Below are 57,671 nucleotides of genomic sequence, written 5' to 3' on the forward strand. Positions count from 1 at the left end.
TCCGGGCCGATCGCCACCAACCTGATCGTCCCCGAGGTGGCCGTGAAGCGCTTGACGTAGTAGACGTCGTCGTAGATCCCGCCGAGGTAGGTGTCGCCCAGGTAGACGTCGTAACGGCGCACCTTGTCGTAGTCGGCGCGCTTCCAGGACAGGAACAGCTCGCCGGTCTCGGGGAGCAGCTGGGTGATGCGCAGGTCCTGCGGCGCAGCGGGGGTGTGATCCTTGCCGTCACGCAGGGCCAGCGCGCCGAGGTTGACCTGGTAGCCCTGGACGGGGCGGGCGCCGGCGGCCACGACCAGGCCGAGCGCGGCCACGCGCTGACCGGCGTACGCCGACAGGTCCACCGACCGCGTGGTCCAGCCCGTGGTGCGCTGGCCCGAGCCGGTCAGCGGCAGCTGGACCACCTTGGTGGGGTCGGAGGCCAGGACGAGGCCGAGCCGCAGCTCGGAGTCGTCACTGGCCGAGGGCTTGTTGTAGGTCAGGTCGAGGGTCGAGCCCTTGGCGAGCTGCAGGTCCGTCTTGTAGAGCCGTACGGTGTTGTCGCTGTCGAGCGTGCCGCTGAGCACCAGGGAGCTGCCGCCGTTGTAGGCGCCGAGCTTCTGGTACGAGAACCGGCTCGCCGGCGTGTACGCGGGACCGTAGTCGAAGTCGGCGCGCAGCGGCGTTCCGGCCGCGTCGATCCACCACTGCCAGGTCACCGGGAGGTCCTGGAGGTTGATGTTGCCCCACTCCTTCGGGTTGGACAGCCGGCCCTTGGTCCAGGTGGACAGGCCGTGCCCGGTGTTGAAGGAGGTCGCGAACGTGGTGCCGCCGATGACGGAGCGCTCGGCGACGTACTTGGAGATGCCCTTCCAGGTGCCCTCCGGGGTGGTGGCGCCCGTCGAGGAGCCGGTCCACCAGCGGCGCTCCCGGTCGAAGACGTCCCGCTGGGCAGCGTCGTCGGTCTTGTTCGCGTAGTCGGAGGAGACGAAGTCGGCCCCGAGCGTGGCGATCGCGTTCATCGGCGCGCCGCCGGCGTCGAGGTTGTCCTCCAGGTTGTACGGCTGGTTGAACTGGTACTGCCCGGCCTCGACCCCGGCGAAGACGCTCTTGCGCGAGTCCAGGCCGAGCCCGGCGGCGTAGCTCTTGGAGTTGGTGAGCTTGGTCCGGTTCCACCAGTAGTTGAGGAAGATGGAGTCGGACACGTCGCCGAGCCGCGCGTCACGCACGAACGGGCCGTTGACCGCGTTGAACTCGTTCTGGTACGAGATGGCGCCCGTCGTGTTGTCGATCGAGTCGTACCACTGCACGTAGAGGCCGCCGTCGCGCAGCTGCTTCAGGAACTGCTTGTACACCGGGATGTCGGCCGGGGCGACCCGCGACTCCTGGTTGATGAAGTAGCCGTCGAACCCGTAGAACTTCGCGACCTGGATGAGCTTGGCGGCGACCGGGAACCCGCCGGCGGCGTCGCGGGCCAGCAGTTCGGAGTAGGTCTGGTCGCCGCGGTCGTTGTCGGAGAAGAAGATGCAGCCCAGCGAGCGCACCCCGTTCGCGTGGGCGGCGTTGGTGTATCCGGGGTTGGGCAGGTTGAGCATCCCGAACTCGAACCACTTCTCCCGCCAGTCGGCGGTCGGGTCGTAGTAGTTCACCGGGACGCCCTGGGTGGGCATGCCGTGCCAGGAGCCGTAGAAGTCGGCGTACTGCCAGTAGTTGAACAGGTACTGGCTGAACTCGTTGGTGTAGTGGTGGCTCTCGAAGAAGGCGTTGCCGTAGTCGCCGGCCAGGGTCAGCAGCTGGGTGCCGGCGGGCAGCGCCGGGTTGCGCTGCGTGGCGGCGTTGGCGGCGTTGCGCTGCTGGAGCGGCACCTTGGCGCGCAGCAACTCGGCGCCGGCGTCGTCGGCGGGGTTCCAGCGCAGCAGGTCGGTGGTGGAGTAGCCATGCTGGTAGGGCTGGTTCGCGCTGACGGCGCTCTCGCCCGTCCAGGGCAGCGTGTCGCTGGCCGCGGCGCCGGTGGCGGTCAGCGCTACGGCGAGCATCGCCGCCAGGACGGCGGTGCCGGCGCGCGTCACCGCCCTTCTGCGGGTGCGATGTGATCGGGCCATCACGACTCCTCACTGTTGGGAAGGGGGTCGGCCGGTCCGGGGGGACGGACGGCCGGGCGGATGGTTGCGTGCAGGTCCCCGAGGTAAAGGTCGGTACGCGCCCGCCCCGCCGCACCTTCGGCGAAGCAGCGAGCGGCGGGCAGGTCCCAGGCGACGGTGGCACGGTCGCCCGCCGGGACGGTCACCCTGCGGAAGGCGAGCAGCTCGCGGACGCGCGGCAGCACCCCGCCTCCCGTCCGGTGTCCGAACAGCGGCACGACGACCTCGGCCGGGCCGCCGCCGGGGTTGGTGACCTCGACGCTCACCCGGACCGTGTCCGCGCCGGCCTCGGCGGTGAGGTGGCCGAAGTGCACGGGCCGGTAGCGCAGGCCGTGGCCGAACGGGAAGAGCACCGGGTCCGGCGCGTCCCGGTAGACGTCGCAGGCCGGGTGCCGGTCGTTGTAGCGGACCGGCACGGCGCCCGGATGGCCGGGCGCGGTGAACGGCAGGCGCCCGACCGGCTCGTACGCGCCGAACAGCGCGTCGACGATCGCCTGGCTTCCGTGCGGGCCGGGGTAACCGGCCCACAGCAGCGCGTCGGTGTGCGCCAGGACGCCGGTGAGCACATGCGGCCGGCCGGCGACGACGACGGCCACCACGGGGCAGCGGGCCCGCGCCCGTACGGCGGCGACCAGGTCGTCCTGGTCGCCGGGCAGGGAGAGGCCGGCCAGGTCGACGCCTTCCCCGGCGGTCGCCGTGGCCGCCTGGCCGGCGATGGCCCCGTTGGCGGCGAACTCCTCGGTGTACGAGCGGTGGCTCGTCCCGCCGAGCGCCAGGATCACGAGGTCGGCGCCGCTCAGGTCGGCCGCGGTGGGGATGCCGGGCGGGCACACCACCTCGGCGTCCGGCAGGGCCTGCCGCAGGGCGAGGTCCAGGCCGGCGGCCGACCCCGGCGGCAGGGGCGGCACGTAGTCGCCCAGCAGGGCGGTGACGTCGGTGGCGTTCGGGCCGGCGAGGACGACCTTGGCCGGCGACCGGGGTTCGAGGGGGAGAAGGCCGCCCGCGTTGTGGAGCAGGACCAGGGACTGCCGGGCCAGGCGCCGCGACAGGCCGTCGGCGGCGCGCCCGGCCAGGGCGAGCGCCTCCCGGCGAGCCCCCAGAGCGGCCGCACGCGCGCCGCCGTCCATGGGCGTACGGCGGGTACCCATGACGACCGCACGCGCGGGGCCGTCGGGTGCGGTGTCACCGAGCAGGCCGGCGCGGTGCTTGAGGGTGAGCACCCGGCGGCAGGCGGCGTCGACCAGCTCGGCCACCCGCGGATCCGCCATCGCGGCCTCCTCCAGCAGGGCGAAGGACTCGTCCCAGAGCGACAGGTCCACCCCCGCCTCGATCGCGGCCACGGCGGCGTCCGCCGGGTCACCCGTCATCGCGGTCAGCCGGTCCACGGCCAGGCCGTCGGCCATGACGATCCCGTCGAATCCGCATTCGTCCCGCAGGAAGCCCGTGAGCAGCCCGCGGTTGGCGCAGCACGGCACCCCGTCGATGTCGTTGTAGGCCGCCATGAACCCCAGCGCCCCGGCCTCCACCGCGGCCCGGGCCGCCGGAAGGTGCAGCTCACGCAGGTCGCGGGGGCCGATGACGGCGGACTGGCCGTTGCGCCCGCCGACCGCCTCACCCTGGGCGGCCAGGTGCTTGAGCACGATCGCGACCCCGCCCCGGCCCACCGCGCCGCGATCGGCGCCCTGCATGCCGATCACCAGCGCCCTGGTGAGCTCGGCGGCCAGCAGCGGATCCTCTCCGAAGCACTCCTCCGCCCGGCCCCAGCGCGGGTCCCGCAGCAGGTCGAGCGCGGACACCAGGGCCAGGTGCACCCCGCTCGCGGCGAGCTCGGCCGCGACGGCGGCCGCGGCCTCGGCCAGCAGCTCCGGATCCCACCCGGCGGCCACCGCGAGGTTGGTGGGCAGCAGCGTCCCGCCGAGCGCCTGGTGCCCGTGCGGGGCCTCCTCCGACAGCAGCACGCCGATGCCGTGCCCGCCGGCCCGCGCCACCTCGTCCTGGACGAGGGCGGCGACCTCGGCGCGTTCCTCCGGCCGGATGCCGTCGGCCCAGGTACGGCCCGACCAGGCGTCGGCGCGGAAGACCCCGTACAGGGCGCCGAGCCCGCCCCACCGATCGAGCTCGGCGCGGGCGAGGTCGGTGAGCCGGAATCCGCCCCGAGGGTCCCGCTCGACGGCCTGCCAGCCGTAGAGGCGCTGGTTGAGCTGGCCGGCCTTCTCGCGCAGGGACAGCTTGGCGAGCAGCCGCTCCACCGCCTCAGCGCCCGTTTTCTCAGGGCTCGTTTCCTCAGGATTCGGCATGGGCGGCCATCCGGTCGAGGACCTCCTCGTCGCTGACCGAGCTGTAGAAGGTGCGGCCCGTCGGCTCGGCGTGGACGAGCCGTTCGACGCCGCGTGCGCGCAGCGCGGCCGGGTCGCCCGCGGTCGCTGAGGTGACCAGGGCGGGGCGGGCTCCGGCGCGGGCGCGGCCCATCCACGTCTCGAAGACGCCGCCGCCGGGGGAGAGCTCCGCCCGGGACACGGGGACGTCGTCGGCGTCGACGGGGACGACGACGGCCTCGGTGCGCGGGGCGGGGCGCGGCCGGTCGCGCAGCTCCGCGGCCAGCTCGGCGAAGCGCCGGCCGATCGGCTTGACCGCGCCGTCCGCGCCGATCAGGCCGAGGCTGTGTTCCAGGTCGGGGAAGTCGGCCAGCCGGCGCTCCACGTCGTGGGAGCACCACCACGTGACGCCCCACAGGGCGTCGCTGTCGGCCGCTTCCCGCACGGTCCCCTCGCAGAAGCCGGGCGCCTGCTCCTCCGCCAGGTGGTTGAGCGGCGCGCCGACCTCCTGCAGCCACACCGGGCGCGCCGGGTCGAGGGCGAAGGCGCGCGACAGCTCGATGAGATACGCGGCATGGGTGACGCTCTCGTACGACATCGCCCCGTACCCCTGGGCCGTGCCGTTGAAGATCCACGAGTGGATCACGCTCATCTGGCCGTGCCGGCTGGAGTGCGCGGGGGTGAAGGGGTGGTCGTCGGCGTACCAGACGGCGTCGTACTCGGCGTTGAGCCGGAAGTGGCGCGGGTCGCGCGGGCCCTTGCCGTGCAGCGCCCGCAGCCAGGCCGTCACCTGCCGCGCGGTGGCCGGCATCGGGCTCGGGTGCAGGGCGGAGGTGAACTGGTTGACCTCGTTGCCCAGGGTCAGGCCGAGGAAGTTGGGCAGGTCGTGCAGGTGCCCGTCGAGCGCCTCCACCAGCTGGGCCTGCGCGGCGACCGCGTCGGGGTCGGTGAACATGCTGCGCCGGTGCCAGTCCGTCAGCCAGCTCGGCACGAAGTCGAACCCGGACAGGTGCCCCTGAAGGACGTCGACGCTCGCGTCCAGGCCGGCCTCGCCGGCGATCTCCACGACGCGGCGCACGTCGTCGAGGGCGCGGCGGCGGATCAGCGTCCGGTTCGGCTGCAGCACGGGCCACAGCGGCATGACGCGTACGTGATCCAGGCCCAGCCCGGCCAGGGCCGCCATGTCCCGCCGGGTGGCCGCCCAGTCCGGATCCAGCCAGGAGTAGAACCAGTCCTGGGAAGGCGTGTAGTTGACCCCGAATCTCAGCATTTCAACCTTTCAAGCCTCCCGCTTCGAGCCCGCGGAAGAAGTAGCGCTGCAAGATGGCGAAGAACGTGACGATGGGAACCAGGGCGATGATCGTGCCGGCCGCGATGAGGCGCGGATCGTCGTAGAAGGTGCCGCGCAGGCGGTTCAGGCCGACGGTGAGGGTGTAGTTGTCCTCGTCGGACAGGACGATGAGGGGCCACAGGAAGTCGTTCCACGAGCCGACGAAAGCGAAGATCGCCACGACCGTGATGACGCCCTTGACCTGGGGGACGGAGACGCGGATGAACCGCTGCCAGGCGTTGGCGCCGTCGACGATCGCCGCCTCCTCGAACTCGGCGGGCAGGTTGCGGAACGCGTTGCGCATGAGCAGCACGTTCAGGGCGGCCACGATCGTCGGCAGGACGACGCCCAGCAGGGTGTTGGCCAGCCCGGCCGCCCTGACCAGCAGGAACTGGGAGATCAGCACGGTCTCGGCCGGGACCAGCAGGGCCGCGACGCAGATGCTGGCCGCCACCCCGCGCCCGCGGAAGCGCAGCTTGCCCAGCGCGTACCCGGCGCAGGTGGCGCCCACGACGTTGCCGACGACCGCCATGGCGGCCACGACCAGGGAGTTGAGCAGGTAGTGGGGCACCGGGACGCGATCGAGCACCGTCGCGAAGTTCCCCAGCGTGGGATGGCCGGGGAGCAATTCGGGCGGCCGGGTGTAGAGCGCGTCGCCGGCGCCCTTGAGCGACAGCGAGACCTGCCACAGCAGGGGGCCCGCCAGCAGCACGGCCATCAGCAGGAGGATCAGGTAGCGCACGACCAGGCCCGGCGAGAAGCGGCGTCGTGCGGACGGACCGGACATCAGGAGGACCTCTGCTTGCGTTGCAGGACGAGCTGCGCGACCAGCAGCCCGCCGAGGATGACGAACATGACCAGGCTGATCGCGCCCGCGTACCCGGTGCGGGCCTGCAGGCCGGTGCCCTCGCGCTGGATGAGCATGGTCATCGTGAGATCGCCGCCGCCCACGCCGCCCGTGCCGTCGGTGAGCACATAGATCTCGCCGAACACCCGGAAGGCCGCCACCGAGGACAGCACGCCGATGAGCCCCATCGTGGAGCGCACGCCCGGGACGGTGACGTTGAGGAAGGAACGCACCGGGCCCGCGCCGTCCATGGCCGCCGCGTCGTACAGGCTCGGGTCGATGTTCGCCAGCGCGGCCAGGTAGATGACCATGTAGTAGCCCAGGCCCATCCACACCGTGACGAACATCGCGCTGAACAGCAGCAGCCACCGGTCGGTCAGGAAGGGGACCGGCGCGGTGACCGCCTTGAGCGTGCCGAGCAGCTCGTTCACCAGGCCGCGCTTGTCGAGCATGTTCGTCCAGATCAGCCCGACGATGACCGGCGACATGATCACCGGCAGGTACATCGTGGTGCGGAAGAACCCCATCAGCCGCCCGGCCCCGCTCAGCAGCGAGGCCAGCACGAGCGGCAGCGCCACCATGAGCGGCACCACGCACACCGTGTAGAGCGTGGAGTTCAGCAGCGCGGTGGTGAAGCGCTCATCGGTGAACATGCGCCGAAAGTTGTCCAGCCCGGTGAACTCCCCGCTCCTGAGCAGGGTGGAGTCCGTGAACGCCAGCCGCAGCGTGTTCAGGAACGGCACCAGGACCAGGACCACGATGACGGCCAGCGCGGGCAGCAGGAACAGCCACGGGGTCACGCGCCACCGATGGGTGGCCGGCGCGCTGCCCCCGTCGTTCTGGGCGGAGCCGGTCATCCGTGCGCGGCCAGCCGGTCGTTGGAGTACTTGACCGACTCGTCCAGCGCCTGCTGCACCGTCTTCTTGCCCAGCAGCGCCTGGGCGATCTGCTCGCGCAGCGTGTCGGCGTCGGCGGAGCCGGAGAACGCCGGAGGCCACCACACGACCGCCTTCTTGACCTGGGCCGCGCTCTCCAGGCGCACCTTCGTGGCGGGGTCGCCGTCGTCCTTGGTGAAGTACTCGTCGTCCATCGACCCGGCCGAGGAGGGGAACACGGAGGCCTTCTTGGCGAAGGCGAGCTGGTTGGCGGTGTTGGTGACGTACTTGGCGAAGGCCGTGGCCAGCGGCTGGTTCTTGCCGGAGGCGTTCACGACCAGCGACTCGATGTACATGTTGGGGGCGGCGTTGCTGATCCGCGGCCCGATCCCGAGCGTCTTGTAGATGTCGGGCGCGGTGTCCTTCAGGTCGTTGAGGGTGTACGAGCTGCCCGACAGGTACGCCAGCCGCCCGGCCTTGAACTCCTCGACCTCCTTGGTCTGCAGGTTGTTCAGCGCCTCCTGGGTCAGGCCTTTACTGGCGAACAGCTTCCGGAACCGTTCGACGAACTCCGCGCCCTTGGCGTCGTTGTAGGTGAACTTCTTGCCCGCCGCGTCCATGAGGGGCACGCCGTACTCGCCGAACATCTCGATGACGGGCATCCGGGCGATCATCGACACGTCCGAGCAGTTCTTGGCCATGGTCTCGGCCTGGTCGAAGAGCTCGTCGTAGGTGGCGGGCAGCTTGGCCGGGTCGAGACCGCACTTCTTGAACAGCGCCGTGTTGAAGAACGCCGGCCCGGTGTTCAGGTACCACGGGTAGCCGTAGGTCCCGCCGCCCAGCCCGCCGAACGTCATCGCCTGCCACGCCTTGTCCAGGTACAGCCCCTTGGCCTGCGGGTCGGCCTTGTTGAGGTCGAGCAGGACCCCCGCCTGGGCCAGCGTGTAGGCGGCCTCGGGCCCCATGTCCACGACGTCGGGCAGCGCCCCCGCCGCGGCGTCGGCCGACAGCTTGTCCTGGTAGCCCTCGGCGGGCTGGTCCACCCAGGTGATCTTCGTGCCCGGGTGCTCCTTCTCGAAGGCCGCGATCAGCTCGGTGAAGTAGGGCGTGAACTTCTCGTTCTTCAGGTTCCACGTCTGGAACTTGATCGATCCCGCCAGCGCCCCGCCCGAGGCCTGCGGCGTCGCGTCGCCGCCGCACCCGGACAGCAGCAGCGATCCCAGGGCCAGTGTCGCGACGCAGGTCCATTTTCTCATTGGACGTCCTCCTTGAGTGATGCATGAGTGGCGATCCGCAGGGTCGCCACCTGGAAGGGGCCGAGGTCCAGGCGCGCCTCGCCCACGGGACGGCGCGTGCCCGCCGGGTCCATGGCCACGGGCAGGTCCCCGTCCGCGTCGAGCTCCCGTTCGAGCAGGTCGGTCTCCCACACGACGGCTCCCGCGCCGAGCTCCTCGTGGCAGTGCAGCCGGGCGCCCGCCCGTGCCCCCCGCGTCTCGTACACCCGCACGACCAGGTCTCCGGAGCCGTCGTCGGCCTGCTTGACCCAGTCGACGAGGGCGTGACCCGTGAGGAGCTCCAGCCGCACCAGCGGCGCCGGCGCCGGCAGCCCGGCGAGGTCGGGGGCGTTGAACGCGTACGCGGCCTCGACCGCGGCCGGCACGTCCGCGCCGGGCAGCACCGCCCAGCGGAAGGTGTGCGTGCCCGCGTCGGCGCGGGGATCGGGGAAGCGCGCGCCCCGGAGCAGGGACAGCCGGACGACGGTGGAGTCGCCGTCGGCGCGGGCGTCGGCCCCGTACATCGTGTCGTTGACGATCGCGACGCCGAAGCCGCCGTCGTCCACGTGCACGTAGCGGTGCATCGCGGCCTCGAACATCGCCTCCTCGGTCGCGGTGTTCGTGAGCAGGGGGCGTTCGACGTAGCCGTACTGGGTCTCGAACCGCGCGGTCCGCGCCAGGACCCGCACCGGGACCGCGACCTTCAGCAGGCGTTCGCGCTCCTGCCAGTCGACGGTGCACTCGGTCTCGAACCGCCCGGTGCCGGCCCGCAGCCACATGGTCAGCGTGATCGTGGACGTGCCGGTCCGCCGGACCACCTCCACGCCGGCGTCGGGCCCGCCGCGGACGACCCTGCGGCTGGTGACGTCGTCGAGCGGCCGGGGGTGGCGCAGCACGTGGCGGTCCACGTCCCAGGCGTCCCAGCGCACCGGCTCGTCGCGGAAGAGCTGCAGCTCGTTGAGGCGCCGGCCGGGCGGGACGACCTCCCGGCCGCTGCGCAGGTCGAGGAGCGAGACGACGTGGCCGCCGCCGTCCACCACGACCCGCAGCAGGCCGTCGTCCAGTACGGTGGCGCCGGCCTCACCGTCGGTGACCTCGACCGCGGCCGCGCCCGGCTTCGCCGGCGTGACGAACGGCGGTGGTCCGCCTCCGGCCTGCTCGCCGCCCAGCGCCGCGCCGGCCTGCTTGATCAGGTCGTGCAGGCGTTCTTCCAGCGTCTGATAGGTGTCACGGGCCTCGCGGTGCACCCAGCTGATCGACGTTCCCGGGAGGATGTCGTGGAACTGGTGCAGCAGCACGGTGCGCCAGATCTCGTCGAGCTCCGCGCGCGGGTACGGCGCGCCGCGCAGCGCGCTCGCCGCCGCGCTGAGATATTCGGCCGCCCGCAGCAGCGACTCGCAGCGCCGGTTGTGCCGCTTCATCTCCGCCTGGGAGGTCAGGGTGCCCCGGTGCAGCTCCAGGTAGAGCTCGCCGCGGTAGACCGGCTGCAGCGCCCCGGCCTCGCGCAGCTCGGTCTCGGCGTCCTCGAAGAACTCCGCCGGCGGCCTGGAGGCCACGCGTGGCGCGCCCTCCAGATCGGCGAAGCGGCGCAGCCGCTCGGCCATCTCCCGGGTGGGGCCGCCGCCTCCGTCGCCGTACCCGTAGGGGAGCAGCGAATGGGAGGCGATCGCCTTGTCCTTGAACGTGGCGACCGCGTGGTGGAGCTCGCGGGCGCTCACCTCGGCGGCGTACGTCTCCGCGGGCGGGAAGTGGGTGAAGATCCGCGTTCCGTCGATGCCCTCCCACCAGAAGGAGTGGTGCGGGAAGACCGTGGTGTCGTTCCAGGAGATCTTCTGCGTCAGGAACCAGCGGGACCCGGCCCTGCGGGCCAGCTGCGGCAGGGCGCCCGAATAGCCGAAGGAGTCGGGCAGCCACATCTCACGGGGCTCGCGGCCGAAGCGGCTGAGGAAGTATCTCTTGCCGTAGGTCAGCTGGCGCACCATCGACTCGCCGGTGGGGATGACGCCGTCCGCCTCCACCCACATGCCCCCGACAGGGACGAACCGGCCCTGCTCCACGTAGTGCCGCACCCGGGCGAACAGCTCCGGATAGTGCTCTTCGAGCCAGCTGAAGTGCTGCGCCGCCGACATCGTGTAGACGAGGGCGGGGTCGGCGTCGAGGAGGGCGAGCGCGTTGGAGACCGTACGGGCGAGCTTGCGGACCGTCTCGCGCAGCGGCCACAGCCACGCCGTGTCCATGTGCGCGTGCCCGACGGCGGTGATCCGGTGGGCGCTGGCGTGCGCGGGCGAGGCCAGGAGGGGGGCGAGGACCGCCCGCGCCCGCCGGGCGCTCTCCTCGGCGTCCGCCTCGTCGTAGGCGTCCAGGGCCTCCTCGATCGCGCGCAGCAGCCGCCAGTGCCGCGGCTCGTCCGCGCTCAGCTCGGCGGCCAGGCCGCCGGCCACGTCCAGGTCGCAGCACAGGGCGTGGATCTCGGGCGAGAACGCGGCGATCTCCGCGCGGCGCAGCCTGAACTGCTCGAACGGCTCCTCCGCGCCCTTCTCGCCGTGCTCGGTGACGACGAAGGGCGGCAGGCCGAGCAGCAGGGGATTGGCCGCCGCCTCGATGTAGAGCACGAACGAGCCGTCGGCGCCGGCCGGCCCGCCTGCGTCGTCGCGTAACCGGATGGCGGACTGGCGAGGATGCAGGCCCTTGACGATCGTCCCGTCCGGGGTGAAGACCAGCCCCTCGCAGTGACCGCCCACGGAGTGGTCGAACCAGCCCAGGTCGAACACGAGGTCGATCGGCCCGGTCAGGCGCGGATCGACCGTGCCCCGGACCCGGAACCACGTCGTGGACCAGGCCTCACCCCAGGCGGAGCCCAGGGGAAAGGGACGGTAGCCGGGGGCGCTCCGGCCGGCTTCGGGTTCGAGCCCGAGGGCGTGGCGGGCCCGCACCGGCTCCCCGTCGTCCGGGACCGTCCAGGCCTCGACCTCGACATCGCCCAGCCGGGTGTGGAGCCGGGGCTCGATCCGTTCCCGCCGCACGCGGGCGAGCCTCTCTAGCGTGCGGCTGAGGTGGTTGTGCATCTCGTACCTCTCCGTAGCGGAGATATCACAATCGGCCTAATACGTTTTAGTAGGTTATGATCGGCAAGCGACCGCAGACTAATACGTTTTAGGCCCTGCGGTCACCCGGGGGGCTCATCAAGTTTGCATAACGACGGCGATGGAGGAGCGATGCTGCCGAACGACCAGGTTCCGCCCCAGGACCCCGCCGCCGCGCCGGAGCCTGCCGAGCCCTCTCTGGCGGGTGCCGCCCCGGCCCGGTTGCGGAGCACCGACATCGCGCGGCTGGCGGGGGTCTCGGTGTCGGCGGTGTCGCTGGCGTTCAACGCCCGCCCCGGCATCAGCGACGCGACGCGCAAACGCATCCTCGAGGTCGCCGAGGAGCTCAACTGGCGCCCGCACCGGGCCGCCCGCGCCCTCAAGGGGGCCAACAACGACGTGGCCGGCATCGTCATCGCCCGGCCTGCCCGGACGCTGGGCGTCGAGCCGTTCTTCGCCCATTTCCTGTCCGGCCTGCAGTCCCGCCTGTCCAACGGCGGCATCGCCACGCAGCTCCTCATCGTCGAGGACACGCAGGCGGAAGTGGCGGTCTACCGCCGCTGGGCCGCCGAGAACCGGGTCGACGGGCTCGTCCTGCTCGACCTCACGGTCGACGACGTCCGGCCCCAGGTCGTCGCCGACCTGCGCGTCCCCGCCGTCATCCTGGGCGGGCACGGGGGCCCGTTGCCGCTGAGCAGCGTCTGGGTGGACGACCACGCGGCGATGACCCGCATCCTGGAATACCTCGCCGCGCTCGGCCACCGGTTCATCGGGCACGTCAGCGGCATACCGTCCTACCAGCACACGCGCCGGCGCCTGGAGGCCATCGGCGACGCCCGCGAGGCGCTCGGCCTCGAGATCGCCAGCGTGCCCACCGACTACTCCGACACCCAGGGCGCCTCGGCGACCCGCCGCCTCCTGGAGGCGAGCCCGCGCTGCACGGCGATCATCTACGACAGCGACGTCATGGCCGCCGCGGGCCTCGGCGTGGCCACCGAGATGGCCGTGCCGGTCCCCGGCGAGGTGTCCATCGTGTCCTTCGACGACTCCATCCTCACCCATCTGCCGCATCCGCCGATCACCGCCCTGACCCGCGACACGTACGCGCTGGGCATGCTGACGGCGACCGAGCTGCTCCACACGATGGCCGAGCGCCCGGAACCCCGCGCGGTCCAGGCCCCGACCCCGGAGCTCGTCGTCCGCGGCAGCACCGCCCCGCCGCCGCACGCCTGATCGCGTCAGAGCCACCGGTCGAACCGCGCCAGGGTGCGCCTGAGGAGACACCGTCCACGACCAGCTCCGGCGTGAGTTCGCTCATCAGGCTCGCCCTTCGTGATCACGCGCGAAAGTGGGGACTCCCGATGATCTCACCCCCTAATATCCAACTTTATGATCACTCGTCTATTAGCCGGGACGGCCGTCGGCCTGGCGATCTTCTCCGGTACGGCGCTCGCCGCGCCGGTCAAGGGCGCTCCCGAGCTCACTCACAACGACCTCTACAAGGCGGCCGGCCTGCGCACGGCCGCCTGCAAGCTGGACAAGGGCACGAGCGCCGCCTCGACCAGGAAGTACATCACCAAACTGGTCGGCTGCCTGAACACGGCGTGGAAGCCGGCGATCAAGGATTTCACGCCGGTGAAGGTGGAGTTCAAGGCCGCGGACGACAAGGAGTCCTGCTCCACCGGCATGGACGTCTCCGGCTCGTTCTCCGAGATCTGCACCACGACCATCCGCGTCCGCGTGGCCGATGACTGGATCAAGGCCAAGAACGACCTCGCGGTGTTCACGGCCATCACGCGGACGTGGGGCGGGGTCGTGACCGGCCAGACCGGCATCGGGAAGGCCTGGTGGGGGCTCGAGAACGATGCGGACGAAGCCATCATGAACGAGCAGAACCGCCGCTACTACCTGCAGATCGACTGCTTCGTGGGCGTGTCGGCGAAGGCCGTGGGGCGGGCGGTCAAGGACTGGAAGCCCGTCGCCAAGGTTCCGGTGTTCTGGAAGAACCGGTACCAGGGCAAGACCGCCAACCGCCTCTACTGGCTGGCGAAGGGCTACAAGTCCGGCAAGCCGGGCGCCTGCAACACCTGGACGGCGAGCTCTTCCAAGGTCGCCTGATCCGCGTCACCGGCCACCGCCCCGCGCGGTGGCCGTCACCTCAGCGGCTCTCCTTCGCGAGCGCCTCGCGTACGGCCGGGGCGATCTCCTGCGCCCAGCGCCCGAGGGTGACGAGGTCCGGAGAGCCGTGATCGGGGGAGAAGAGCATGAACCCCGATGCGCCGTGCTCCAGCACGGCCCCGGTCAGTTCCTCGGCCCACTGGCCGGCGGAGCCGCCGATCCACCGGCCGTCGCCGTCGCGCGTGGCGGGCAGCGGCCGGTCGGTGATGCGCCCGGGGAAGTTGAAGACCGTCCGGATCTCGCGCGGATCGCGCCCCACGGCGGCCGCCGCCTCGTCGATGACCGGCCGCGACTCCCGGTACCGCTCGCTGAGCCAGTCCGCCGCGTGGCCCGGGAGCCAGCCGTCGGCCACCCGGCCGGTGGCGGCCAGGGATTTCCGGCCGACCGATCCGGTCCACACGGGCGGCGCGGCCACGGGAGCCGGCTCGATCCGCTCCACCCGGTAGTGATGCCCCTGGAAGGTGACCGGCGGGCCGCCGCCCGACAGCGACTTGACCAGGACGATCGCCTCCTCGAAGGCGTCCACGGCGTCGGACGGTGACAGCCGCGGCACTCCCATGTCGGAGATCCGGTCCCACAGCCCGCCCGCGCCCATGCCGAGCACGACGCGGCCGCCCGACAGCGCCGACAGCGACGTCACCGTACGCGCCAGCATGGGAGCCGGCCGGGTCGGCAGGTTGGTGACGTTGGCGAAGCCCGAGAGGCGTCGCGTGCGTCCGAGGACGAAGCCGATGGAGGCGTACGCGTCCAGCCGCCGGCCGATGTAGGGGTGGTCGGACAGGGAGAAGAGGTCGAGCCCGTCACGGTCGGCCTGTTCGGCCATGCGCAGCAGGTCCGGCCCCTCGTCGATGCCGCTGTGCGCGCCGAAGCCGAACACGACTTCTGGTAGGGACAATGTTCTGCCTTTCCTCCGAGGCATGATGTTCGGTATGCGAACTATATTAGTTCGTATACCGAACCGCAAACTACTCCTGGCGGCCGAGCACCTCGCGTACCAGCTCACGCAGCCACACGTGCGCGGGGTCCACGTCGTGGCGGGGATGCCACGCCTGCGACAGTGTCATCGCCGGCAGAACGAACGGGATCGGGAACGTCGCCAGCCCCAGAGCCTCCACCAGCGGCCGGGTCAGCCGCTCCGGTGTCATCCCCACCAGGTCGGACTGCCGCACCACCAGCAGCGACGCCTCGAACGTCGGCACCGAGCCCACGACCCGGCGCGTCAGCCCCATGCCGGCCAGGATCTCGTCCACGGGCCCCTCGTAGCGGCCCCGCCGGCTGGCGATCACGTGCTCGGCCGCCGCCAGCCGCTCCGCCGTGACCGGCCCGTCGAGCAGCGGATGCCCCGGGCGCACGACGCCCACCGCCTGATCCACAATGATCGGCTCGACCCGCGTCTCCGGCGCCGGGTCCGAGATCATGGTCACCTCCAGGTCCGCGCTCCCGTCACGCAGCGCCTGAGCGTCGCCGTGCCCCTCGGGGATGAAGTGGAAACGCACCCCGGGGGCCGACTCGGCCGCCTCCGTCAGCAGCGCCACGCTCATGGCCGTGATCACCGCGTCCGAGGCCAGAATCGTGAACCGGCGTACCAGCGTGGCCGGGTCCAGCCGCCCCGGCGGCGTGAACACCTTCCTGGCCGCCTCCACCAGAGCCCGCACCTCGCCCCGCACGGCCAGCGCCCGCGGCGTGGGCACCATCTGCCGCCCCGAACGCACCAGCACGGGATCGCCCATGGCCTTGCGGATGCGGCCGAGCGTGCGGCTCATGGCCGGCTCCGACAGGCGCAGCCGCCGCGCGGCGGCCGAGACGCTGCCCTCCTCCAGCAGGACGTCCAGCGCGATCAGCAGGTCCAGGCTGGGTTGCGTCTGACGCATATATCACCTGACAAAGATGCATTTGAGGTTAAGTCAGAATCGAGCTTACGGTGAATTCCGCGGGAGGCCTCCGCTCGACTCATCACCCATCTCCACAACCCGGGGGTTTCGCATGCCCGCAACGACGTTAGAAACCGGACATCCCGCTCGCACGCGGATCATGGCCGTGATGGCCGCCGCCGTGATCCTCGCGGTGGCCCTGGTCGCCGCCGTCAACCTCGCCATCCCCACGCTCGCCGCCGGCGAGCTGCGCCCGTCCCCGTCGCAGATCCTCTGGATCGTCGACGCGTACGTCATCGTCTTCGCCTGCCTGCTCATCCCCGCCGGAGCGGCCGGAGACCGGTTCGGCCGCAAGGGGGTGCTGCTGACGGGGCTGGGCGTGTTCGCGGCGGGCTGCCTGCTGGCCGCGCTCGCGCCGGACGTCGGCACGCTGATCGCCGCCAGGGCGGTGAGCGGCGCGGGAGCGGCCATGGTGATGCCCGCCTCGCTGGCCCTGACGGTCGGCGCCTACCCGGTCGCCGAACGCGGGCACGCCGTCGCTGCCTGGACCGCCGCCACCGGCGCGGCCGGGGTGCTCGGCAACGTGGGCGGCGGCGCGGTCATGGAGTATCTGCCGTGGCGGGCCCTGTTCGGCGTGCCGGTGCTGCTGGCAGGCGTGCTGGCCGTGCTGGTCGCCGTGGTGGTGCCGCGCGCGCCCCGCATGGGGGCCGCCCCGCTGGACCTGCCGGGGACGGTGCTGCTCACGGCCGCGTCCGTGGCGCTGCTGGCGGGGGTCATCCAAGGGCCCGAGGCCGGATGGGGGAGCGGGTTCGTGCTGTCGGCGTTCGGCGTGGCGGTCGTGCTGCTGTGCGTCTTCGTCGGGCACCAGCTCCGCGCGCCGCGGCCGCTGCTCGACCCGCGCCTGTTCGCGCTGCCGCGGCTGCGGGCGGGGACGCTGGGCGTGGCGGTGGCGTTCTTCGGGCTGTTCGCGCTGTTCTTCGTGAACGCCCGCTTCCTGCAGGAGGTCAAGGGCTTCTCGCCGCTGGTCACCGGCGTGGCCATCGTGCCGCTGGTGATCCCCATGATCGTCCTGTCGCGGCTGTCGGGCCGCCTGCCCGCCCGCGCCGCCGTCCCGGCCGGGCTGGCGGGGATCGTGGCGGGGCTGGCGCTGCTGTCGTTCGCGGACGCGGCCATGCCCTACCCGGTGTACGCCGTCGGCCTGGTCGTCATGGGGGCGGCGATGGGGGTGTGCCTGCCGGTGCTCTCGCACGAGATCATGGCCGCGCTGCCGCGCGAGCGCGCCGGGCTCGGCTCGGGGCTCAACAGCGCCACCCGCGAGCTCGGCAGCGCGGTCGGGGTCGCCGTCATGGGCACGGTGATGACCACGTACGGGACGAGCGCCGGCTACCGCGTCGTGGCGGCCGTGGTCCTGGCCGGCGGCCTGCTGGTCGCGTGGTGGCGCCGGCGGGGCTGAAGCCGGCGTGCGGACGTGGCCCGCCGCGGGGCGCCGCGGCGGGCCGTCCGGCTCAGTAGCGTTCGCTGAGGTTGAGGTTGATCTCGGTCAGTACGGTCGTCGCCTTGGTGTACTTGAGCAGGTTCGCGAGGTCGTCCGGCAGCAGCAGGGTCGCCTGCGCGTGGCGGGCGGCCTGGGCCACCGACTTCAGCTCCAGCGCGGCGGCGACCAGCGAGGAGATCTTCGTCGCCGCGTTGATCCGCCGGTCGGCGAGGTTGAGGTAGGCCGTCAGCAGCTGGGCCCGGAGGAGGTCTGACTGCCTGATCGACAGGGCGAAGACGGCGTTCACCTCGGCCCGGGTGAGTGCGCCGTCCGGAGCCGAGCCGTCGGCGCCGTCGAAGCGGGCGTCGGTCGCCTGGATCCGGGCCAGCACCTCGGGAGTCTGCTGGTCGGGGTGCAGTTGCCAGATCAGCTGGGCCCACGGGTTCCGGGTGGGGGTGACTTCGGTGACGGTGGTGGAGGCGGTCGCGGCGACCGGCTCGTAGACGCAGCCGTTCCCGTTCTGGTACGAGGTCGAGGCGGAGTCGGGGAGCTCGTTCCCGGCGACGAACAGCAGGCTCGGCCGGGCAGTGAACTGCACACTGGAGGTCGCGCCGCCTTCGAGCGACCCGAGCGACCAGGTGAGCGTGGTCGTGCCGTCCGGGTTGGCGGTCACCGACGAGGGCTTGGGCCCCGTGCCCCGGTCGAGGGCCCGGCTGTAGGTGACCTCGGCCGGGAGCGTGTCGGTGAGGGCCACCTGGGTGGCGGTGCCGCTGCCCGCGTTGGTGACCTTCAGGTCGATCGTCATGGCCTCGCCCGCGTTGACCGTCCGCGGCGCGGTCTTGGCCAGGGTCAGCCTCGGGGCGTGCACGGTGGTCTCGGCCTTCGCGGTGTTGTTGGCCGTGTTCGCCTCGGCGCCGCCGCCGGTGTCCTTGGCGGTCGCCGTCGCCGTGTTGGTCAGGACGGTCCCGTTGGCGGTGTCGCAGGGGATCGCGTACGTGAACGTCTCGGCCGTGGACACTCCCGAGCCGAGGTAGGGCACCTGGCGCGTCTGATCCGGGCCGCCGGGCGGGGTGTCGGTCAGGCCGATCGCCGTCGCGGCGCCGGTGCCGACGTTGTCGAGCTTCACCTGGTAGGTGAGGGTGTCGCCGGGCTCGGCGTCGGACTTGTCGACGGTCTTGGTCGTGGCGATGTCGGGGTCGTACTGGTTGAAGAAGGCGATCTCCTGACGCTGCACCGTGGCGAAGTCGAGCTCGTCCGCCGGGCCGCTGCCGGCCCCGGTGCAGGTCGGCGCGCTCACCGGGTAGCTGCTGCAGGCTCGCCCCATGCTGTCGGGCGACTGGTCGGCCCGGAACCTGATGGCCGCCCAGTCGTTGTGATCCGTGAGGGTCTGGCTGTCATTGCCATTGCCGTTGATGTCCACTCTCACGGGGGTCGGCTCGATGATCGGGACGCCGGTGCCAGGGGTGGTGTTGTCGTTCCAGTTGAGCGGCCCGTTGCCGATCCCCGCTCGCCACGGCCTGATGGTGCTGCCCGGGTGGGCGAGGTTGTCGGTCGTCCAGAACGTGTAGTCGGCGCCGTCGCCTATCCCGTTGCCCTCCATGAGCGAGTTCTCGGCCAGCTTGGGAAGCTTTCCGGTCGAATACCCGATGCGGGTCGCCCCGGTCTTCCAGGTCCCGGTGTCGGCGACGAGCAGGGGCGGCGGGCTGTTGGGGATGCCCGACTGGAAGAAGTAGTTCATGACGCTGAGGTAGTTGGGCTTGAAGTTGACCTCGTTGGTGTCGCCGCCGTGGGCCAGGCCGAGCGCGTGCCCGAGTTCGTGCATGAGGGTACCGGCCTGGTCCTGTACGGTGCCGACCTCGGCGTCGTCCCTGCCCGATCCGGGGTTGAGCACCTGCACGTCGGTGACATTCGTGCTGGTCGTGTCGCAGGTGCGGTCAGGCCCCACCTGGACCGCTCTGCCGACCACCCTGTCGTCGCCCACCGGCCTCGTCTGGAGGACGTCGTCGCCGCCGTAGTCGACGCCGAAGTCCGCCACGCATATGGTCCGCCACGAGCCGAGGGTGACGAGGAAGTCCTTGTTGTTGTCCCTTTGGAATTCGCAGCACTCGCCTGAGGTTCCCTGGGAGGTCGAGCTCCCGTTCGCGCGGGTGACGATGAGGTCGTGGCCGAAGATCGCATAGTGCGCGTACGGGAACAGCTCCCGGGGAAGATTCGCGTTGCGGGCGTCGACGAAGTCGGTGTTGTTGATCAGGCCGATGGCCGGCTGTTCGTTGAGTCGCGCGCCCGGGATGTAGACGAAGTCGACGCCGTCAGAGCGTGCTCCGTACGGGCACGGATTCGCCGCTGGGACGGGCGCGTTCTTGAAGGCGTTCTTGACCAAGGTGATCGCATCGTCCTTGGGCCGGTGGGAATGCCTGCCGTCGGCCATGTAGTCGACCTGGAGGATGATCGTCTTTCGACACGGGTCGGCGCCCAGCGCCGGCAGATCGGCGAGGACCGCGCCGCCGCGGTCGCGTATCCCGGACAGCTCGACGACGTCCGGGATGCCGTCCCGGTCGGTGTCGGGAAGATCGGCGTCGACCGTGATGCCGAGCCTGGTCTTCCTGCCGTCGTTGTCCTTGGGGAAACCGTGGTCGCCGTTGCCCTCGACGCAGCTCTGGCCCCTGAACTCGCCGGAGGTGTCGATGCACGGCGTGCTGAAGACGATGCCGTCCCCCGACAGGGAGCGGGAGCGGAAGTCGTAGACGAGGTTCAGTTCGTTGTCCTGGGACTGAGGGCTGATGTCCATCCTGTCGTCGTTGGTGCGCAGGCCGTTGTCCCAGTCCCACATGGCGACGGTGATGTTCACGGTCGGTTTGTCGCCGGGCAGGCCCGACCTGGTGAACACCCAGCCGTTGGGTGCCTCGGGCAGGCCCAGGGGCGAGAACTCGTCGTCCTCGATCCGCGGGCCTTCCTCGAGGGGCCCGTCGGCGATCTGGACTTTCGGGTAGTAGTCCCCCTCTCCCCCGTCTCCGAGAAGCCCGTCGTCCGGGTTCTCGATCTGGCGGAGATAGTCGATGGAGAAGGTCAGGGAGAGGGTCGGGGCCGCCGCCGCGGCAGGCGTGGCCAGTGCCGGGATCGATGCGACGACCAGCGTGCCGATCGCCCCGATGGTGAGCCGCCGGCGCCATAAGGCCAGCCGCCCCCGCCACGTTCTCGGTCCATGTTTGACGCCCACGGTCGTTTCCTCCAGGAGAGTTCGCCTTGCGGAGGATCGTCCGGCTTCTTGCCATGCCCGCGCATGAGTAGCCCCTACTCAGGTTGGGAGGCCCATCGGCGTCGAGATCGCGTTCACCGTCGTGGATCGATGTGGATCTTCGGGCCCGGGCCGGCGTCGGCCGGGCGGTGGCCGGACAGGATCTCGGCGGTTTCGGCGAGGCCGATGGTGGCGGCGACGAGCGGGCGGGCGTCGACCGAGCCGTCGGCGTAGGCGGCGATGGCCCCGGCCAGGCCGGTCGAGCCGCCCAGGATGCCGACGGCGGTGACGTCCTTGAGGAGCAGGTCGCGGGTGTCGAGGGTGCTCGGGGTGCCGGCCAGGCCGATGTAGACCACCCGCCCGGCCGGTTCGACGAGGTCGAGCGCGAGCGCGGGCAGCTCGGGCGCGTTGGAGGCGTCGACGACGGCGTCCCACCGCAGCGCCGGCAGCGACGACCGGGTCCACGCGCCCGTGAAGCCCAGGGATCGTGCCAGGTCCAGCCCTGCGAGATCGCGGCCCAGCAGGTGGACCTCGATCCCCTGAGCCCGTGCGAACAGCGCCCCCAGCAGGCCGATCGTCCCCGTGCCCAGGATCAGCAGGCGCTCGCCGGATCGCAGGCCGGCGCCGCGGACGGCGCGCAGCGCGTTGCCCCCGGGCTCGACCAGCGCGCCCAGCGTGGGGTCCAGCGTGTCGGGCAGCGCGTGCAGCGCCGTCACCGGTACGGCGAGCTGCTCGGCCAGCGCCCCGGCACGGCCGAGGCTGATGCCGATCTCCGACAGTTCGGCGCACACGTGGTGGCGGCCGGCACGGCAGCGCTCGCAGTGCCCGCAGCCGAGCATCGTGTCACCGGTGACGCGGCGGCCCAGCCGGCCGGTGTCCACGCCTTCGCCCACGGCGGTGACGCGACCGCACCACTCGTGGCCGGGGCGCAGCGGATACCACGACCGTCCGGTGTGCAGGTAGCTCATCTCGCCTGTGAACAGCTCCATGTCGGTGCCGCAGACCCCGGCCCGCTCGACGTCCACGATCACCTGCCCGGGCGCGGCGACGGGCGGCTCGACCTCCTGGACCTCGGCCTTGCCCGGGCCGGTCAGGACCAGCGCGCGCACTACCGGGGCCTCGGGACGAGCCGGTCGGGGTGTGGTCGTCCATACGCCATGTTCCGAAGGCTAGACCACCGTTCCGGAAAGTGGAAGTTATCCGCAATGAGAGCTTCCTCCGATGAGTGAGTATCGGCTAATCTCGCAGCAACTTCCAGAAAATAAATCCTCGTTCCGATTATTGAAATATTGGCTGCGGACCGTCGGCCCGGTGCCGTACGAATCCCACGGAAAGGACCTCATGACCTCCTCCCGCACCGCCCTCATCACCGGAGGCGTCAGCGGCCTGGGCAAGGCAGCCGCGCTCCGCCTGGAGAAGGAAGGCGTCTCGATCATCACCGCCGACGTCGCCGAGGGTGCCGACCTCGTCCTCGACGTCACCGACGCCGCCGCCGTGCAGGCCGCCGCCGACCAGGTGGGACCGGTCGACATCCTCGTCAACTCCGCCGGGATCGTCGGCCCCAACGCGCCCCTGTGGGAGATCCCCCTGGACGGCTGGCTGCGCACCTTCGAGGTGAACGTGCACGGCACCTTCAACACCTGCCGCGCCTTCGTCCCGGGCATGCGCGAGCGCGGCTGGGGGCGCATCGTCAACATCGCCAGCATGGCCGGCAAGGACGGCAACCCGAACATGTCGCCGTACTCCGCCTCCAAGGCCGCCGTCATCGCGCTGACCAAGTCCCTCGGCAAGGAGCTGGCCACCAGCGGCGTGCTGGCCAACGTCATCGCCCCGGCCGTCATCGCCACCCCGATGAACGCCACCACCGGCCCCGAGGCCCTGGCCCACATCGCCGGCCTCATCCCGATGGGCCGCATCGGCCGGCCCGAGGAGGTCGCCGAACTGATCGCCTGGCTCACCTCCGACAAGGTCAGCTTCTCCACCGGCGCCGTCTACGACATCAGCGGTGGCCGGGCCACGTACTGACGCATCACGAGGACCCCGACGATCGATGAGCCCACAGCATGGTTGTCAAAGGCGGCGATCGTGATCGACGATTGATCCGTGGAGCTGCAACAGATGCGCTATGTGGTCGCGGTGGCGGAGACCGCGAACTTCACCCGGGCCGCCGAGCGTTGCCAGGTCGTCCAGTCCGCGCTGAGCCACCAGATCGCCCGCCTGGAGCGGGAGCTGGGTGCCCGGCTGTTCGACCGCACCAGCCGCCGGGTCACGCTGACCCCCGCCGGGGAAGCGTTCCTGCCCGCCGCCCGGCAGGCGCTCGACGCCGCCGAACGGGCGCGCGCCGAGGTGGCGGCGGCCTCCGGCGAGCTTCGCGGCCGGCTGGCCATCGGCACCATCCCCACCGTCACGGCGGTCGACCTGCCGAGCGCCCTGAAGAGCTTTCACGTGCGCCATCCGCAGGTGCGGATCACGCTGCGCGTCGGGGCGAGCGACGAGCTGGCCGAACAGGTGCGGCAGGGCGCGCTGGACATCGCGTTCCTCGGGCTGCCGCCGAGCGTGCGGCCGAAGGGCGTACGGGGACGCGCCCTGGCCCGGGGTGAGCTGGTCGCGGTGGTGGCGCCCGGCCACCCGCTGGCCGACGCGGCCGGCGTGGATCTGCACCGGCTGTCGAGCGAGGTGTTCGTCGACTTTCCCGTCGGTACGGCCGCGCGCGCTCAGTCGGACGAGGCGTTCGCCGCCGCCGGGGTCAGCCGTGAGGTCGCCTTCGAGATCACGAACGCCGACCTCATGGCGCGGCTGGTCCGGCTGGGCCTGGGCATCGCCATGATGCCCGCCGCCTTCGCGCCCGAGCTCCCGGGCGTGCACCTCGTCGAGCTCCGCGATCCGCCCACCCGGGTGGAGCACCTGATCTGGAGCCGCCTGCGCCCGTCGCCGCCCGCCGCCGCGTTCCTGGCCGCCCTGGACATCCGGGCCATCGGGGAGATGCAGGAGCCCGAATAGCGCCCTCTGCAGGTCGTCAGGGGGCGGTCAGCGGTTCGGCCTGGTAGGCGCGGTGCAGCAGCCGTACGAAGGACTCCGCCTCGGGCAGGGGCACGGAGCCGATCCGGTGGACGGGCACCCCCGGCGTCCAGGAGTTCATGACCACGGCCCCGGCCAGGTCAGGCAGGTCGGCGAGGGTGAGCTCCCGGGCGCGCTGGGGGATGCCGAGCCGATCCAGCTGACGGCGGACGACGGCCATCGTGGTCCCGGTCAGCATGTCGGCCACGGGCCACACGACGGCGGTGCCGTCCCAGAAGGCCAGGTTCCAGATCGAGCCCTCGCTGAGCCGGCCACGGCGGTCGACGAAGGCGGCGTCGTCGAAGCCCTGTCCGGCGGCCTGGCGGAGGAAGTACGTCTTGGCCACCTCGCCGACGTGCTTCACCCCGGGCAGGACCCGCTCGTGCTCGACCGCCGCCAGCGTCAGCGGCCCCGCCGGACCGGAGGCGGCGGGCCCCGTACGCACCAGCACCTCGGGCTCCACCTCGGCCCCGGCCACGGTGAACTCGCCCGCCGGTGAATACACCGTGGCCGTCAGCGAGACGTCGGCCGGTCCGGCCGGCAGCGCCGCCCGCAGGCGGGACCGCACCCGATCGTCGGGCAACGCCCGGCCGAACAACTCCAGCGAGGCGCGCCGCAGCCGTTCCAGGTGCAGGTCCAGGCCGCGGACCCGGCCTCCGCGCACCTGCATGGCGGTGAAATGCGCATAGCCGGCGAAGGCCAGCGGCGCCAGCTCCTCGGCGGTCACGGGCCGGCCGTCGCGTTGGGCGGTGAACATCGAAATCTCCCCTTCACGTGGTGGTCAGGGAAGTCGAGCCTGCCGCAGTCCAGCCGGATCGCCCAGAACTCCGCTGGTCCTACTACTGGCAGGGTCAGCCTTGTCCGGCGTCCTGTGCGTACGATCGGGTGTTATGACGGAAATGGCCGATATCGGGGAGTTCTTGCGCAGCCGCCGGGCGCGGTTGAGGCCGGAGGACGTCGGGCTGCCGGTCTTCAACCGGCACCGGCGCGTGCCGGGGCTGCGCCGCGAGGAGCTGGCCCAGCTCGCCGGCGTGTCCGTCGCCTACCTCACGCGGCTGGAACAGGGCAAGGGCAACAACGTGTCGGCCGAGGTGCTCGGCGCGATCACGCGCGCGCTGCGGCTGAGCGACACCGAGCACGAGCACCTCACGCGGCTGGTCAAGTGCCAGGACCGCAGGAAGTACGGGCCGCCGCCGCGACTGCAGCAGGTACGCACCGCGCTCGGGCAGATGCTCGCCTCCCTGGAAGGGGTCCCGGCGTACGTGACCGGGCCGCGTTCGGACCTCCTGGGCTGGAACCCGATGGCGGCGGCCCTGTTCGGCGACTGGGACCGGCTGCCGTCCCAGGAGCGCAACTGGGCGCGGCTGGTGTTCCTGGAGCCCGGCCATCGGCGGCTGTTCGCGGACTGGGAGTCGAAGGCGGCCGACGTCGTCGGCGCGCTTCGCCTGTACGCCGGCTGCTATCCCGACGATCCGCGGCTGCTGACCCTCGTGGGCGAGCTGTCGGTGAAGAGCGAGACGTTCCGCCACCTGTGGGCCGGGCACGACGTCAAGGAGAGCAACCACGGCGTCCGGCGCCTGCGGCACCCGCTGGTGGGCGAGCTCACGCTCTCCTACGAGTCGTTCCGCCTGCCCGACGACCCCGAGCAGTCCCTGACCGTCTACCACGCCCCGCCCGGCTCCGCCGCGGCGGAGAACCTGCGGTTGCTGGCCAGCTGGGACGCGTCCGTCAGCACTCGATGACGTTGACGGCCAGGCCGCCGCGCGAGGTCTCCTTGTACTTGTCGAGCATGTCGCGGCCGGTGTCGCGCATGGTCTTGATGGCCTTGTCCAGCGAGACGAAGTGGCGGCCGTCGCCGCGCAGGGCGATGCGGGCGGCGGCGATCGCCTTGATGGAGGCCACCGCGTTGCGCTCGATGCACGGGATCTGGACCAGGCCGCCGATCGGGTCGCAGGTCAGGCCCAGGTTGTGCTCGATGCCGATCTCGGCGGAGTTCTCCACCTGCTCCGGGGTGCCGCCCAGCACCTCGGTCAGCCCGGCCGAGGCCATCGAGCAGGCCGAGCCCACCTCGCCCTGGCAGCCCACCTCGGCGCCGGAGATCGAGGCGTTCTCCTTGAACAGCACGCCGATCGCCGCCGCCGTCAGCAGGAAGCGCACCACGCCGTCGTCGTCGGCGCCGGGGACGAACCGCATGTAATAGGTGAGCACCGCCGGGATGATGCCCGCGGCGCCGTTGGTGGGCGCGGTGACGATGCGGCCCCCGGCGGCGTTCTCCTCGTTGACCGCCAGCGCGAACAGCGACACCCAGTCCATCGCGTGCAGCGGGTCCTTCTCCGGCGCCTCGGCCAGCAGGCGCCGGTGCAGCCCGTGGGCGCGCCGGCGCACGCGGAGCCCGCCGGGCAGCACGCCCTCGGAGGCGATGCCGCGGCGGACGCATTCGCTCATCACCCGCCACAGGTCCAGGATGCCCGCGCGGATCTCCTGTTCGGTGCGGCCGAAGGCCTTCTCGTTCGCCAGCATCAGCCCGGAGATCGACAGCCCGGTGCCGGCGCAGTGCTTGAGCAGCTCCTCCGCGGTCGTGAACGGGTAGGGCAGGACCGTGTCGTCCGCCTTGACGCGGTCGGCGCCGGTGGCCGTCTCGTCGACGACGAAGCCGCCGCCGACCGAGAAGTACACCTTCTCCCGCAGGACCCCGCCGTCGGCCCCGAGGGCGGTGAAGCGCATCCCGTTGGGGTGGCCGGGCAGGGAGATCCTGCGCTCGAAGACCAGGTCCTCGCCGACCACGAACGGCACCGGGTGCGTGCCGCAGAGCGCCACGGTGCCCGACTCCCGCATGGCCAGCAGCCGGGCGTCGACGGAGTCCACGTCGACCAGCTCCGGCTTCTCGCCGGACAGGCCGAGCAGCACGGCCTTGTCGCTGCCGTGGCCCTTGCCGGTCAGCCCGAGCGAGCCGTACAGGATCACCCCGACCCGGGCGACGGAGTCCAGCAGCCCGTCCTGGCGCAGGCCCCGGACGAACCTGTGCGCCGCCGCCATCGGCCCGCCCGTGTGCGAGCTGGACGGCCCGATGCCGATCTTGAACAGGTCGAAGACCCCGATGCTCACGTCACGTACTCCGTCGCCGCGTCCAGCAGCCACTCCGCCAAGTAGGCGGCGAAGGACGAGCGCACCAGCACCAGGAACCCGTCCTCCCGCGGCACGAGCACGACCTGCGCCCGCGCCAGCACGGTCTGCGCGCACCGGCCGGGCCCGAACACGCTGGGATGCAGGTCGAGCGCGCAGCCGTGGGCGAGCAGGTCGCGCGCCCTGGGCCCGCCCACGAACAGGGTGGTGCGCTGCGCCGAGACGTCCACGATCGATCCGTGCCGCTCGCCGAGCGCCTTGCGCAGCAGCTCGGGCCGGTACCCGGGCGGGGCGATCACCAGCCACTCGTCCGGCCCCAGCCAGGCCGCGGTGACCTCGCCGGAGGTCACCGCCGTGTTGGGCTCGACCGGCAGCGGGACGCCGAGATCGGTCCCGGGCTCCACCCGCACGTTGACGTGCGTGAGGAAGGGGACCTCCCGCAGCGTCAACGCCCCGCTCCGCGAGGCCGCCTCGAAACGGCCGGCGAACGCCGCGGCCGGACTCCTGCGCTCAACCATCGCGACGCGCTCCTTCCGGGTCATAAAGGACGTGGGACGTGACGGTCACCGGCACCATGGCGTCGCCGACGGGCGCGTAGAGCCGCTCGCCGTGCCGCGACTGCCCGCCCTTGAGCAGGGCCAGCGCGAACGTGCGGCCGAGCGCCGAGCTGCGGTAGCTGGAGGTGACGTGGCCCAGCATGGGCACCGGCGGCTCGGGCAGCTCGGCGGAGGCGACCAGGTGGGCGCCCTCCGGCAGCAGGAAGCCGTGGTCGTCGGGCAGCAGCCCGACGAGCTGCTTGCGGTCGGGCCGGGAGGTGTCGGCCCTGGCGTGGGAGCGCTTGCCCACGAAGTCGGGCTTCTTCTTCGACACCACCCACGACATGCCCAGGTCCTGCGGCGTGACGGTGCCGTCGGTGTCCTGGCCGACGATCGGGTAGCCCTTCTCGGCCCGCAGCACGTGCATGGTCTCGGTGCCGTACGGGGTGACCCGGCCGTCGGACATGATCGCGGTCCACAGGCGGAGCCCGTCCCAGGAGGTCACGTTGATCTCGTAGGCCAGCTCGCCGGAGAAGCTGATGCGGCACACCCGGGCGGGGATCCCGGCCACCTCGGCCTCGCGCCAGGTCATGAACGGGAAGTCGGCCGCCGAGACCGCCAGGTCCGGCGCCAGCGACGCGAGCACCTCGCGCGAACGCGGCCCGACCAGCGCGACCGTCGCCCACTGCTCGGTCACCGAGGTGAAGTGCACCCGCAGCGACGGCCACTCGGTCTGCAGCCACTCCTCCATCCAGTCCAGCACCGCGGCGGCGTTGCCGGTCGTGGTGGTGACCAGGAAGTGGTCGGCGGCCAGGCGGATGACGGTGCCATCGTCGAAGACCATGCCGTCGGCCCGGCACATCACGCCGTACCGGATCGAGCCGACGGCCAGCGAGCTCATCAGGTTCGTGTAGATCCGGTCGAGGAACTCGCCCGCGTCCGGGCCGATCACGTCGATCTTGCCGAGCGTGGAGGCGTCCATCGCCGCCACGTCCTCGCGGGCGGCGCGGCACTCGCGCAGCACGGCGGCCTCCATGTCCTCACCCGGGCGCGGGAAGTACCACGGCCGCTGCCACTGCCCGACGTTCTCGAACAGCGCCCCGTGCTCGGCGTGCCACTCGTGCAGCGCCGTCACCCTGACGGGGTCGTGCAGCGCCCCGCGGTCGCGCCCGGCCAGCGCCGCGAAGCTCACCGGCGTGTACGGCGCCCGGTAGGAGGTGATCCCGGCCTCGCCCACCGGCACGCCCAGCGCGTGGGCAACCACGGCCGAGGTCAGCAGCCCCGACGTCTTGCCCTGGTCGTGCGCGGTCCCGGCGGTGGTGTAGCGCTTGACGTGCTCGACCGAGCGCAGCCCCGCGCCGGTGGCGCGCAGCACGTCGGCCGCGGTGACGTCCCGCTGCAGGTCCACGAAGTGCCCGCCCCACCATCCGACAGGGTCGTCCGCCGGCACCAGCCAGTACGGCATGCCGCCGGGCCCCGGGGGCACCGGCCCGCCGTCCCCGGCGCCGTCGATCAGGCAGCCCTCCAGCGTGAACACGCCCCTGGCGGCCCCGGCCACGCGGACGTCCTGCCGCGAGACCCCGGGCACCAGCGCGGCCAGGTCCTCGTCGTAGCGCAGCGTCCCGCCCGACTGGCTGAACAGGTGCACCACCGGGTTCCACCCGCCGGACACCAGCAGCAGGTCGGCCTCGATCTCGGTGCCGCCGGCCAGGACGGAGGAGACCTCGCCCGCGCCCCTGGCGGCCTCGACCGCCTGCCCGGCCAGCACCTCGATGCCGCGCCGCCGGGCCTCGGCCAGCGGCCCGGGGGAGGGGCGCACGTCCACGATCGCGGCCACCTCCAGGCCCGCGTCCGCCAGGTCGAAGGCGGCCTCGTACGCGCTGTCGTTGGTGGTGAAGACCACGGCCCGGCGGCCGGGCAGCACGCCGTACCTGACGGCGTAGGTGCGCGCGGCGCCGGCCAGCATGACGCCGGGCAGGTCGTTGCCCGCGAAGGCGATCGGCCGCTCGTGCGCGCCGGTGGCCAGCACGACCCGGCCCGCCCGGATGCGCCAGATCCGCTCCCTGGCCACGTGGGCGGGGGCGGCCCCGCCGAGGTGGTTGGTGCGGCGCTCGACGGCCATGAGGTAGTTGTCGTCGTAGTAGCCGAAGACAGTGGTGCGGCGGAGCACCGTGACGTCCGGCAGGCGCTCCAGATCGGCCGTCACAGCGGCCGCCCACTCGTGGCCGCTGACCCGGCCGTCTCCGGAAGACACTTGCTCGGTGCCGCCCAGCAGGCTGCCGCCCGGCCGGGGCTGTTCGTCGGCCAGGATCACCCGGGCCCCGCCCCCGGCCGCGGCCCGGGCGGCGGCCAGCCCGGCGGGGCCGGCGCCGACCACCAGCACGTCGCAGTGGGCGTGCACGGCGTCGTAACGGGCCGGGTCGGGCCCGTCGGCCAGGCGGCCCCGGCCGGGCAGGCCGCCGGCCACGAGCCCGTCGTACAGCTCGACCGTGGTGGCCGGCTGCATCGGCTCGGGGAAGGGCCACTCGATCTGGACGAGCGCGTTGGGCTCCTCGCTGCCCGCGGCGAAGATGCCGCGCGGGCGGCCCAGCTTCACGCTGGTGGCGGTCTGCCGGACGCCGTTGGCCAGCAGCGCGGAGGCCAGGGTGTCGCCGGGGTGACCGGTCAGCTCGCGGCCGTCGAAGCGGAAGCGCAGCGTGCCGCCGCGGTCGATCAGCCCGCCGGTGGACAGCCTCATCGGGCCTCCAGGATCTCGTTGGTGGCGGTGTCGCGGACCAGGTTGAACCAGCGGCGACAGCCCGCCGCGTGGCTCCACCGCTCGGCGAAGGGGCCCTTGGGGTTGTCGCGGAAGAACAGGTAGCGCGCCCACTCCTCGTCCGACAGCGCGGCCGGATCGGCCGGGTAGGCGACGTGGGCCTGCCCGCCGTAGTGGAACTCGGCCTCGTCGCGAGGGCCGCACCAGGGGCATGGGATCTGCAGCATCGGCGGCTCCTCAGTGCGCGACCGCGGCGGCGCCGTGCTCGTCCACGAGCGCCCCGGAGGTGAATCGGTCAAGGGAGAAGGGGGCGTTGAGCGGGTGCGGCTCGTCGTTGGCCACCGTGTGCGCGAAGCACCAGCCCACGCCGGGCGTCGCCTTGAAGCCTCCGGTGCCCCAGCCGCAGTTGATGTAGAGGTTCTCGACCGGGGTCAGGCCGACGATCGGCGAGGCGTCGGGCGAGACGTCCACCACGCCGCCCCAGGTGCGCAGCACGTGCGCGCGGGCGAAGATCGGGAACAGCTCCAGCGCTGCCGCCATCTGCCGCTCGATGATGTGGAAGGCGCCCCGCTGCCGGTAGGAGTTGGCCGCGTCGATGCCGGCGCCCATGACCAGCTCGCCCTTGTGCGCCTGGCTGACGTAGACGTGCACGGCGTTGGACATGACGACCGTCGGGTGCACGGGTTCGAGCAGCTCGGACACCAGCGCCTGGAGCGGGTGGCTCTGCAGCGGCAGGTCGATTCCCGCGGTCTTGGCCACGACCGAGGAGTGCCCCGCCGCGCACAGCGCGACCCGGCCCGCCGCGATCGTGCCCCGGGTGGTCTCCACGCCGGTGACCCGGCCGTCGCTCACCTGCAGCCCGGTGACCTCGCAGTGCTCGATGAAGTCCACGCCCAGGGCCGCCGCGGCGCGCGCGTACCCCCAGGCGACGTGGTCGTGCTTGGCGATGCCGGCGCGGGGCTGGAAGGTGGCGCCGAGCACCGGGTAGCGCACGTGGGGCGAGATGTCGACGATCGGGCACACCTCGCGGACCTGCTCGGGGTCCAGCCACTCGGCGTCGACGCCGTTGAGCCGGTTGGCCTCGACGCGGCGCACGCTGTCGCGCACGTCCTGGAGGCTGTGCGCGAGGTTGAGCACGCCGCGCTGGCTGAACAGCAGGTCGTAGCCGAGCTCCTCCTCCAGGCCCTCCCACAGCTTGAGCGCGTGCTCGTAGATGCCCGCGCTCTCGTCCCACAGGTAGTTGGAGCGGATGATCGTGGTGTTGCGCGCCATGTTCCCGCCGGCCAGCCATCCGCGCTCCAGGACCGCGATGTCCGTGATGCCGTGGTTCTTGGCCAGGTAGTAGGCGGTGGCCAGGCCGTGGCCGCCGGCTCCGACGATGATCACGTCGTAGGAGCGCTTGGGCTCGGCGGCGCGCCACAGCCACTCGGGGTGCTCGGGCAGGTTCATCGGGCCTCTCCGTACAGCGGGTGCTTGCCGGCCAGGACCTCGACCCTGTCGCGCAGGAACGACAGGTCGGCCTCCGGCGTCAGCGCGGTGGCGATGATGTCGGAGACCTCCGCGAAGTCGGCCGCCTCGAATCCGCGCGTGGCCAGCGCCGGGGTGCCGATCCGCAGGCCCGAGGTGACCATCGGCGGGCGCGGGTCGAACGGCACGGCGTTGCGGTTGACCGTGATCCCGGCCGCGTGCAGCCGGTCCTCGGCCTGCTTGCCGTCCAGCTCGGACTCGCGCAGGTCGACCAGGACCAGGTGCACGTCGGTGCCGCCGGTCAGCACCTTCACGCCCGCGGCCGCCGCGTCGGGCGCCAGCAGCCGCTCGGCCAGGATGCGCGCGCCCTCCAGCGTGCGGCGCTGCCGCTCCCCGAACGCGTCCCCGGCGGCGACCTTGAAGGACACCGCCTTGGCCGCGATCACGTGCTCCAGCGGGCCCCCTTGCTGGCCGGGGAAGACCGAGGAGTTGATCTTCTTGGCGAGCTCCGCGGTGGACAGGATCACCCCGCCGCGCGGGCCGCCGAGCGTCTTGTGCGTGGTCGTGGTCGTGATGTGCGCGTGCGGCACGGGGGAGGGGTGCAGCCCCGCCGCCACCAGCCCGGCGAAGTGGGCCATGTCCACCATCAGGTACGCGCCCACCTCGTCGGCGATCCGGCGGAAGGCCGCGAAGTCCAGGTGCCGGGGGTAGGCCGACCAGCCGGCGATGATGAGCCTGGGGCGGTGCTCGCGCGCCAGGCGCTCGACCTCGTCCATGTCCACCAGGTTGTCGCTCTCGCGCACGTGGTAGGCGACCACGTTGTAGAGGCGGCCGGAGAAGTTGATGCGCATCCCGTGCGTCAGGTGGCCGCCGTGGGCCAGGTCGAGGCCGAGGATGGTGTCGCCGGGCTCCAGCAGCGCGGCCATCGCCGCGGCGTTGGCCTGGGCGCCGGAGTGCGGCTGCACGTTGGCCGCCTCGGCGCCGAACAGCGCCTTGATCCGGTCGATGGCGATCTGCTCGATCACGTCGACGTGCTCGCAGCCGCCGTAGTAGCGCCGGCCCGGGTAACCCTCGGCGTACTTGTTGGTGAGCACCGAGCCCTGGGCCGCCATCACGGCGGCGGGCGCGAAGTTCTCGGAGGCGATCATCTCCAGCGTCGAGCGCTGCCTGGCCAGCTCGGCGCCGATCAGGGCGTGGACCTCGGGGTCCACCACGTCCAGCGGGGTGTCGATCATATGAGGTCCTTTCCCTAACCGCGCAGCCGGGTCATCGCCGGGTCGAAGAGCGGCTCCTCCGCCACGACGGCCGGGACGCGCTGGTCGAAGTAGCCGATGTGCAGGGCCTGGCCGGGGTTCGCGAGCGCGGCGGGCAGCCAGGCGTAGGCGATGCCGCGGCCGACGGTGTAGCCGTAGGCGGCGCTGGTGACGTAGCCGGCGACGCGGTCGCCGTCGTAGACCGGCTCCTTGCCCATGACCACCTCGTCGGTCAGCAGGCAGGTGAGCTTCCTGCCGACCGACTCCTTGCGCTCCAGCAGCGCCCGGCGGCCGACGAAGTCGCCCTTGTCCAGCTTGACCGCGAAGCCGAGGCCGGCCTCGTACGGGTCGTGCTCGAAGGTCATGTCGGTGCCGAAGGAGCGGTAGCCCTTCTCCAGGCGCAGGCTGGTGAAGGCGCCCCGGCCGCCGGCCAGCACGCCGTGCTCCCCGCCCGCGGACCAGAGCGTGTCCCAGAGCTTGAGCCCCATGTCGGCGGTGGTGTAGATCTCCCAGCCGAGCTCCCCGACGTAGGACAGGCGCAGCATGGTGACGGGCACGTTGCCGATGAAGCCGCGGGCGCCGCGGAAGTACTTCAACGCGGTCAGGTCGATGCCGGTCAGCGGCTGGACCAGGTCGCGGGCCCTGGGGCCCCACACGCCCAGGCAGCAGGTGCCGGCGGTGATGTCGCGGATGAACACGTCGGCGGGGCGGTGCCGCTCCAGCCAGTCCAGGTCCAGGTTGCCGTTGGCGCCGACCTGGAAGCGGTCGGGGCCGAGCCGGGCCACGGTGACGTCGCTGCGGATGCCGCCGTCGGTGTCGAGCAGCAGGCAGTACGTCACCGAGCCGACCGACTTGTACACGTCGCCGGTGGTCATCCGCTGCAGGAACGCCAGCGCGCCGGGGCCGCTGATCTCCAGCCGCTTGAGCGCGCTCATGTCGTACAGCGCGACCGCCTCGCGGGTGGCCTGCGCCTCGGCGCCGACGATCGGCGACCAGTACTGCGCGGCCCACGGTCCGGGCGTGGGGAGGTCGCGCCCGGCCGGCAGCGGCGCGTTGGCGCCGTACCACTGCGGGCGCTCCCAGCCCGAGGCCTCCAGGAAGACGGCGTCCAGGTCCCGCTGGCGCGGGTGGAAGGGGCTCACCCGCAGCGGGCGCGGGTGCTCCATCGGCTGCAGCGGGTGGATGATGTCGTAGACCTCGACGTAGTTCTGGCAGCCGCGCTCGCGCACGTAGTCGGGCGCCAGCTGGTGCGGCTCGAACCGGTTGACGTCGCACTCGTGCAGGTCGAACGAGGAGCAGTGGCCGTCGACCAGCCACTCGGCCATCGCCCGCCCGACGCCCGCGGAGTGGGTGACCCAGACCGCCTCGGCCACCCAGAAGCCCTCGACGTCCGGGGACTGCCCCATCAGCGGCAGGTGGTCGGTGGTGAAGGAGAACAGCCCGTTGATGCCGGACTCGACCTCCGCCTTCTGCGTGTCGGGCAGCAGCGCCTGGGTCTCCTCCCAGGCCACGGCGAAGTCGTCGGGCGTGAAGGTGAGCACCGACGGCATCACCTCCGCCTCGTCCACCGAGAGGATCTCGTCGGCGCTGATCGGCATCGGCCGGTGGCCGTAGTAGCCGATGCCGAGCGTGTCGTAGCGCTCGCGGTAGTACAGGTCGGCGTCCTGGTGGCGGAGGATCGGCCGGGTCGCCTCCTCGGTCTGCCCGGCCAGCCCCGGCACCTGCCCGGTCCAGGCGAGCTGGTGGGCCAGCGGGGTGAGCGGCAGCTCCATGCCGACCATGCGGGCCACCCGCGGGCCCCAGATCCCGGCGCAGCACACGACCACCTCGGCGGGCAGGTCGCCGTGGTCGGTCACCACCGCGCACACCCTGCCGTCCTGGGTCCTGATGTCGAGCACCTCGTGCCGGGGCAGCACCCGCACGCCGCGCTCCTGCGCCCTGGCCAGCTGGGCGTCGACCGCCTTGACCGCCTTGGCCAGCCCGTCCGTCGGGATGAACAGCCCGCCGAGCACCTTGGCCTCGTCCAGCAGCGAGTGCTTGGCGACGCACTCCTCCGGTGTGAGCAGGTGCGCCTCGATCCCCCACGCGACCGCCCAGCCGTGCCTGCGGCGCAGCTCGGCCAGCCGCTGCGGGCCGGTGGCCACCTCCAGCCCGCCGACCTGCAGGAAGCTGTCGAGCTCGACGAACTTCTCCGCGGTGTAGCGGGCCATCTCGGTCATCGTCTTCGAGCCGTTGATCTGGAAGACCAGGCCGGGGGCATGCGACGAGGAGCCGCCGGTGGCGGGCACGTCTCCCTGGTCGACGACGGTGACGTCGGTCCAGCCTCGGGCGGACAGTTCGTCGGCCAAGGCGGCGCCGACCACGCCCGCGCCGATGATGACCACGCTCGGGCCCGTCATAGCCACCTCCGTTGTTGCGTGATATGCAACCAAACGCGCTTTCCGCAACAAGCGTCGCTCGCCGCATTCCGGGTGTCAAGGGGTGTTCTGTCTTATTCCGTACGGCTTTCGAGGGATCTATCCAGGCGCTGGGCGCACACGTGCGCCCGGCCCGATCGCGGCAGGACGATCGGGCCGGGCGCGGCGGACGGCAGGTCAGGTCGTGGGGAGCCAGGCCTTGACCTTGTCCGGGTTGGCGGCGACCCACTTGGCGGCCGCCTCCTCGGGAGTCATCTTGTCCTCGGCGATGTACCGGGCCACCAGGTTCTGGTCGTCGTTGGTCCAGGTGAAGTTCTTGACCAGCGTGTAGGCGGGGCTGCCGGAGTCCGCGAACTTCTTGCTCACGATCTTGTCCAGCTCGTACGGCGGGTAGTCGCAGGCCACCTTGGCCGCGTCGGCGTCACACCCCTTGGTGTACGCGGGCAGATTGACCTTGACCAGCTTGACCTCCGACAGGAACCACTGCGGGTCGTAGAAGTAGCCGATGAGCGGCGTCTGCTGCTTCTCCGCCTGCCGGAAGGCCTGGATGAGCGCCGTCTCGCTGCCCGCGTAGACGACCTTGTAGTTCAGATCGAGGTTCTTGACCAGCGCCGCGTCGTTGGTGACGAAGGACGGGTCGCCGTCGAGCAGCTGGCCCTTGCCCCCGGACTCGGAGGTCTTGAACAGCGAGGCGTACTTGTTGAGGTTCTTCGAGTCGGTGATGTCGGGGTACTTCTTGGCCATCCACGGCGGCACGAACCAGCCGATGACGCCCTTGTTGCCGGTCAGCCCCGCCGAGACGGCGACCTTCTGCTCGTCGATGTACTTCTTCTTCAGGTCGTCGTGGGCCCAGTTCTCCACGACCGCGTCGACCTCTCCGGTGGCGAAGCCCTGCCAGGCCACCTCCTCCTTCAGGTCCTTCTTCACCACCTTGCAGCCGAGGTTCTTCTCCGCGACGAGCGCGATCACCGCGGCGTTGGCCTCGTAGCCCACCCACGGGTTGACCGCGAGGTTGACCGTGCCGCACGTCTTGCCGCCTCCCGCGGCGGCCTGCTGGGTTTCGCCGACCTTCGCTCCGCTGCACGCGCTGAGCAGGAGGCCGCCGCCGGTCACGAGCGCGAGCGCCCTGATCCTGCCGCTTCTCGAAATCGCCACTTGGTCCTCCTGTGTTTCCTGTCCGTCACTTGTGCTGAAGCCCTCCGTGGGCGGCTGCGTCCGCCCGCTGCGTGGCCGCGCGCATGACCCGGTCGAGCACGATGCCGAGCACCACGATCGCGATCCCGGCGGCCAGCCCCTTCCCGCGGAGCTCGTGCTGGGAGAACCCGGCCACCACGTCGTAGCCGAGCGCCCCCGCGCCCACCAGGCCGCCCACGACGACCATCGAGAGCACGTAGATGAGTCCCTGGCTCGCGGCCAGGGTCACGCCGCTGCGCGCCATCGGCAGCTGAACCTTGGAGATCAGCTGCCAGGTGCCCGCCCCGGCCGAGATCGCCGCCTCCACCGTGGTGGGCGAGACCCGCCTGATGCCCTCGGCCACCAGCTTGATCGACACCGGCGCGGCGAAGACCACGGCGGCGATGATCGCGGTGAACCGCGTCGGGCCGAACAGTCCGAGGATGGGCACCAGGTACACGAAGGCGGGCATGGTCTGCCCCGCGTCGAGCACGGGGCGCAGCAGGGTGTCGGCCTGGTCGCTGCGGCCCATCCACACGCCGAGGATCATCCCCAGCACCATCACCAGGATGGTCGCGACCAGCGTTGAGGCCAGCGTCACCATGCTGTCCTGCCAGAGCCCGAGCAGCAGCACCAGCAGCAGCCCGATGGCGGTGAACAGCGCGGCGCGGGCGCTGCCCACCAGCAGGGCCACGGCCACCGCCACCAGGCAGACCAGCCACCAGGGCGAGCCGGTCAGCAGGGCCTCGAACGGGTTGAGCAGCCCGTTGGTGAGCGCGTTCTTCAGCGCGTCGGTGTAGGTCACCAGGCTGTCCTGCACCCAGGCGCTGACGGTGTCGGCGGCATTGCGCACGTACGAGCCGATGTTCGCCTCGACGGGGAAGTTCGCGGCCCAGACGTAGGTGTAGGACTGGTAGGCCAGCACGGCCGCGATCCCGAACACGCCCGCCACCTCGATGCGGCGCCGGCGCGCGGTCCGCAGCCGGCCCGCGCGGCGCTGGACCTCCACCCGCCGGCTGGCGGCGGAGGTCACCCGGTCGAGCACCACGGCCATGATCACGATCGCCAGGCCGGCGTTGAAGGCGGTCCCGACGTCCAGCGTCTGCAGCGCCTTGAGCACGGTCTTGCCCAGGCCGGGCGCGTCGATCAGCGCCGCGATGGTGGCCATGGACAGCGCGGCCATGATCGTCTGGTTGACACCCACGATGATCGTCTGCCTGGCCATCGGCAGCCGCACGTGCCGCAGCGCCTGCGCGGGCGTGGCGCCGAGCGACGTGCCCGCCTCCATTGTCTCCGGCGAGACCTGCCGGATGCCGTGCGCGGTGATGCGGATGGCCGGCGGGACCGCGTAGATCATCGTGGCCACGGTCGCGCTGGCCGGGCCGATGAGGAAGAACAGCGTCAGCGGCGCCAGATAGACGAACGTCGGCATCGTCTGCATGAAGTCGAGCACCGGCGTGACCAGCCGCTGGAACCGGTCGCTCAGCCCCGCCCAGATCCCGAGCGGGATGCCCACGGCCAGCGACAGCACAACCGCCGTCAGCGTGAGGGCGAGCGTGTCCATGCTCTCCTGCCACAGGCCGAGCAGCCCGAAGGACAGGAAGCCCGCGGCCGTCAGCGCCGCCACCTTCCTGTTGCCGTACAGCAGGGCGACGGCCGTGGCGATCGCCACCACGCCGAGCCAGCCCAGCACGGGCAGAGGGCGGCCGAAGGACGGCTGACTGATCAGCGCCTGGACGAAGGTCACGGCGTCGTCCAGGAAGAGCCGGATGTAGTTGATGAAGTAGAGGAAGAACGGGTTGCTGTTGCGGCTGTCGTCGATGACGTCCATGGCCTGGCCGAGGTCGCGGTGCAGCGGGGTCAGCTCGGCGCCGCCCAGCTGCTGGGTGTCGCGCCCGCCGAACACCGCCCAGCCCACCACCCAGACCGCGATGACCAGGGCCAGCAGCAACCGGCGGTCGGGCAGCTTGTGCAGCCTGGCGGCGACCGCCGTGACGGCCGCCATCAGTGCTGCCCTCCGGCGATCACTTCGAGGATCTCCGCGCTGGTGACCACGCCGAGCAGGGTGCCGTCCCCGACCACGCGCACCGGGCGGTCGGCCGACAGCACGGCGTGCACGGCGTCGCGGATGACCACGTCGGGTCCGAGCTCCGGGCCGTCGAGCGGCTCGTCGACCAGGGGCGGGCGCATGATCCACGACAACGTCAGCACGTGCGAGCGCGGGACGTCGCTGACGAAGTTGGCCACGTACTCGTCGGCGGGCGCGCCCACCACCTCGTCGGGCGTGCCGACCTGGACCAGCTCGCCGTCGCGCATGATGAGGATCCGATCGCCCAGCTTGAGCGCCTCGCTCAGGTCGTGGGTGATGAAGATCATCGTCTTGCCCACCTCGTGGTGCAGGCGGATGACCTCGTTCTGCATCTCGCGCCTGATCAGCGGATCGAGCGCGGAGAACGGCTCGTCGAACAGCAGCATGTCGGGGTCGGCCGCGAGCGCGCGGGCCAGGCCGACGCGCTGCTGCATGCCGCCGGACAGCTGGTCGGGGTAGGAGTTCTCGAAGCCGGTCAGCCCGACCAGCCCGAGCACCTCGCGGGCCCGCGCGTAGCGGTCCTTCTTGGGGGTGCCGCGGATCTCCAGCCCGAAGGCCACGTTCTCCAGCACGCACCGGTGCGGCAGCAGCCCGAAGTGCTGGAAGACCATCGCCATCCGGTGCCTGCGCAGCTCGCGCAGCTTGCGGGCGTCGGCCGCGCGGATGTCCTCGCCGTCGAGCACGATCTCGCCCGCCGTGGGCTCGATCAGCCGGGTCAGGCAGCGCACCAGGGTGGACTTGCCCGAGCCCGACAGGCCCATGACGACGAACACCTCGCCCCGCCGGACCGAGAAGGAGACGTCGCGGACCGCGGCGACGCAGCCGGTCTGCTCCTTGAGCTCCTTGCGGCTCAGGGTGCTGCCGACCACGCGGTCGGCCTTGGGGCCGAACACCTTCCACAGGCCTCGGACGTCGAGAATGGGGGGTGCCTCGGTGTTGAGTGGTGTGCTTTCGGTCAGTGACGGGACGGTCATGACCACCTCTTCGTCGTCGGAGCGTCAGTTCTCTGGGAACCACCGCTGTGGGCGCGGGCGGATGTTCTGCCAGACGTGCTTGATCTCGCGGTACTCGTCCAGGCCGGTCGGGCCGAGCTCACGGCCGTTGCCGGACTGCTTGAACCCACCCCACTCGGCCTGCGGCACGTAGGGGTGGTAGTCGTTGATCCACACCGTGCCGTGCCGCAGCCGGCCCGCGACCCGCTGCGCCTTGCCGGCGTCCTGGGTCCAGACCGCGCCGGCCAGGCCGTACTCGGTGTCGTTGGCGAGGCGGACGGCCTCGTCCTCGGTCGTGAAGCGCTCGACGGTCAGGACGGGCCCGAAGGACTCCTCGCGCACCACGCGCATGCCCTGCTTGCACCCGTCCAGGACGGTCGGCCGGTAGAAGTGTCCGGGCCCGTCGAGGCGGCGGCCGCCGCAGCGCAGCACGGCCCCCTCGGCGAGACCCGCCGCCACGTACTCCTCGACCTTGGCCAGGTGCGCGGCGGAGATCAGCGGGCCGGTGTCGGCCTGCGGGTCGAAGGGGCCGCCCAGGCGGATCTGCTCGGCCCGCCGTACGACCTCGTCGACGAACGCGTCGTGCAGGGAGTCCTCCACCAGCAGGCGCGCGCCCGCCGAGCAGACCTGGCCGGAGTGCAGGAAGACCGCGGTGAGCGCGAAGTCGACGGCCGTGTCGAAGTCGGCGTCGGCGAAGACGATGTTGGGGTTCTTGCCGCCCAGCTCCAGCGCCACCCGCTTCACGGTGGCCGCGGCGGCGGCCATGACGCGCCGCCCGGTGGCCAGACCGCCGGTGAAGGAGACCATGTCCACGTCCGGGTGCTCGGCCAGCGGCGCGCCCACCTCCGGGCCGGTGCCCAGCACGAGGTTGGCCACGCCGTCCGGCAGCCCGGCCTCTGCCAGCGCGCGCATCAGCAGGATGGCCGTGCTGGGGGTCAGCTCGCTCGGCTTGAGCACGAAGGTGTTGCCCGCGGCCAGCGCCGGTGCGACCTTCCACGTGGTCTGGAGCAGGGGGTAGTTCCACGGCGTGATGAGGCCGCAGACGCCGATCGGCTCGTGGACGATGCGGCTGATCGCGTCGTCGCGGCCGGTGTCGACGACCCGGCCCGCGTCGGTGCCCGCCACGCCGGCGAAGTAGCGCAGGCTGGCCACGCAGTCGTCGATGTCGTACTCGCTCTCCACCAGGCGCTTGCCGGTGTCGCCCGACTCGGCGTGGGCGAAGGCGTGGCGGTCGCGTTCCAGCAGGTCGGCTACCTTGGACAGCAGCGCGCCGCGCTCGCGGGCCGGTGTCGTGGGCCAGGGGCCGCTGTCGAAGGCGCGCCTGGCCGCCGCGATCGCCGCCTCGGTGTCCGCGGCGGTGCCCTCGGCCACGGTGGCCACGAGGCTTCCGTCGGCGGGCGAGTGGATGCGCCGCTGACCACCGGCGAGTGGCCTGGTCCACACGCCTGCGATGTAGAGCTCGGTCATCGACACACCTTTGATCGTTGCGTATCGCGCAAGGCGCTGCTCAATGAGGAACAGGATTGACTTGTCTTCGAGTGTTCGTCAAGGGTTTGCCGGAATCACTGGCCAAATAAATACGTTGTGATGAGGTTTGACCTTCTCGCCCCTTGACGTGGTCAGCTCCATGCCCTCAGTCTGTTGCGTATCAATCTCTTCTTTGCGTAATGCGCAACACCGGGAGGGTGTGATGTCTCCACGTCCCGATCCTGGCCGCGAGTTCATCCTCACGGTGTCCTGCTCCGACAAGCCGGGCATCGTGTACGCGGTCAGCAGCTTCCTCGTCCAGCACGGTGGGAACATGCTGCAGAGCAAGCAGTTCAACGACCGCAAGGGCGGCGGCTTCTTCATGCGGGTGCACTTCGCCGCGCATGACGAGATCGAACGGCTGCGCGAGGGGTTCACCTACGTCGCCGAGTCCTTCCAGATGAACTGGCAGCTGAAGGACGCGGCCACGCCCACCCGCACGCTGGTCATGGTGTCCAAGTTCGGCCACTGCCTGAACGACCTGCTGTACCGCCGCCAGGTGGGCGCGCTCAACATCGAGATCCCCGCGATCGTCTCCAACCACCCCGACATGGAGGCGCTCGCCGCCTCGTACGGCGTGCCCTACCACCACGTGCCCGTCACGGCCGCGACCAAGGCCGAGGCCGAGGCGCGGATCCTGGAGCTGGTCGAGGAGTACGACGCGGAGCTGGTGGTCCTGGCGCGGTACATGCAGATCCTTTCCGACGACCTGTGCAAGAGGCTGGAGGGGCGGGCCATCAACATCCACCACTCCTTCCTGCCGGGTTTCAAGGGCGCCAAGCCGTACCACCAGGCGCACGAGCGCGGCGTGAAGCTCATCGGGGCGACCGCGCACTACGTCACGGCCGACCTGGACGAGGGGCCCATCATCGAGCAGGACGTGGCCAGGGTGGACCACGAGCTCGACTCCGAAGACCTGGTCGCGGCCGGCCGGGACGTGGAGGCGCAGGTGCTGGCCAGGGCCGTGAAGTGGCACAGCGAGCAGCGCGTCCTGCTCAACGGCAACCGCACCGTGGTCTTCCGCTGATCACCACGAGGAAAGGGCGGTGGGGGGAGCCCCACCGCCCTTTCCTCATGCCCGGTGACGGTAGAACTCGGTCGTCTGCGGCGGCAGCGGCGTGTTGCCCAGGATGAGGTCGGCCGCCTTCTCCGCCAGCATCATGACCGGCGCGTAGATGTTGCCGTTGGTCACGTACGGCATGGCCGAGGCGTCCACCACGCGCAGCCCGTCGACGCCGTGCACCCGCATCGTGTCCGGGTCGAGCACCGACATCGCGTCCACGCCCATCCTGGCCGTGCACGAGGGGTGCAGGGCGGTCTCGCCGTCCCTGGCCACCCAGTCCAGGATCTCCTCGTCGGTCTCCACGGACGCTCCGGGCGACACCTCGCCCGTGCTGAACTCGGCCAGCGCCGGCGCCCCGAGGATCTTGCGGGCCACCCGGACGGCCTCCACCCACTCGCGCTTGTCCTGATCGGTGGACAGGTAGTTGAAGCGCAGCGCGGGATGCTGCCGTGGATCCGTGCCCTTGATCTTCACCGAGCCGCGGGCGTCGGAGTACATGGGCCCGACGTGCACCTGGTAGCCGTGCCCGCCCGCCGGTGCCGAGCCGTCGTAACGCACGGCCAGCGGCAGGAAGTGGAACATCAGGTTGGGGTAGTCGACGTCGTCGTTGCCGCGCACGAAGCCGCCCGCCTCGAAGTGGTTGGTCGCGCCCGGCCCGCCGCGCAGGAACAGCCACTGCGCGCCGATCCAGGGGTGGCGCCACTTCTGCAGGTTCGGCTGCATCGAGACCGGCCTGCCGCAGCCGTGCTGGATGTAGACCTCGAGGTGGTCCTGAAGGTTCTCGCCCACGCCCGGCAGGTCGTGCACGACGTCGACGCCGAGCGCGCGCAGCTCGCCGGCGTTGCCGATCCCGGACAGCTGCAGCAGCTGCGGCGAGTTGATCGCGCCGCCGCACAGGATGACCTCGCCCGCGCGGACCCGGCCGCCGTCGAACTCGACGCCGACGGCCCTGGTCCCCTCGAAGATGACCTTCGTCACCAGCACGCGCGTCTTGACGGTCAGGTTGGGCCGCTTCATGACCGGGTGCAGGTACGCCCTGGCGGCGCTGAGCCGGCGCCCGCGCCGGATGTTGCGGTCGAAGCGGGCGAAGCCCTCCTGCCGGTAGCCGTTCACGTCGTCGGTCAGGGGATAGCCGGCCTGCTGCACCGCCTGGAAGAACGCGTCGTACAGCGGCGTGCCGGCCGCCCCGCGCTCCAGCACCAGCGGCCCGCCGTGGCCGCGCCACGGGGTGTCGGGGTCGGCCAGGCAGTTCTCCATCCGCTTGAAGTACGGCAGGCAGTGGGCGTAGTCCCAGCTCTTCATCCCGGGATCGGCGCCCCACCGCTCGTAGTCCAGCGGGTTGCCGCGCTGGAAGATCATGCCGTTGATGCTGCTGGAACCGCCGAGCACCTTGCCGCGAGCGTGGTAGATCCGCCTGCCGTTCATGTGCGGCTCGGGTTCCGACTCGTAACGCCAGTCGTAGAAGCGGTTGCCGATGGGGAACGGCAGGGCCGCGGGCATGTGGATGAACACGTCCCACGGGTAGTCCGATCGGCCCGCCTCCAGGACGAGCACCCGCGTGGCAGGGTCCGCGGAGAGCCGGTTCGCCAGCGCGCTGCCGGCCGAGCCGCCTCCGACGATGACGAAGTCGTATTGATTGGACGTCATGGTGCCTCGTCTCGCTCGCGCGTTTCGCCAAATCGTAGCGCTATACGCATTGCGTTTCACTACTCGCAACAGGAGATCTTTTGAGCTTGTATTAGACGGAGTTCCCTCTAGCACTTAGAGTTTCGCTATGGGCAACGATTCGGGCAGTGGGGGCGTGCAGTCGGTCGATCGGGCCATCAGCGTGCTGGAGATCCTCTCCCGGCGGGGCGAGGCGGGGGTCAGCGAGGTCGCCGCGGAGATCGACGTGCACAAGTCGACCGCGTTCCGGCTGCTCGGCGCGCTCGAAGCGCGCGGCCTGGTCGAGCAGGCCGAGGAGCGCGGCAAATACCGGCTCGGGTTCGGCATCATCCGCCTGGCCGGCGGGGTCAACACTCAGCTCGACGTCACCCAGCGGGGGCGCCCGGTCTGCCAGCGCCTGGCGGAGGAGATCGGTGAGACGGTCAACATTGCCGTGCTCCGCTCCAGCTACGCGGTCAACCTCGACCAGGTGCGCGGCGGCTCGGCGGTCACGGCGTACAACTGGGTCGGGCAGATCACGCCGCTGCACGCCACCTCCAGCGGGAAGGTGCTGATGGCCCATCAGGACGAGCGCCAGCGCCGGCGGGTGCTGTCCGACGGGACCCTGGAGTCCTTCACGCCCCGCACCGTCACCGACGTCGCCGTGCTGGAGGAGCAGCTGGTCGAGATCAAGCGGACGGGCTACGGCTACTGCCTGGAGGAGCTGGAGGAGGGGCTGAACGCCATGGCGGCGCCCATCCGCTCCTACCACGGCGACGTCGTCGCCGCGGTGAGCGCCTCCGGCCCCGCCTACCGCTTCACGGCCGAGCGCATGCACGAGCTGGCTCCCGTCCTGATCGAAGGGGCCGACGAGATCAGCCGCCGCCTCGGGTACGCCGGCTGAGCCGGATCACGATGCTCTTGGAGGTCGGGGTGTTGGAGGTCTCGGCCACCGAGTCGAGCGGTACCAGCACGTTGGTCTCCGGGAAGTAGGCGGCGCAGCAGCCGCGGGCGGTCGGGTAGGCGATGACTCTGAAGCCCTCGGCGGTGCGCTCGCCGTCGGGCCACTCGCTGACCAGGTCGACCAGGTCGCCGTCGGCCAGGTCGCGCTCGGCGAGGTCGTCGGGGTGGACGAAGATCACCCTGCGGCCGTTCTTGACGCCGCGGTAGCGGTCGTCGAGGCCGTAGACGGTGGTGTTGTACTGGTCGTGGCTGCGTACGGTCTGCAGCAGCAGCCGCCCCGGCGGCACCCGCAGGACCTCCAGCCGGTTGACGGTGAAGTTGGCCCTGCCGGTGGCGGTGGGGAAGCGGCGCTCGTCCCTGGGCGCGTTGGGCAGCGCGAAGCCGGCCTCGGCGCGGTCGTTGAAGTCCTCGAAGCCGGGGATCACCCGCGAGATGCGGTCGCGGATCGCGGCGTAGTCCCCCTCGAACTCCGCCCACGGCTCCTCGCCGAACAGCTCGCGGCCCAGCCGGGCGACGATCGCCACCTCCGGCAGCAGGTCCGGCGAGGCGGGCGCGAGCCGGCCACGCGAGGCGTGCACCAGCCCCATCGAGTCCTCGACGGTGACGAACCCGGCCGGGTCGCGCTCGGTGCGGCCCAGCGTGGGCAGGATGAGCGCCCGCTCGCCGCACACCGCGTGCGAGCGGTTGAGCTTGGTGGAGACCTGCACGGTCAGCCTGGTACGGCGCAGCGCCGCCTCGGTGACGCGGCTGTCGGGGGTGGCGCGGACGAAGTTGCCGCCCATGCCGACGAAGACCTTCGCCTCGCCGTCGCGCATGGCCCGGATGGCCTCGACCGTGTCCAGCCCGTGGCGGCGGGGCGGCTCGAAGCCGAACTCGGCGGCCAGCGCGTCCAGGAAGGCCCGCGAGGGCTTCTCGTAGATGCCCATGGTCCGGTCGCCCTGGACGTTGGAGTGGCCGCGCACCGGGCACAGGCCCACATTGCCGCGCAGCAGCTGGAAGTTGACCACCTCGCGGATGGTGGCCACGGAGTTGCGGTGCTGCGTGAGCCCCATGGCCCAGCACACGACGACGGATCCGGCGGCCCTGACGTCGGCGGCCGTCTCCTCCAGCTCCTGGCGGGTCAGGCCGGTCGCCTCCAGCACCTCGGCCCAGTCCAGGCCGGTCAGGTGCGCCTTCCAGTCGTCGAAGCCGCTGGTGTGCTCGGCGATGAACGCCTCGTCGGCGGTGTCGAGCAGCAGCAGCGACAGCGCCTGGAACAGCGCCAGGTCGCCGTTGAGCCGGATCTGCAGGAACCGGTCGGCCAGCGCGGTGCCCCGGCCCAGCCCGGAGGGCCGCTGCGGGTTCTTGAAGCGCAGCAGCCCGGCCTCGGGCAGCGGATTGACCGCGATGATCCGGGCGCCGCCGCGCTTGGCCTTCTCCAGCGCGGTGAGCATGCGCGGGTGGTTGGTGCCCGGGTTCTGGCCCACCACGAAGATCAGGTCGGCGCGGTGCAGGTCGTCGAGCGACACGGTGCCCTTGCCGATGCCGAGCGTCTCGGTGAGCGCGGCGCCGCTGGACTCGTGGCACATGTTGGAGCAGTCGGGCAGGTTGTTGGTGCCGAACCGGCGCACCAGCAGTTGGTAGGCGAAGGCCGCCTCGTTGGAGGTGCGGCCCGAGGTGTAGAACACCGCCTCGTCGGGGCCCTCCAGCGCGCGCAGCTCGTCGGCGATGATGGCGAACGCCTGCGCCCAGCCGATGGGCTCGTAGTGGTCGGCGCCCGCGGGCTTGATCATCGGCTCGGTGAGCCTGCCCTGCTGCCCCAGCCAGTAGTCGCTCATCCCGGCCAGCTCGCTCACCGGGTGGGCGGCGAAGAACTCGCGGGTGACCCGCCGGGTGGTGGCCTCCTCGGCCACCGCCTTGGCGCCGTTCTCGCAGAACTCGGCCGGGCTGCGGTGCTCGCCCTCCGGCCAGGCGCAGCCGGGGCAGTCGAAGCCGCTCTTCTGGTTGACGCGCAGCAGCGTCAGCGCGGTACGGCCGGCCCCCATCTGCCGGTGGGCGATGCGCAGGGCGTTGCCCACCGCGGGCAGGCCGCCCGCCCAGTCCTTGGGCGGGCCGACCGTCAGTCCCTCGTCGTCGTGCTCGCTCACCTGAGGCGGTCCTGGACCCAGTCGTGGAAGAGACCGATGTGGTGCTCGCTGGGCACCAGCACGCCGCCCCTGGCGTACGTGCGCGAGCCCATCTGCGGCTGGCAGCGCTCGCACGCCTCGAAGTCCTGCTCGTTGACCCGGTGGAACAGCTCCACCGACTTGTCCAGGTCCTTGCCGCCCGCCACCACCGCGGGCAGGTAGAGCCAGTCGCACTCGACCACCGTGCGGTCCACCGCCAGCGGGAACATGCGATGGACGATCACGTGGTCGGGCACCAGGTTGATGAACACCTGCGGCTTGATGGTGATCGCGTAGTAGCGTCGGTCCTGTTCCTCGCTGACGCCGGGGATGCGATCGAGACCCTCGGACCCGTCGACGGTGAATCCCTGGACGTCGGTGCCGAACTCGGCGCCGTGGCCCACGAAGTACTGAGCCGCGTAGCCGTCGGCGAACTCCGGCAGCACCTCGGTCAGCTCGGGATGGATCGTGGCGCAGTGGTAGCACTCCATGAAGTTCTCGATGATGAGCTTCCAGTTCGCCTTGACGTCGTAGACGATCCGGCGGCCCACCTCCAGACTGGCCACGTCGTAGTTGTCGATCAGCTCCAGCGAGCCGAGCCGCTCGGTCACCGCGCCCAGCACGTCCTGCTCGAAAGAGGGCGGCTCGTCGGCCAGGCACACCCAGACGTAGCCGAGCCACTCGCGCACGTGCACCTTCACCAGGCCGTACTCCACCCGGTCCAGGTCGGCCATCTTGGTCAGGTTGGGTGCGGCGACCAGCTTGCCGTCCAGGTCGTAGGTCCAGGCGTGGTACGGGCACTGGAAGGCCCGCTTCACCTCGCCCGACTCCTCCGTGCGCAGCGTCGCGCCGCGGTGGCGGCAGACGTTGAAGAAGGCGCGCACCGCCCCGTCGCGGGCCCTGGTGACGAGGATGCTCTCGGAGCCGACCTGAACGGTCTTGAACGAGCCCGGCTTGGGCAGGTCGGCCGAGCGCACCGCGCAGAACCACATCGACTCGAAGATCTTCCGCTGCTCCGCGGCGAAGATCTCGGGGTCCACGTAGTAGCGACCGGGGAGGGTGGGGATCACGCTTGACGTGGTGGTGGTCACGGGCAGTACTCCTCTGAAATGGCCGGGTCAGTGCCCTCGGCGGATCCAGTCCTCGAGCTGCGGAGCCTCGGCCCCGATGCTGGTGTCCTCACCGTGTCCGGTGTGCACCACGGTCTCGCCGGGCAGCGTCAGCAGCGTCCGGCTGATCGACGAGATGATCGTCGGGAAGTCGCTGAACGACCTGCCCGTCGCGCCCGGGCCGCCGTTGAACAGCGTGTCCCCGGAGAACAGCACGCCCAGCTCCGGCACGTACAGGCACACCGCGCCCGGCGCGTGCCCCGGCGTGTGCAGCACGTGCACGGCGGAGCCGCCCACCCGCAGGAGCTGCCCGTTGGCCAGCCGCCCGCCGGGTGTGGCCGTCCGGTGGGTGAGCTTCCACAGCTCCTCGTCGTCGGGGTGCAGCAGCACGGGCGCGCCGGTCAGCGCGGACAGCTCGGGCGCGGCGTTGACGTGATCGTCGTGCGCGTGCGTGCACGCGATCGCGGTCACCCGGCGCCCGCCCACGGCCTCGGCGATGGCGGAGGCGTCGTGGGCGGCGTCGATGACCAGGACCTCCTGATCGTCGCCCACCAGCCACACGTTGTTGTCGACCTCCCACGTCCCGCCGTCCAGGCTGAACGTGCCCGAGGTCACCAAGCGCTCGACCCGCATTACTGCGCCTCCTTGGCCGTGCTCCGCCCGGCGACGCTGTGATGGATGTCCTCGCTCCGCTGCGGATCCATCACAGCACCACCACGGACCGCAGCACCTCGCCGCGGTGCATCTTGGCGAAGGCGTCCTCGACCTGGTCGAGCCCGATGGTCTCGCTGACGAACGCGTCGAGGTCGAACCGGCCCTGCAGGTAGAGGGAGATCAGCATGGGGAAGTCGCGGCTCGGCAGGCAGTCGCCGTACCAGCTGGACTTCAGCGCGCCGCCACGGCCGAACACGTCGAGCAGCGGCAGCTCCAGCGTCATCTCCGGCGTGGGCACGCCGACCAGGACCACGGTCCCGGCCAGGTCGCGGGCGTAGAAGGCCTGCTTGTAGGTCTCCGGCCGGCCGACCGCGTCGATCACGACGTCCGCGCCGAACCCGCCGGTCAGCTCCCTGATCGCCTCGACCGGGTCGCCGTCCTTGGCGTTGACCGTGTGCGTCGCGCCCAGGCCGCGGGCCCACTCCAGCTTCCTGCCGTCCACGTCGACCGCGATGATCGTGGTCGCGCCGACCAGCCGAGCGCCCGCGATGGCCGCGTTGCCGACGCCGCCGCAGCCGATCACCGCCACCGAGTCGCCCCTGCCGACCCCGCCGGTGTTCACGGCGGCGCCGAGACCGGCCATCACGCCGCAGCCGAGCAGGCCCGCCGCGGCCGGGGAGGCGGCCGGGTCGACCTTGGTGCACTGGCCCGCGGCCACGAGCGTCTTGTCGGCGAACGCGCCGATGCCCAGCGCCGGGCTGAGCGGCGTGCCGTCGGCCAGCGTCATCTTCTGGGCGGCGTTGTGCGTGGCGAAGCAGTACTGCGGGCGGCCGCGCAGGCACGCCCGGCACGAGCCGCACACGGCCCGCCAGTTCAGGATCACGAAATCGCCGGGCGCGACGTCGGTGACGCCCTCGCCGACGGACTCCACCACGCCGGCCGCCTCATGGCCGAGCAGGAACGGGAAGTCGTCGCTGATGCCGCCCTCGCGGTAGTGCAGGTCCGTGTGGCAGACGCCGCAGGCCTGCACCTGGACCAGCGCCTCGCCGGGCCCCGGGTCCGGGACCAGGATGGTCTCCAGGCTGACCGGCTTGCCCTTGCCCGTCGCGACGACCCCGCGTACTTCATGAGCCATGATTCACTCCTGTTCTCAGCCGACCTGAACCGGCGCCGTCTCGAGCTGCCGCCGCCAGCGGGTGAACAGCCGTACCTGGTTGACCCCGAGGACCGCGACCGGGCGGTCGCCCTGCCGGTAGACCGCGAGGAAGCTGTGCGCGGCCGGATCCCCGGCCTCCACACTGACCGTATCCGCGTCTGCGGCGTGCCCGATGAACTGGATCTTCACGTCGAACTGGTCGGACCAGATGTAGGTGGGCCGCCGCGCCTCCGTGCGGGCGGTGCCGCCGGACAGCAGCGTGGCCGCCGCCACCGAGGCGCGCTGCCGGGCTCCCGTCCAGTGCTCGACCCTGTGGTGCCTGCCCTGGACGGGGTCGAACCAGGCGGCGCAGTCGCCCACGGCCACGACGCCGGGGACCGAGGCGCCGCCCGCCTCGTCGCACAATACGCCGTCGCCCAGGTCGAGGCCGCTGCCCTGGAGCCAGCCGATCGTGGGCGCGGCGCCGATCCCGACGACCACCACGTCCGCGGGCAGCAGGGTGCCGTCCGCCAGCCGTACCCCGTCCACCCGGTCCTCGCCGGTGAGGCCGGACACGACCGAGCCGGACAGCAGCCGCACGCCGCGCCGCACGTGCAGCGCGGCCAGCGCCTCGGCCATCGGCACGCCGACGACGCGGGCCAGCGGTGCCGGGCCGGATTCGACCAGCGTCACGTCCAGGCCGAGGTCGCGGGCGGTGGCGGCGACCTCGGCGCCGACGAAGCCGCCGCCGATCACCACCAGGCGCCCGGCTTCCTCCAGGTCGGCGCGCAGGGCGCGGGCGTCGTCGAGGGTGCGCAGCGTGTGGACGCCGGCCAGGTGGCCGGCGCCGGGCAGCCGGCGGGCGGTGGCCCCGGTGGCGATGACGATGCCGTCGGCCCGCACCGAGGTGCCGTCGCTCAGCTCGACGCGGCGCTCCCGGGCGTCCAGGGCCACGGCGGCCACGCCGAGCCGCCACTCGGCGTCCAGTTCCTCGCCCTCGCCCTCCAGGGCCAGGTCGGCCTCGGTCAGGTCGCCGCGCAGGAAGTCCTTCGACAGCGGCGGGCGGTCGTAGGGGCGGTGGCGCTCGTCGCCGACCAGCACCAGCCTGCCCTCATATCCCTGGGCGCGTAGCGCCCTGGCGGTCAGCAACCCGGCCAGTGAGGCGCCGACGACGCAGATCGTGTTCACGCCTGCCCCTTGACGGTGACGCCCGGCGGCAGGTTGGGTGGCGCTTCGGACTGCTTGACATAGATGACGCCGTCGTCGACCACCACCTCGTGCGTGCGCACGGGGAGCTTGGCCGGTGGCGCGTCCACCCGGCCGGTGCGCAGGTCGAAACGCGAGGCGTGCAGCGGGCACTCGATCTCGCACCCCTCCAGCCAGCCGTCGGCGAGCGAGGCGTCCTGGTGGGTACAGGTGTCATCGATGGCGAAGATCTCGCCGTCCTCGGTGTGGAACACCGCGATCGGCGGGTCGGCCTCGACGCGAAGGGCCTCGCCTCGAGGGAGTGACGCCAGTGGGCACGCTGGGATCATGCTGTCACCCCGGTTTCGTAAAGAGCAACGTCTAGCGCTATACGCAACAGAGTGAAGGCGGCGCGGGGAGATGTCAAGGATGATTTGTCGGACTTGCGGCCTTGGCGTCCTGTAGAAATCGACAGACCGGTCCGTGGGCCGCCTGGCCGGGCCACCAGGGCGTTCACCGGCTTGCCTGCCTTCCCGCCCCCAGGACGGGGGCCGGCAGTTGCCCGCCCCCGTCCACGACGCCCAGCACCGCCGCGACGGCGGGCTCCGCGAGAGTCTGCGATGAGCTGCCCGCCCCCACCGGTTCGAAGCTCGCCCCCGGTTCAGCCCTGTGGCTTGCGCCAGATGATGCTGTAGCGAAACAGCAGGTGACGGCGATATTCGGAGCCGGGCAGGACCTCGGTGGCCAGCGCCCGCATCTGCGCGTACGTCGCCGGCGGCGGCCACACGATGGGGGACGGGTGGTGCCAGAGGCCCTTCACGGCGCGGTGCAGGGTGCCGACGGCGACACCGGCGAGGTCACGCGGCAGGTCGTTGGGCATGGTGCTGCGGGCCAGGCCGACGACGGCCAGGACGCCGCCGGGGCGCAGCAGGTCGCGCATGCGGGCCAACCCCGTGGCGGCGTCCAGGTGGTGCAGGGTGGCCACGGACGCGACGACGTCGAACGAGGCGGGCTCGAAGGGGTGGGTGAGGAAATCGCCGAGTATGAACTCGACGTCGTCCGGGTGCCCGCGGGCCTGGTCGATGCTGGTCGCGTCGAGGTCGATGCCGGTGACGCCCGGCACGGTCCGCCTGAGCTCGCGGGCGAGCATGCCCTCGCCACAGCCCACGTCGAGGGCGCGCCGGGCACCGTCGGGGACCGCGTCCAGGATGCGGGGGTGGTAGTGGATGTTGTGGTTCCACCGCCTGCCGGTCTTTACTGTCATGTGATCATCCTTCCGGACCCGGACCCGGGGCCTGACAGCGGCGGCGACGGTGAGGCGGCGGGCGGCTCGGTCCCGCGCCCCGGCGCGCGGGTCGTTCTCGTCGACGCCGCGGATCGGCTCCTGCTGTTCTCCAGCCGCAACCGCGACGGCACGCTCCGCTGGTACACGCCGGGCGGCGGCCTCCGGCCCGGGGAGAGCCATCGGGACGCGGCCCTGCGCGAGCTGCACGAGGAGACCGGGTTGACGGAGGTGGCGCTGGGGCCGGAGGTGTGGCGAGGACGCCCCTGGACCACGGAGCGGGACGGCGTCACCTACGAGGTCCGGCAGCGCTACTACCTGGCCCGCGTCCCCGTCCTGGAGATCGACACCACCCGCATGGAGGACTTCGAGAGGGCGAGCGTCACCGGCCATCGCTGGTGGACGGCGCGAGAACTGGCCGAGACCGCCGATCTCCTGCGCCCGGCCGGGCTGCCGCGCCTGTTGGCCGGCCTCCTCGCCGACGGCCCGCCCCGCCGGCCGGTCCTCGTCGACGGCTGACCGAGGGGTCACCCGGCTGGTGGTGCGGCGCGGGCGTCTCATTTGTCGTAGTCGCGGCGTACCGTGCCCACCATGACGGACACGCACGCACCGCTCGATGGCGAGCAATGGCAGCCTGGGGACCTTGTCGTCGATGCCGAGGGTGGTCTGTTCACCCGCGCGAGCGCGCAGGACCAGGACGGAGGCCGGCCGTGGGGGCGTCCGGGTGACGTGGCGCGCCGTCCCGACGGCGGCGTTCAGGTGCAGGACGGCGAGGTGGGGGAGACGGTCCCCGTCCGGCCGCTCACGCTCTTGCTTCGCGACGGACAGCCGGCGTTGCCCGCCGCGCCCGCGAACGCTTCCGCGGTTCTCGGCACCCAGGCCCAGCAGGTTGCGACCTTGGCGGGTGTCGGCGGCCTGTTCCTGGCCGCCACCGCCTTCGACCCCGACGGGGCCGGCGATCCGAGGGCGGCGAGGCTGCGCGCTGACCTGCTCGACACCGTCGTGGTGGTGGACGGCGAACAGGCGCTCGCCGCCATGTTCGGCGGGGCCGCCGACGGGCTGCTGGTCGAGCTGGCGGAGTGGCATCGGCGCAGTGTGGAGGAAAGCGCCTGAGAGGCCGTCGCGGGTCCCTGGCTCGGGTGACGCGCAGGGAGCCCGCGGCATGGCCGTACGGCCCGGACGCGAGGAAAGCGGGAAGGCTAGATTACTTTTCCAGAAGTGAGAAGGAAGCCCTCCCATGGCCTCGCGATCCCCACGCTACCAGGCGGGGATCGGCTCGCGCCGGAAATGGAGCCGAGGAGGCCCGAACGCCGCCCAGGCCGTGGGGCAGCCCCCACCGCGCCCCCAGTGAGGTCTAAACGGGGCAGATCTCCTGATAGCCCACATCGGCTCCCACGTGCTCGCGCCACTCCTCCCGGGTGAGCCGGCGGCCCGCCCGCTCGCACACCGTGCGGACGGCCGGCGCGGGGTCGACCGGCAGCTCCTGGTACGCCCCGTCCAGCCCCACCACGCGCAGGGCCGAGCCGTCGGACGTGAAGGCGAGCGCGGGCATGGGGTCGTCCAGCGCGTACGGATCGAACGCACCGGTGGTCACGGTCCAGGCGGCGCCGAGCTGACGGCCCGCGACCGTGTCGAACAGCGTCACCCTGGTGTCGTGGGCGACCGCCAGGATCCGCCCGTCGGGGGAGAACCGGGCCCCCACGACGTCCCCCGGAACCCTGAACACCTGACCCGTCGTGCGCCAGGTGCGGGTGTCCCACAGGACCACCGCCCTGCTCCCGTACGGCGAGGCGCCCAGCGGGCCCTTCGGCGCGAGCACCATCCACTTCACCGCCGGCGTGCCGGGCCCTTCCGCGTGCGGGAGCACCTTGCGGGAGACCAGGTCGATGACGTCGGCACCCCCCTCGTCGGCGGTGACCAGGAACCTGCCGTCGGAGCTGAAGGACAGCGGGCCTCCGGCGACCGGGCCGAACCGCATGACCTGCGCGCGCCGCGCGATGTCGATGACGACGACGTCGCCCGCGCCGTAGTTGTCGTTGGCGACGGCCGAGCTGAGGGCGAGCAGGCGGCCGTCGGGGCTGATCTGCATGTCCGCCCTGACGTCCGCCGACTCCAGGGCCAGCCGGCCCAGCTTCCGCCCGGATGCCGCGTCCCAGAACGTGGGTCCCGTGGTGAGATCCTCCGAGGAGATCGTGACGACCGTGCGCCCGTCGGGGCTGACCCGCATGATCGGCGCGCCCTTCCTGGCGACGTCGAGCCGCCCGGTCCCGGTGAAGCCCGGCACCGACCAGCCGCGCACGGTGTCGCCCGTCCGGGCCAGCAGCAGGCTCCCCGAGGCGGTGAAGCGCGTCTGCGCGGCGTCGGCCGGCACGACCTGCCGGGGGCCGGTCTGCCGGCTGATGTCGTAGGTGGTCACCTGCCCGGCGTCGTCGAGGATGCTGAGCGTGCGGTTCCCGGGGCCGAGCCGCGGGGGTCCGGCGAGCTTGGAGGCGACGGTGAGCCGCAGGAGCGGGGCCGCGTCGCTCAGCCGCCACAGGGTGACGCGGCCGCCCGCCCAGTTGGCGAAGGTGATCAGGAAGCGGCCGTCGTCGCTGAAGGCGGCTTCGGTGGCCTGGCCGGGGAAGCTGCGCCGGTCACGCGTGCCGGTGGACAGGCTCCACAGCGTCGTGCCCTTCTCCCCGCCGACGGCGGCCCGCGCGCCGTCGGGGCTGATGGCCGTGACCAGTCCCGGCAGGCCACGGGCGGGGAGCCGCTTGCCTGCGGGCGTTCCTCCTCCGGGCAACGTCCGCAGCGCCGACACGGTGCGGTCGCCGGTGATCTCGAGGGCGGCGAAGCGGTCGCCGGGACCGATCCGCGCGCTGCTCACGTAGCCGTCCTGCTGCTCCAGCGCCCGCCGCGCCACGTTCCACAGCCCGACGTACGGGCCGCCCAGGTTGGCGCGGACGACGATGTAGCCCCCGCCGGGGCTGAATTCCAGGCTCTCCGGGCGGCCGTCGTAGCCCGCCGAATCCTCGGTGGTCCAGCGGCCCTCGCCCAGCCGGGTGCCGGTGCGCAGGCTCCACAGCTCCAACCCGCCGCCCCCCGCGAGCGCCAGCGTGTCACCGTCCGGACCCACCGCGGCGGTGACGGGCGCCTTGCCGATCCCGCCGAAGGTCCTGACCGGCCGGCCCGTCGCCACGTCGTAGGCGGTCACCCGGCCGGCGCCCGCGCTGACCAGCGTCCGCCCGTCCGGGGTCAGCGCCCGCCCCTCGTTGGCCGGAGTGGGATCGGTGAAGACCGAGCGCTCCCGCTGGGCGAGCGAGCTCAGCACCGCAGAGCGCGCCTCGGGAACCTGCGCGACGCGGTAGGCCGCCACGCTGAGCAGCATCGCCTTCACCGGATCGGTCGTGCGCAGCGCGTCCGCCTGCAGCGCCACCCGCCGCGCCGTGGCCTGCGCCCGCTCCTCGGCCAGGCGCCTGCCGGCCTCGTCGCTCCTGAGCGACTGCTGCCAGGCGAGGGTGCCGGCGGTGAGCGAGGCCACGAGCAGCACCACCACGCCGGTGGTGACCAGGCGCCGCAGCCGGCTCTGCCGCGCCGACCCGGCCCTGCTCGCCTCGACGAACTCGCGCTCCGTGGCGTTCAGGGTCAGGTGCGTGGAGCCGGTCCACTCCAGCGCGTGGCGCAGCGCGGTGCCGCGGAGGAGGTCCTCGGGGCGGCGGCCGCCACGGGCCCAGCGGCGGGCGGCCTCGCCCAGCTCCCGGTGGCGGCCGAGCGCGTCGCGGTCGCCGGTCACCCACTCGTGCAGCCGGGGCCAGGCGTACAGCAGGGCGGCGCTGCCGATGGCGACCCCGTCTCCCTGGCGGCGGACCAGCGTGGCCCGCTCCAACGCGGTGAGCACCCGCTCGGCGGCCTCGTGCCGTACCTCGAGCAGCTCGTCCACGGTGGCGGTGCGCGGCACCTCGTCGCCCTCGCGGACGTCCACCAGCCGCAGCAGGAGGTCGCGCGCCACCTGGCGCTCGGACGCCGGCAGCCCGGCGTAGAACCGCTCGGCCACCGCCCCGAGCGCCGGGTCGGCGGCCAGCCCGCCGGGAGGCCGCACACCCGCGGCGGCCTGCGCGCCCTCGGCCAGCACCGCGCGCCCGCCACCGCCGAGCAGCGTCAGCAGCAGGCGCTGCGCGGACGGCCGCGCGGCCGGGTCCTTCGACAGCGCCGCGCGCACCAGCTCGCGCAGCCCTTCGGGCAGGACCTCGATATCGGGGTCGTGATTGAGCAGGCGGTTGATGACCGCGATCGTCGTCGGGGCGGTGAACGCGTCGCGTCCCGTCGCGGCGAACAGGACCACCGCGCCCCAGGCGAACACGTCGGCCGCCGGCTCGGCCCGGCCCCCGGAGAAGAGCTCCGGCGCCATGTACATCGGGGTCCCGGCCAGCTCGCCCGTCGAGGTCATCGACAGGCCCGCGGCCCGGGCGATGCCGAAGTCGATCACCCGTGGCCCGTCGGGCCCCAGCAGGACGTTCTCCGGCTTCAGATCGCGGTGCACCACGCCCGCCTGGTGGATGGCGGACAGCGCGGTGGCCACGCCCACGGCCAGCCGGTGCAGCGGGTCACCCGAGAGCGGCGCCCCCTGCGCCACGGCCGCGCGCAGGCTCGGGCCGGGGACGAACTCGCTGACGATGTGGGGGCGCTCGCCTTCGAGATCGTGATCCAGGATGCGGGCCGTGCAGAACGAGGCCACCTGCTGCGCGGCGGTGACCTCCCGGGTGAAGCGGCGGCGCAGGGGAGAGTCGCCCGACAGGTAGGCGTGCAGGACCTTGACCGCCACGCGGTTGGCCGCCTCGTCGTAGCCCTCGTAGACGACGCCCTGGCCGCCCGAGCCGAGCCTGCTCGCCAGCCGGTAGCGGCCCAGCCGCGACGGGTCCCCCGGGCGCAGCGGGTCTGCTGTCATGGTTGCTTAGATGACCGGTCACCGCGGATGGTTCGGCTGTGACAGCGGGTCACCGCTGTTTCCCGAGCCAGGTGGCGGACGGCCAGGCGCCGTCGCCGAGCAGCCGGGCCAGCTCCTCCACGAGGATGTCGGCGACGGCGCGGGCGGCGCGGCCGACCCGGCGCGTGCCCGGGAAGGTGAGCAGCAGCCGGCGGCGCAGGTCCGGGTCGGCGAGCGGGGCGGCGGCGAGCGTCCCCCCGCGCAGGCCGTCCGCGATGGCGATGCCCGGCAGGACGGTCAGGCCCGCGCCGCTGAGGGCCAGCCGGCGCTGCACGGTCATCGAGTTGGTCTCCACGTCGATGCGCAGGGTCAGGTTCTCGCGGGCGGCGGCGCGGTCGACCATGCTGCGTAGCGCGTGCGGCGGGCCGGGCAGGATCCTCAGCCGGTCGCCGACGTCGGCGAGCCGTACGGGGCGGTCCGGGCGCAGGTCCGTGCCCTTCGGGCCGATGACCCACAACGGCTCGTCGAGCAGGGGGCGGACGTCGACGGCGGTCGACGGGCGCACGTCGTAGAGCAGGGCCAGGTCGACGTCGGCCGA

General features: G+C 71.9%; 43 protein-coding genes (2 of these 43 running past the window's edge). 10 read left to right on the forward strand and 33 right to left on the reverse strand.

Annotated features, from left to right (window positions below):
* The 7 genes in view from ACIBQ1_RS34885 to ACIBQ1_RS34915 are tightly spaced (at most 34 nt apart) and all read right to left on the reverse strand, a layout consistent with a single transcriptional unit that may run on beyond the window.
* Positions 1–2,081: the 5' portion of a hypothetical protein gene (locus ACIBQ1_RS34885; protein ID WP_397283565.1), read on the reverse strand. Its footprint begins 589 nt before the window's first position; the window shows 2,081 of its 2,670 coding nt (coding positions 1–2,081); its start codon is at positions 2,079–2,081; its stop codon lies beyond the left edge, outside the window.
* A complete protein-coding gene (locus ACIBQ1_RS34890; RefSeq protein ID WP_397283566.1) occupies positions 2,081–4,369 on the reverse strand; it encodes a glycoside hydrolase family 3 N-terminal domain-containing protein in 2,289 nt (762 codons plus the stop codon). Before ACIBQ1_RS34890 ends, ACIBQ1_RS34885 begins: the two co-directional genes overlap by 1 nt.
* 34 nt (positions 4,370–4,403) lie before the next feature.
* Positions 4,404–5,705, reverse strand: a complete 1,302-nt coding sequence (locus tag ACIBQ1_RS34895) for a glycosyl hydrolase (RefSeq protein WP_397283567.1) — start codon at positions 5,703–5,705, stop codon at positions 4,404–4,406.
* 1 nt (position 5,706) lies between these two features.
* Entirely contained in the window at positions 5,707–6,552 is an 846-nt protein-coding gene (locus ACIBQ1_RS34900; RefSeq protein ID WP_397283568.1) for a carbohydrate ABC transporter permease, read from the reverse strand.
* Positions 6,552–7,469, reverse strand: a complete 918-nt coding sequence (locus ACIBQ1_RS34905) for a carbohydrate ABC transporter permease (protein WP_397283569.1) — start codon at positions 7,467–7,469, stop codon at positions 6,552–6,554. Before ACIBQ1_RS34905 ends, ACIBQ1_RS34900 begins: the two co-directional genes overlap by 1 nt.
* The gene (locus tag ACIBQ1_RS34910) at positions 7,466–8,743 is read right to left on the reverse strand and encodes an extracellular solute-binding protein (protein ID WP_397283570.1); all 1,278 of its coding nucleotides are present in this window, start codon (positions 8,741–8,743) and stop codon (positions 7,466–7,468) included. Before ACIBQ1_RS34910 ends, ACIBQ1_RS34905 begins: the two co-directional genes overlap by 4 nt.
* Positions 8,740–11,826: an alpha-mannosidase gene (locus ACIBQ1_RS34915; protein ID WP_397283571.1), complete on the reverse strand. Its 3,087-nt coding sequence runs from the start codon at positions 11,824–11,826 to the stop codon at positions 8,740–8,742. The genes ACIBQ1_RS34910 and ACIBQ1_RS34915 overlap by 4 nt, the downstream gene beginning before the upstream one ends.
* Positions 11,827–11,976: 150 nt before the next feature.
* On the opposite strand from ACIBQ1_RS34915, the gene ACIBQ1_RS34920 reads away from it, so the two are divergent.
* Together ACIBQ1_RS34920 and ACIBQ1_RS34925 are read left to right on the forward strand one after the other, a co-directional pair.
* Positions 11,977–13,077 (forward strand): LacI family DNA-binding transcriptional regulator, encoded by a 1,101-nt coding sequence (locus tag ACIBQ1_RS34920; protein ID WP_397283572.1) that lies wholly within the window; start codon positions 11,977–11,979, stop codon positions 13,075–13,077.
* 156 nt (positions 13,078–13,233) lie between these two features.
* The gene (locus tag ACIBQ1_RS34925; RefSeq protein WP_397283573.1) at positions 13,234–13,962 is read left to right on the forward strand and encodes a hypothetical protein; all 729 of its coding nucleotides are present in this window, start codon (positions 13,234–13,236) and stop codon (positions 13,960–13,962) included.
* A 40-nt stretch (positions 13,963–14,002) separates the two neighbouring features.
* Here the strand turns inward: ACIBQ1_RS34925 and ACIBQ1_RS34930 are convergent, their stop codons facing one another.
* On the reverse strand, positions 14,003–14,917 hold the full coding sequence (locus ACIBQ1_RS34930) for an LLM class flavin-dependent oxidoreductase (protein WP_397283574.1): 915 nt from the start codon (positions 14,915–14,917) through the stop codon (positions 14,003–14,005).
* Positions 14,918–14,987: 70 nt separating this feature from the next.
* Positions 14,988–15,893: a LysR family transcriptional regulator gene (locus ACIBQ1_RS34935; RefSeq protein ID WP_397283575.1), complete on the reverse strand. Its 906-nt coding sequence runs from the start codon at positions 15,891–15,893 to the stop codon at positions 14,988–14,990.
* A gap of 169 nt (positions 15,894–16,062) precedes the next feature.
* Between ACIBQ1_RS34935 and ACIBQ1_RS34940 the strand changes: the two genes are divergently transcribed.
* Positions 16,063–17,346, forward strand: coding sequence for an MFS transporter (locus ACIBQ1_RS34940; RefSeq protein ID WP_397283576.1), 1,284 nt, complete (start codon positions 16,063–16,065; stop codon positions 17,344–17,346).
* Between the two features lie 52 nt (positions 17,347–17,398).
* Here ACIBQ1_RS34940 and ACIBQ1_RS34945 read toward each other — a convergent pair whose 3' ends face one another.
* Positions 17,399–20,584, reverse strand: coding sequence for a CARDB domain-containing protein (locus ACIBQ1_RS34945; protein ID WP_397283577.1), 3,186 nt, complete (start codon positions 20,582–20,584; stop codon positions 17,399–17,401).
* Positions 20,585–20,697: 113 nt separating this feature from the next.
* The gene (locus ACIBQ1_RS34950) at positions 20,698–21,711 is read right to left on the reverse strand and encodes a zinc-binding dehydrogenase (protein WP_397283578.1); all 1,014 of its coding nucleotides are present in this window, start codon (positions 21,709–21,711) and stop codon (positions 20,698–20,700) included.
* A 202-nt stretch (positions 21,712–21,913) separates the two neighbouring features.
* On the opposite strand from ACIBQ1_RS34950, the gene ACIBQ1_RS34955 reads away from it, so the two are divergent.
* Together ACIBQ1_RS34955 and ACIBQ1_RS34960 are read left to right on the forward strand one after the other, a co-directional pair.
* Positions 21,914–22,627 (forward strand): SDR family NAD(P)-dependent oxidoreductase, encoded by a 714-nt coding sequence (locus tag ACIBQ1_RS34955; RefSeq protein WP_397283579.1) that lies wholly within the window; start codon positions 21,914–21,916, stop codon positions 22,625–22,627.
* A gap of 78 nt (positions 22,628–22,705) precedes the next feature.
* Positions 22,706–23,602 carry a LysR family transcriptional regulator gene (locus ACIBQ1_RS34960; RefSeq protein ID WP_397283580.1) on the forward strand — a complete coding sequence of 299 codons (897 nt, stop codon included), beginning with the start codon at positions 22,706–22,708 and terminating at the stop codon, positions 23,600–23,602.
* Positions 23,603–23,618: 16 nt separating this feature from the next.
* Here the strand turns inward: ACIBQ1_RS34960 and ACIBQ1_RS34965 are convergent, their stop codons facing one another.
* A complete protein-coding gene (locus tag ACIBQ1_RS34965; RefSeq protein ID WP_397283581.1) occupies positions 23,619–24,416 on the reverse strand; it encodes an aminotransferase class IV family protein in 798 nt (265 codons plus the stop codon).
* 133 nt (positions 24,417–24,549) lie between these two features.
* Between ACIBQ1_RS34965 and ACIBQ1_RS34970 the strand changes: the two genes are divergently transcribed.
* Positions 24,550–25,401, forward strand: a complete 852-nt coding sequence (locus ACIBQ1_RS34970) for a helix-turn-helix transcriptional regulator (protein ID WP_397283582.1) — start codon at positions 24,550–24,552, stop codon at positions 25,399–25,401.
* Here ACIBQ1_RS34970 and ACIBQ1_RS34975 read toward each other — a convergent pair.
* The 11 genes from ACIBQ1_RS34975 to ACIBQ1_RS35025 form a co-directional block, all read right to left on the reverse strand.
* Positions 25,388–26,764: an L-serine ammonia-lyase gene (locus ACIBQ1_RS34975; protein WP_397283583.1), complete on the reverse strand. Its 1,377-nt coding sequence runs from the start codon at positions 26,762–26,764 to the stop codon at positions 25,388–25,390. The genes ACIBQ1_RS34970 and ACIBQ1_RS34975 overlap by 14 nt on opposite strands.
* Complete coding sequence (locus tag ACIBQ1_RS34980; protein WP_397283584.1) at positions 26,761–27,300, reverse strand: sarcosine oxidase subunit gamma; 540 nt, start codon at positions 27,298–27,300, stop codon at positions 26,761–26,763. The genes ACIBQ1_RS34975 and ACIBQ1_RS34980 overlap by 4 nt, the downstream gene beginning before the upstream one ends.
* The gene (locus ACIBQ1_RS34985) at positions 27,293–30,055 is read right to left on the reverse strand and encodes a 2Fe-2S iron-sulfur cluster-binding protein (protein ID WP_397283585.1); all 2,763 of its coding nucleotides are present in this window, start codon (positions 30,053–30,055) and stop codon (positions 27,293–27,295) included. The genes ACIBQ1_RS34980 and ACIBQ1_RS34985 overlap by 8 nt, the downstream gene beginning before the upstream one ends.
* Positions 30,052–30,300 carry a sarcosine oxidase subunit delta gene (locus ACIBQ1_RS34990; protein WP_319708365.1) on the reverse strand — a complete coding sequence of 83 codons (249 nt, stop codon included), beginning with the start codon at positions 30,298–30,300 and terminating at the stop codon, positions 30,052–30,054. Before ACIBQ1_RS34990 ends, ACIBQ1_RS34985 begins: the two co-directional genes overlap by 4 nt.
* 10 nt (positions 30,301–30,310) lie before the next feature.
* Complete coding sequence (locus ACIBQ1_RS34995; RefSeq protein ID WP_397283586.1) at positions 30,311–31,522, reverse strand: sarcosine oxidase subunit beta family protein; 1,212 nt, start codon at positions 31,520–31,522, stop codon at positions 30,311–30,313.
* Entirely contained in the window at positions 31,519–32,775 is a 1,257-nt protein-coding gene (glyA, locus tag ACIBQ1_RS35000; protein WP_397283587.1) for a serine hydroxymethyltransferase, read from the reverse strand. The genes ACIBQ1_RS34995 and glyA overlap by 4 nt, the downstream gene beginning before the upstream one ends.
* 14 nt (positions 32,776–32,789) lie before the next feature.
* Complete coding sequence (locus ACIBQ1_RS35005; protein ID WP_397283588.1) at positions 32,790–35,192, reverse strand: FAD-dependent oxidoreductase; 2,403 nt, start codon at positions 35,190–35,192, stop codon at positions 32,790–32,792.
* Between the two features lie 195 nt (positions 35,193–35,387).
* Complete coding sequence (locus tag ACIBQ1_RS35010; protein WP_397283589.1) at positions 35,388–36,365, reverse strand: ABC transporter substrate-binding protein; 978 nt, start codon at positions 36,363–36,365, stop codon at positions 35,388–35,390.
* A 25-nt stretch (positions 36,366–36,390) separates the two neighbouring features.
* A complete protein-coding gene (locus ACIBQ1_RS35015) occupies positions 36,391–38,388 on the reverse strand; it encodes an ABC transporter permease subunit (RefSeq protein ID WP_397283590.1) in 1,998 nt (665 codons plus the stop codon).
* The gene (locus ACIBQ1_RS35020; RefSeq protein ID WP_397283591.1) at positions 38,388–39,446 is read right to left on the reverse strand and encodes a glycine betaine/L-proline ABC transporter ATP-binding protein; all 1,059 of its coding nucleotides are present in this window, start codon (positions 39,444–39,446) and stop codon (positions 38,388–38,390) included. Before ACIBQ1_RS35020 ends, ACIBQ1_RS35015 begins: the two co-directional genes overlap by 1 nt.
* Before the next feature lie 24 nt (positions 39,447–39,470).
* Positions 39,471–40,931: an aldehyde dehydrogenase family protein gene (locus tag ACIBQ1_RS35025; RefSeq protein ID WP_397283592.1), complete on the reverse strand. Its 1,461-nt coding sequence runs from the start codon at positions 40,929–40,931 to the stop codon at positions 39,471–39,473.
* Positions 40,932–41,154: 223 nt separating this feature from the next.
* Here ACIBQ1_RS35025 and purU point away from each other — a divergent pair, with 223 nt between their 5' ends.
* Positions 41,155–42,018 (forward strand): formyltetrahydrofolate deformylase, encoded by an 864-nt coding sequence (gene purU, locus ACIBQ1_RS35030; RefSeq protein WP_397283593.1) that lies wholly within the window; start codon positions 41,155–41,157, stop codon positions 42,016–42,018.
* A 45-nt stretch (positions 42,019–42,063) separates the two neighbouring features.
* Here purU and betA read toward each other — a convergent pair whose 3' ends face one another.
* A complete protein-coding gene (gene betA / locus ACIBQ1_RS35035) occupies positions 42,064–43,701 on the reverse strand; it encodes a choline dehydrogenase (RefSeq protein ID WP_397283594.1) in 1,638 nt (545 codons plus the stop codon).
* A 127-nt stretch (positions 43,702–43,828) separates the two neighbouring features.
* Between betA and ACIBQ1_RS35040 the strand changes: the two genes are divergently transcribed.
* A complete protein-coding gene (locus ACIBQ1_RS35040) occupies positions 43,829–44,602 on the forward strand; it encodes an IclR family transcriptional regulator (protein ID WP_397283595.1) in 774 nt (257 codons plus the stop codon).
* Here ACIBQ1_RS35040 and ACIBQ1_RS35045 read toward each other — a convergent pair.
* The 7 genes from ACIBQ1_RS35045 to ACIBQ1_RS35075 form a co-directional block, all read right to left on the reverse strand.
* Entirely contained in the window at positions 44,574–46,787 is a 2,214-nt protein-coding gene (locus ACIBQ1_RS35045) for an FdhF/YdeP family oxidoreductase (protein ID WP_397283596.1), read from the reverse strand. The two genes, ACIBQ1_RS35040 and ACIBQ1_RS35045, sit on opposite strands and share 29 nt — an antisense overlap.
* On the reverse strand, positions 46,784–47,896 hold the full coding sequence (locus tag ACIBQ1_RS35050; RefSeq protein ID WP_397283597.1) for an aromatic ring-hydroxylating dioxygenase subunit alpha: 1,113 nt from the start codon (positions 47,894–47,896) through the stop codon (positions 46,784–46,786). The genes ACIBQ1_RS35045 and ACIBQ1_RS35050 overlap by 4 nt, the downstream gene beginning before the upstream one ends.
* Before the next feature lie 27 nt (positions 47,897–47,923).
* Positions 47,924–48,547, reverse strand: coding sequence for an MBL fold metallo-hydrolase (locus tag ACIBQ1_RS35055; RefSeq protein WP_397283598.1), 624 nt, complete (start codon positions 48,545–48,547; stop codon positions 47,924–47,926).
* Positions 48,548–48,617: 70 nt separating this feature from the next.
* Positions 48,618–49,703 carry an S-(hydroxymethyl)mycothiol dehydrogenase gene (locus ACIBQ1_RS35060; protein ID WP_397283599.1) on the reverse strand — a complete coding sequence of 362 codons (1,086 nt, stop codon included), beginning with the start codon at positions 49,701–49,703 and terminating at the stop codon, positions 48,618–48,620.
* 15 nt (positions 49,704–49,718) lie between these two features.
* Positions 49,719–50,891 (reverse strand): NAD(P)/FAD-dependent oxidoreductase, encoded by a 1,173-nt coding sequence (locus tag ACIBQ1_RS35065; RefSeq protein ID WP_397283600.1) that lies wholly within the window; start codon positions 50,889–50,891, stop codon positions 49,719–49,721.
* On the reverse strand, positions 50,888–51,238 hold the full coding sequence (locus ACIBQ1_RS35070; protein ID WP_355372326.1) for a bifunctional 3-phenylpropionate/cinnamic acid dioxygenase ferredoxin subunit: 351 nt from the start codon (positions 51,236–51,238) through the stop codon (positions 50,888–50,890). Before ACIBQ1_RS35070 ends, ACIBQ1_RS35065 begins: the two co-directional genes overlap by 4 nt.
* A 311-nt stretch (positions 51,239–51,549) precedes the next feature.
* On the reverse strand, positions 51,550–52,152 hold the full coding sequence (locus ACIBQ1_RS35075) for a class I SAM-dependent methyltransferase (protein ID WP_397283601.1): 603 nt from the start codon (positions 52,150–52,152) through the stop codon (positions 51,550–51,552).
* Here ACIBQ1_RS35075 and ACIBQ1_RS35080 point away from each other — a divergent pair, their 5' ends adjacent.
* Positions 52,153–52,689 (forward strand): NUDIX hydrolase, encoded by a 537-nt coding sequence (locus ACIBQ1_RS35080; RefSeq protein WP_397283602.1) that lies wholly within the window; start codon positions 52,153–52,155, stop codon positions 52,687–52,689.
* Positions 52,690–52,761: 72 nt separating this feature from the next.
* Positions 52,762–53,283, forward strand: coding sequence for a hypothetical protein (locus ACIBQ1_RS35085; protein ID WP_397283603.1), 522 nt, complete (start codon positions 52,762–52,764; stop codon positions 53,281–53,283).
* Between the two features lie 241 nt (positions 53,284–53,524).
* Here the strand turns inward: ACIBQ1_RS35085 and ACIBQ1_RS35090 are convergent, their stop codons facing one another.
* Positions 53,525–57,094 carry a WD40 repeat domain-containing serine/threonine protein kinase gene (locus ACIBQ1_RS35090; protein WP_397283604.1) on the reverse strand — a complete coding sequence of 1,190 codons (3,570 nt, stop codon included), beginning with the start codon at positions 57,092–57,094 and terminating at the stop codon, positions 53,525–53,527.
* A 49-nt stretch (positions 57,095–57,143) separates the two neighbouring features.
* Positions 57,144–57,671: the 3' portion of a LysR family transcriptional regulator gene (locus ACIBQ1_RS35095; RefSeq protein ID WP_397283605.1), read on the reverse strand. Its footprint extends 411 nt past the window's final position; the window shows 528 of its 939 coding nt (coding positions 412–939); its start codon lies off the right edge, out of view — the gene reads right to left on this strand; its stop codon occupies positions 57,144–57,146.

The organism is Nonomuraea sp. NPDC050153 (assembly GCF_044460125.1).
Lineage (GTDB): Bacteria > Actinomycetota > Actinomycetes > Streptosporangiales > Streptosporangiaceae > Nonomuraea.

Bases quoted from the DNA above. Each gene is read 5' to 3' on its own strand.
- ACIBQ1_RS34895 (WP_397283567.1), bottom strand. From the start codon at position 5,705: ATGCTGAGATTCGGGGTCAACTACACGCCTTCCCAGGACTGGTTCTAC.
- ACIBQ1_RS34900 (WP_397283568.1), bottom strand. From the start codon at position 6,552: ATGTCCGGTCCGTCCGCACGACGCCGCTTCTCGCCGGGCCTGGTCGTG.
- ACIBQ1_RS34905 (WP_397283569.1), bottom strand. From the start codon at position 7,469: ATGACCGGCTCCGCCCAGAACGACGGGGGCAGCGCGCCGGCCACCCAT.
- ACIBQ1_RS34910 (WP_397283570.1), bottom strand. From the start codon at position 8,743: ATGAGAAAATGGACCTGCGTCGCGACACTGGCCCTGGGATCGCTGCTG.
- ACIBQ1_RS34915 (WP_397283571.1), bottom strand. From the start codon at position 11,826: ATGCACAACCACCTCAGCCGCACGCTAGAGAGGCTCGCCCGCGTGCGG.
- ACIBQ1_RS34920 (WP_397283572.1), top strand. From the start codon at position 11,977: ATGCTGCCGAACGACCAGGTTCCGCCCCAGGACCCCGCCGCCGCGCCG.
- ACIBQ1_RS34925 (WP_397283573.1), top strand. From the start codon at position 13,234: ATGATCACTCGTCTATTAGCCGGGACGGCCGTCGGCCTGGCGATCTTC.
- ACIBQ1_RS34935 (WP_397283575.1), bottom strand. From the start codon at position 15,893: ATGCGTCAGACGCAACCCAGCCTGGACCTGCTGATCGCGCTGGACGTC.
- ACIBQ1_RS34940 (WP_397283576.1), top strand. From the start codon at position 16,063: ATGGCCGCCGCCGTGATCCTCGCGGTGGCCCTGGTCGCCGCCGTCAAC.
- ACIBQ1_RS34965 (WP_397283581.1), bottom strand. From the start codon at position 24,416: ATGTTCACCGCCCAACGCGACGGCCGGCCCGTGACCGCCGAGGAGCTG.
- ACIBQ1_RS34970 (WP_397283582.1), top strand. From the start codon at position 24,550: ATGACGGAAATGGCCGATATCGGGGAGTTCTTGCGCAGCCGCCGGGCG.
- ACIBQ1_RS34980 (WP_397283584.1), bottom strand. From the start codon at position 27,300: ATGGTTGAGCGCAGGAGTCCGGCCGCGGCGTTCGCCGGCCGTTTCGAG.
- ACIBQ1_RS34985 (WP_397283585.1), bottom strand. From the start codon at position 30,055: ATGAGGCTGTCCACCGGCGGGCTGATCGACCGCGGCGGCACGCTGCGC.
- ACIBQ1_RS34990 (WP_319708365.1), bottom strand. From the start codon at position 30,300: ATGCTGCAGATCCCATGCCCCTGGTGCGGCCCTCGCGACGAGGCCGAG.
- ACIBQ1_RS34995 (WP_397283586.1), bottom strand. From the start codon at position 31,522: ATGAACCTGCCCGAGCACCCCGAGTGGCTGTGGCGCGCCGCCGAGCCC.
- glyA (WP_397283587.1), bottom strand. From the start codon at position 32,775: ATGATCGACACCCCGCTGGACGTGGTGGACCCCGAGGTCCACGCCCTG.
- ACIBQ1_RS35005 (WP_397283588.1), bottom strand. From the start codon at position 35,192: ATGACGGGCCCGAGCGTGGTCATCATCGGCGCGGGCGTGGTCGGCGCC.
- ACIBQ1_RS35015 (WP_397283590.1), bottom strand. From the start codon at position 38,388: ATGGCGGCCGTCACGGCGGTCGCCGCCAGGCTGCACAAGCTGCCCGAC.
- ACIBQ1_RS35020 (WP_397283591.1), bottom strand. From the start codon at position 39,446: ATGACCGTCCCGTCACTGACCGAAAGCACACCACTCAACACCGAGGCA.
- ACIBQ1_RS35025 (WP_397283592.1), bottom strand. From the start codon at position 40,931: ATGACCGAGCTCTACATCGCAGGCGTGTGGACCAGGCCACTCGCCGGT.
- purU (WP_397283593.1), top strand. From the start codon at position 41,155: ATGTCTCCACGTCCCGATCCTGGCCGCGAGTTCATCCTCACGGTGTCC.
- betA (WP_397283594.1), bottom strand. From the start codon at position 43,701: ATGACGTCCAATCAATACGACTTCGTCATCGTCGGAGGCGGCTCGGCC.
- ACIBQ1_RS35040 (WP_397283595.1), top strand. From the start codon at position 43,829: ATGGGCAACGATTCGGGCAGTGGGGGCGTGCAGTCGGTCGATCGGGCC.
- ACIBQ1_RS35055 (WP_397283598.1), bottom strand. From the start codon at position 48,547: ATGCGGGTCGAGCGCTTGGTGACCTCGGGCACGTTCAGCCTGGACGGC.
- ACIBQ1_RS35060 (WP_397283599.1), bottom strand. From the start codon at position 49,703: ATGGCTCATGAAGTACGCGGGGTCGTCGCGACGGGCAAGGGCAAGCCG.
- ACIBQ1_RS35070 (WP_355372326.1), bottom strand. From the start codon at position 51,238: ATGATCCCAGCGTGCCCACTGGCGTCACTCCCTCGAGGCGAGGCCCTT.
- ACIBQ1_RS35075 (WP_397283601.1), bottom strand. From the start codon at position 52,152: ATGACAGTAAAGACCGGCAGGCGGTGGAACCACAACATCCACTACCAC.
- ACIBQ1_RS35085 (WP_397283603.1), top strand. From the start codon at position 52,762: ATGACGGACACGCACGCACCGCTCGATGGCGAGCAATGGCAGCCTGGG.
- ACIBQ1_RS35090 (WP_397283604.1), bottom strand. From the start codon at position 57,094: ATGACAGCAGACCCGCTGCGCCCGGGGGACCCGTCGCGGCTGGGCCGC.